Source organism: Bdellovibrio sp. ArHS (assembly GCF_000786105.1).
Taxonomy (GTDB): domain Bacteria; phylum Bdellovibrionota; class Bdellovibrionia; order Bdellovibrionales; family Bdellovibrionaceae; genus Bdellovibrio.
The window spans coordinates 115,344-159,727 of sequence record NZ_JTEV01000015.1; the positions used below are offsets into that span (position 1 = coordinate 115,344).

A 44,384-nucleotide genomic window follows, 5' to 3' on the forward strand; every position below is an offset into this window, starting at 1 on the left:
TTTCCATAGGTGGAATCAAAAATCGTAGTCTGTCCGTCGGGTTCTCCGCCGCCGCCAAAAAACACAATTTCCTTTTTTGCCCAGGCCGAGAATGAAATCGCCGTTACAAAAAATACGCCTGCGATTTTTTTACTCAACATCCCTCACTCCTGAATACCGCGCTAACCAATAGGCATACAGATAATCTATGCCGGCCGACTCTACACCGCGACTGTGAGACTGGCTGTAAGCGAAGGCAGAGTCCTTCCAAAGAAACCCACTGGAAAAAGCGCCTAACTCAAATGCGGGATAACTGTAAAGACCCTGATAGAAATAGGAAACGGGCGGCTCTGGTTTTTTAGCGGCCTTCCAAAAAAGTCTTGGAATCGGTGACATACACCAATCGGGACGTAATGAATGATCAATGCTGACGTCTATGTTCGGACGAGGATAAGGAATTTCACGCAGTCCCCACGCAGATTCTTTCAACGCTTCGGTGAACCGAGCCTCACTGCTTTCTTTGCGGAAGTTTCCGCCGCGTGTGCCGTGCTTGTAGGCGAAGCCATAGGCTCCGATCGTCAACAAGTGACGGCGAGCCGGTTCATAGGTGACCCAGGCGTCCATCAGCCGTTCGCGCATTTTGTCGCGAAGCTGCGCTTCTTTAAGAAGGTCCGCAATCATAATATCGGTCACATCGCCGACCATACTAAGATTAATTCCGCTCCAGTCTGCAGAGCCGTGCCAATAAAATGTCGTATCGAAATTCAAACCAGCTTTGACCTTAATATGATTAAAAGAATTTAGATAACGTTCTTTAAACGAAGAATCTCCAGTGAAAAGAGCTGCCAAACCCAAAGCGGCGGGTCTGTTCTGCTGCTTTTCTGACATAATTCTTAGATCGATTAGGCGACGGGCTTTTTCACGAAGCTCGGTCCAAATTTCGGTATCTGTGACGGGAATAACAAGGCTTGCCCAAAGAAAACCATGCGTGATCCCTTTCACCATGTCGTTGTTGCCACCCTCAAGCCAGATTAAATTTGCGAATTTTCCCGTTCCGCGATGCCACTTATCAGGAATGGCGCGCTGAGGGTTGTACAAGGCAAGCGTACGGGCAAACTCTTTGTTGTCGCCCGTAATTTCCATTAAAGTCATAAGACCCTTCACGGATTTGCGCACGTTTCGCAATGCCTCGGAGTCTTTTGTGTTAAGGTAACGCATCGCCTGCGACGCCACATACATTCCCGTCCACAAAGCAGAATCGCCATCGGCCTCGTAGGATACGAGTCTTCCCTGATCATCCAGTGCCGCATATGAGACCATGCCGGCTTCATTTATGTGGAAGTCCTTGGCATTCTTGTCGTAACCTTGGGCTTTATCCGTTAATGTCGGCGCATAGGCGTTTCGCTTTACGACCGCCTCGGTAATGCTGATGTCGTCGGTGACTTTGTTCGTAACACGAATAATGTCTTTATTGTTTCTATAAAATTCAAAATCCGTTGGATCAAATACGACATAAGGATGTTCATCCTTGAACTCGGGGCGATTCCGATAAGACCTTACCAAAGAGTCTTTCTCATAACCGATGTCCATCTTGAAAATCTTAATTATTCCTCGAACGGCCAAAGGAATATTTTTTCCTTTAGCATCCAGATTCCGTCGTTCGTTGACCCACAGGGGACGCGCTTCAAGACTTCTGCGCGTCGTTATCCACTCGGAATATTCTGATTCTTTTTTATCACTGAATTTCGTCGCTAGACCGGCCGGGGAAGTCACAAACCGGGACAGAACATTCACAGGTCCGCGAAACTCAGAAGGATCTCTTTTCAAACTTCCTAATTTTGTTATAAAGTCCGCTCTCTTAATATCATAGGAAATGGTTAAAGAGCTTTCGTTAGCGACTGCTTTTCCAGTCCATACTTCTTGAACTCGAAGACCATCAAAGAAATAGTTTATGTATGTCACGACTCGCACGACATTGAAGGTGCCGTCGTTGGACTTGCGCAGTTCAAGCTCACCATTATAGGGGCCGCGGGTTGAAGATGTTCCCTGAAGAAACCAGATTCCTTCCATCCCTCCAGAAGCCTGCAGAGACGCAATATCGCGAGGAAGACGTTTTTCTTTGTGAGTGCATGAACCAAAGACAACAACGCTCAAAAATAGAAAGAGGAATGAACTCAATAATTTCATTCCTCTATTGTCTCTAAACTAAGGTGAGGGCAGGAGTCCTGAAAGAACTATTCCTCGTCTTTAGTACGGCACTTTATCTGCTTTTATTTGCCACTCTTTAAAGACGGCCAAGGCTTCTTGGTGAGCGCATTGCTCCATAGGCACTTTACGATCTGAAATTGCCTTCGGGATTTCTTCATAAATGAAGTCATCATCGAAGTTAATGTCTGCAGCATCTTTTCTTGTGTTGGCATAATAGATTTTGCTAATGCGGGCCCAGTAGATTGCTGAAAGGCACATAGGGCACGGTTCGCAACTTGTGTAAATTTCTGCGCCTTCAAGGCTGAAGTTCTTTGCGCTTTCACAAGCGTTGCGGATGGCAACGACTTCGGCGTGGGCAGTAGGGTCGTTTGACGAAGTGACTTTATTCCAGCCCTCCCCAATAACTTTCCCATCTTTGACGATCACCGCTCCGAAGGGTCCTCCAGCGCCGGCCTGCATGTTTTTTCTAGAGAGCTCAATGGCTCTTAGCATGAATTGCTTTTCCATAGGGAACCCATACTGTCGGGAGTTGTGAAATTAGTCAACTCCCTGAACTTTTAGACTTATTCATGTTTGGGTTAGCTTTTACTTCCACGGTGGAAGCGTGTTTCGACTACCGCAGTCATTTTGACCCAAAGCGGCTGGCAAATTCCTTTTCACCAGTGAAGTTAATACCTGTCAAAAATTCTGACAGTAGAAATATACACGAACTTTGATTTATAACTCTTCGGCGAGGGGATCTTATGAAATTCCGACTTCTATCACTAATTATCGCTACGTTATTGATTCAAGCTTGTTCTTTTAAAAAGGATGATAGCGAGGCTTCTCCGATTGCCCCGGCCAATACCGACGTGATTGAGACCATCCAAAAGGAGCAGGAGAAGCAAGCCTTCGAAGGCAAACTGACGGAGCAAAATGTTTCTGTGAAGTTTGAAGAAATGCCTGAGCCAATGGGATACAAGATGATTATCGAATGGCCAGAGCAGGCTAAGCGGGTTCAAGTATCGATCAATGGGAAAATTCGTGAAATATATAACTCTAATAACTCACAGAACACTCATGTAGAAAGTGTTAAATCGGGTGAAGTTTTCGAGATAAATCTCATTGCATATGACAGTCTTGGAATGGCGCCGTACTCCACGATTACACTGAATAGACCAGCACCTATCGATCACGTCGTAGGTGGCATAGTCAGATTGACGAAAGACCTTAATATTACAATCGACGGCAGATTCTACTTTTTAAAAGACTCTCAAATTCTAACAATGGGGCACAATCTCTCGATCAACGCAAAAAAATTGATTGTCGAAGACGACACGAGAACAAAGACTCTACTCGCATCACACATTATCACACGCTTTCCAAGTGAGCCTCTAAGGAAACCCTCCGAAATTCAGGGCTCCAATGTTTCGATTCAGGCAACTGTTGGAATAGGTCAGCTTCTAATTTCAATGGTGGGCGCTTCCGGTAAAGATGGAATCAGCGGTAAAGACATAGAAATAGCTACTGGAGTTGAGTCCGCGAGGAGCGGATTGGATGGCATTGCCGGAACGGCTACGTCGGTAACGAAGCCCTGTCCTCGCAAATTGAACCTCGACGCACCTCCATGCGACAACGAGATTCAAGTTTGCAGTAAACTGCCTGAAAATGGACAGCCCGGGAAAGAAGGAAGACCTGGAGCCGATGGATTAAACGGAGAGGATGGCGGTAGCACCGGCACTCTTTCTATTTTCATTGACGATCAAAAGGAATTTTCAGCGCATATTTTCCAGCGAAGAGGGTTGCCTGGAAAAGGGGGCAAAGGTGCTCCAGGGCACTCTGGAGGCGTCGGCGGCGCCCCAGGAGCCAACCCTTCTCCATGCCCGCCAGCAAAAAAAGGTGCTGACGGACAGCGCGGAACAGATGGAAAAAATGGATTAGACGGATCGCCTGGCTTACTTGGCGAGATCTTTCACAACATTAAAAATATTTACGTTGAAAAGCAGTAATTCCATTCTTACAAAAGAAATTAATAGGCTTTTCAACCGATGGAGACATCATTTTGTTGGCTCAAGCCAAGAAAGGCTGTGCCTTTCATAGAAGGTTCTGTTTAGAAGTTCCTTCGCATCGACCCATCCACCATTAGTGCTGTCTTGCCAACTCTGTCCCCAAGAGTTTTGAATTTGGAGAGCGTCATAGCACTTATTCTGGCTATTACAAACACGACGATAACCTTTAATGACAACTGCGTGGCCTTCACCTGAAAAAGACCCGTCCTTCATAGTTGTCCCGCACTTTTCCTGGGACTTCGCCTTTAACGGCGTTTGTGTGCAAAAGCCAATCGCCAAGGGTCTTTTTTTTGTTCCTAAAACCTCTTTGATTTTTTTAAGAGAAGCTTCGTAGCCTGAACCCTCTTCTTCCGGAAACACTTTCAAACTCCAACTTCCTTTAAGAGCTGTTTGGTTCTTAAAGTCCCAGCACTGATCCGGGATGAGCAATTTATCTAAGAACTTGGCGTGAGTTTTTTCGGCAAATGCCTCAAGAATTTCTTGATTAGATGCTTTCAAATTATAATTTTCTTTTAACTCATTCCCTACTGCTGTCGCGTATTCTAAAGCACACTCGACGCACTTTTCTTTCCTCTTTTTGTATTCGTTGTAAGCGTCATCAAAACGCTTCCACATCGCCAATTCAAGCTTCTGCGCTTCCGCAGGATTGTTGATTTTGGAAACAAATTGATCAAAGGGCGCACAAGATTCCTTCACGACAGCCGCGCTTGCAATCGCGTTTTGCAACGTCAACGCTGGACTACCTCCGCCCGTATTCAATCCTTCGTAGTTAAAGCGGTCCGTGTAGTCCGCATCTTGGGGAAGCACCGTCGAAAATCTAGTCAAATCCAAAGGAGAACTTCGCTGATCATCAGGAAGTTTCGAACAATCCGTAATTTTGCGCGCCGTACAATTCGCTTCGTCAATAAGCGTACTTGCCACAAAGGAATAGCATATACCGACAGAGTCCTGGCTTCGCACTACAGGCATATTCTTAACAACAACTTCTGACGATGGTTCCGGTTTATATTCGGGTCCGAAAGGGTTCAAACCCTGATCAGCTAAGGCTTGAAATGAAATCAGAAAGCTCAGCATCCCAATAGTCAGCTTCACATAAACCTCATTTGTGATGACGATAGTATAAAGACCAAGAGTCAATCATAGAGCCATCAGAAAACACGCAGTAGTCGTATTCATTGTTCTTTTCATCTTTAAGGATTCTGTTGCCCGCATTGAAAGCCGCGCAGTATCGAGCCGCTGGATTTCCCAGAACCGGTCCTTGGGGTTTTTCCTTGGCGCTTCCCAGTCCCACCCGTAAAGCTTCGCAGTCGGGCTTTCCCTTTTTGATACAGTTAGATGAAATTTTTAATCCATCTTGGGTAAAAATTTTTACTTCTTCATACTTTTTGGTTTTGGAAGAATACATTTTCAGGCTGATGTTTTCAGCATAGGCCGAGAAAGACAGCACCAAACAATATAGTAATATCAATAACTTCATATTTATATCTTAAATCTTCGAGAAGCTTTCTGGGAGAGGCTCGTTTTAGACTTTATAAATCTAGCCCAATAGCCGGTCAGACTTATTTTAAGAACATAAATTGTTCCGAGAAGTTAAACGGGAGAATTCATTTTTAAAGACGATATGACGGCAGGCCGAGGGGCACGCATAGAGTGGTCTTCCTCTTGTCGAGTCCGTGCGATTGCTTTAGAAGAATCTACGAAGAGCAAGACCCGGTTTTCCTAAAAACCAATTTCTTCCTTGTGAAAATGCAGGGCCTTCGCAAGCCCAAGGCAGCCTAATTTTTTGCGCCTTTAAGCTTTTTTAAATAGCTGTTGATCATAGGCCAAACAACCGGAATCAAAGAGACACCGATCACGCCGAAAATGACGATATGGAAGTTTCTTTTTACGACTGGCAGATTTCCGAAAAAGTGACCCGCCAAAATAAAGATAAAAACCCACGCAATCGCACCGACTACATTGTAAGAAATAAACTTGCGGTAGTGCATAGAACCGATTCCCGCCACAAAAGGCGCAAATGTTCTAACGATCGGAGCAAAGCGAGCCGCCACAATGGTGAAAGCTCCCCATTTCGCATAGAATTCCTGTGTCTGAATAAGATACTGCTTTTTAAAGAAGCGGCTGTTCGATTCGAACACCTTCGGCCCCAGAAATTTTCCAATGTGATAGTTCACCGTATCACCAAGAATACCGGCAATAGTTAAACTCACTAGCAGAATCCATAAGTTCAAACCGCCTTCGACCGTTGTCAAAGCACCCAGTGCAAACAGCAAGGAATCCCCAGGCAGAAAAGGCGTCACCACCAAACCTGTCTCACAGAAAATAATCAGAAACATGATCACATAGATCCATGGCCCAAACAAAGCCATCCATTCCACAAGATGTTGATCTAGATGTAGAATAATATCTAAGAGTGCACTCATGCTTCGCCCTTCCGTTAGGTCGCCAGTTTGTCGGACTTAAGGATGAAACTCAACGTTTTCGCGGGGCATGAACTCAAATCTTCGGCCTTGGACCCCATCAATTGCAGACAAATTGAGCTCCAACTATCCACAAAGAGGGTCCAAACAAAACCAGACCTTGGTCGCGAAAGATTGAACTTAATTTCTTAGCGAACATCTAGAAACCCAGAGGCCTTTTCAGAAAATGAATATCTCCGATATCCTGTTTAGAGGAGATAAAAATGAAAATAAAAATGTTTCTATTAATGTTGCCACTATTTGCAGTTTCTTGTGCGAATTTAAATTCAAATAAATACACAGATCGCAAGACGGCTAGTGTCGAAACGGAACTACAAATTACGCGAAGAGCGTTCGGAAAAGATCGCATTCCTAAAAAAATGGATACGTTGAGATATTCAGAGATCAATCAAAACGAAAAACTCCAAAGCTTCAACGAACTATTCAGAAACGCAGGTGAGAATATTAATCTTTCGACGGAGTCATTGATAGCTAATCTTGAATACATTCAACTATCGATTTCCGCCAGAAGTTATAAAGAGCCATTCCGCTTCTCTGATATTTGCTATTACGGCACGGCTGATCAAGCTGTCGAAATTCTTCAAAAGATGAAAGACCAACCAAACAACTATGCTCTTTTATCTGCCTTCAATTCGGAAGGACGTGTTTTTGTCCAACTAATGGCGGATCAACACAAAAAGAGAGCCTTTACACGCATTCCGGAGTGTGAAAATTAATTGTAAAAATCAGTTCTTGTTAGTCTAAAAACGAGAAAACAGACGGGGATTTTCTTTTAATCAAACTATTAAAAGAAGAAAATGGCGGAGAGTGAGGGATTCGAACCCTCGAGCCCCGCGAAGGGCTGCCAGTTTTCAAGACTGGTGTATTCAACCACTCTACCAACTCTCCGTCGACCGTTTTATGGGTTTTGACGAGATACTTCAAGCAGTTGTTGGTCTTAACGCGCCATGATGCAAAAGATTCAGATCCCTGTTTATCGGATTTCTTGGCGACCGCCCATGTAGGGTTGAAGAGCTTTTGGAATCGCGACCGAACCATCTTCGCGTTGATTGTTTTCAAGGATTGCAACCAAAGTTCTGCCCACAGCTAAGGCAGATCCGTTCAAAGTGTGAACGAACTGTGGTTTACCTCCAGCAGAACGGAAACGAATGTTGGCGCGACGAGCTTGGAAGTCTTCGAAGTTGGAACAAGAGCTGATTTCCCGGTAAGTGTTCTGACCAGGCAACCAGACTTCAAGGTCATGAGTCTTGGCAGATCCAAAACCCATATCACCTGTACACAAAAGCATGCGACGGAAAGGCAATTCTAAGTCCATCAAAACCTGTTCAGCGTGAGAGGTTAAAGCCTCGTGCACTTCATAGGACTTGTCAGGATGACAGAAAGTCATCAGCTCTACTTTGTCGAACTGATGCTGACGAATCAAACCTTTGGTGTCACGACCGGCACTGCCGGCTTCAGAACGGAAACAAGGAGAATACGCACAGAAGCTAGCTGGAAGATCTTTTTCATCCAGGATTTCGTTATTAAAATAGTTGGTCACAGGCACTTCTGCCGTCGGAATCAGATAAAGGTCAGAGCCTTCCAAGTGAAAGACATCTTCTTTAAACTTCGGAAAGTTTCCAGTACCTAACAAGCTGTTACTGTTCACCATGAACGGAGGAATCATTTCCGTGTAACCATGCCGAGTCGAATGCATGTCCATCATGAACTGAATCAAAGCCCGCTCCATTTGTGCAGCGGCACCTTTAAGAAAGGCAAAGCGAGTTCCCGTAGTTTTACCAGCGCGCTCAAAGTCGATGATGTTTAAAGACTCTCCCAACTCCCAGTGCTCTTTCGGCTTGAAAGAAAACTTCGTAGGCTCGCCCCAGGTCTTTAAAACTTTGTTTTCCTTTTCAGAAGAACCCACCGGTACGGAAGCGTTTGGTTTATTAGGAATAATTAAAGCCAGATTATAAACTTGTTGATCAGCTTCGGCCGCCTTCGCCTCAAGCTCTTTCACCTGAGTTTTTAAAGTATCCACTTCAGCAAGAATAGCCGATGCGTCTTTACCTTCGCGTTTCAGTTTACCAATTTCTCCGCTCAATTTATTTTGATTGGCTTTTGCAGTTTCTGCCTGGGTAATCAGCTCTTTGCGTTTTTTGTTAAGCTCCATGATCTGCTCAAGCACATCCGTCGAAGCCCCCCGATTGATCAACCCCTGCTTATACTCGTCGAAATAAGAAGTTCCATTTTCAGCTTTTTTTTCAAGAAGTTTAATATCAATCATCGTCAACGTCCTTCACTTAACAATCACAAAACAAAAAAATTAAAGGTGATTCTATTTTTTAGGAATTAAAACGAACCACAAGCAGCCACCGGATAGTGGCCATCGAATTTGCACAGACCCTGATAAGCCGTTTTCAACGACCGCTCAAGGAGCCACTAATATATACATTCTTAGCAGCATCCCTACAAGAACGCATATCAAGTCAAAGATCAAAATTTGACCGAAACTCCAGCTTGATTGAAGTTTTAATATTACAGCCGTGACGACCACCATCACAAAGATAAGAGCAAATGTTCCATAACCAATGAGTTCCTGGCCAATCAAACCTAAGACAAGGCCTAACAGAATCCCTGTGATAAACCGCAAAGTGAAGTGGAAGAAAGAAAGAGTGCTGGATTTAACCCCTTCTTGAGCGCTGCTTGCAAGTCCTCTCATTTTGTCGCCGATTCCCATGGCTGAATTTCTCCTGACGTCCGTCCTTAGTTGCCGAGTCGTGAAAGTTTGTTTTCTATTTCAACACGATCCGGGGCGTTTGGCGAGAGTCCTAAATATTTATTATAGGCCTGCGCCGCAGAGCGAGCATCGCCTTTTAACTCGTAGATCGCCCCTTGTTCGCGATAGATTTCCGCATAACCGCTTTCGCGGCTGGAGGCTAGAGCCAACATATCTTCGGCAACCTCCAACGAACCTGACTGACGATAGCAGGTTGCTGACTTCACATAAATGTCAGCGCCTTGAGGACGGAGCTTCATAGCTTGAGAATACTCCGACGCACATTCAGCAAATTGCTTGCGAGCCGTATAAACCTCCGCCGCCAGGATGTAAGAATCCGCCACGTTCGGATTTAGTTTTTTTTCTGATTTGGAGGCCTCTAAAGCTCCCGTAAAGTCGCCCGATGAAAAAGCCGCCTTGCCGATATAATAGTGTGTGCGCGGATAATTGGGATTCAGGCGCTGTACCCGTTTGAATTGCTGAATAGCCTCTTCAAAACGACTGGTTTCCAAGTAGAGCTTACCCGCTTGAAACAGAGCTTCTCCGTCCGTTGGGTCCAAGACAGCGGCACTTAAAAATGCTTTGAGGGCTTTGTCATTCAGTCCTAAAGCCTTCTCGCTTTCGCCGAGCCCTAACCAGGCCTTTTTATTTTTGGGATCCGCTTCGACGACCCGCTCATAGATTTCCTTGGCCTGACTGTATCGATCTTCAGATTTATAAACCTCGGCAAGCGCAACCCGGTAGTCCAAGGTATAAGAGAATCGTTTGATCAGCTCATTTAGATAGTTTATTCCCGAATCCACGCCGTTCGTTTGCGCCAACATTTTCGCGTAAGTGATCTGAGCTTCGGGATTGGTTGCATCAATTTCGACAGCCTTAGTTGCATAGCGAATGGCATCCTTCGCCGCATTTTCTTTGCGTTCAATTTCTTTCTTATTAATAGGAATGATGGAGCGGGCAAGAAGCGCATTGGACTTTGACAAAAGAATATAGGTTTCAATGTCCCCGTCGTAGGATTTTACTGCGCGAAGGGCATAATTGATTGTTCCGACCATGTTGTTTTTCCTAAACTCCAACAAAGCCAAACCGCGCAGGACTTCATAATTGTTAGGAGCAATGCGAATCGCATTCGTCAGAATCTGCGTCGCTCCGACGAAGTCGAATCTTTGTGACATATAGTCGGCCTGCAGAACATAGGCAGAAACAAGTTTCGGCTCAGCCTTGATGGCCTTATTCAACCACTCGATGGCTTCAAAACTTTGATTGAGCTGCCACAAACATTTTGCCGCTTTCATCGCCGCGGTTCCATTCTTGGGATCCACTTCGAAAGCCGCTTTGAATTCGGCCTGCGCCGCCAAAAAGTCCCCTTGGCGCACGTATTGATCACCCAAATAAAGAAGTTCGTTGTTACGACCTTTATCACCCTTCACTTTGTCGGATCCCCCTAGGCGAATCACCAATTGACGAAGTTCCGAGTTGTTGGGATTTAAAGAAAAGCCTTTTTGCGCGGCCTCAAGAGCTTTTTTCTTTTCACCGCGCAAAACAAAAATTTCAGACAAAACCGAATATCCGTCGGCCTCGACAAGTTGGGAAACTTTGCCTTTTCCGTCTAAGGCCGTACTAAGATAGCTGTAAGACGTGTCAGACTTTTTAAAACCTCGATACTCCACAATTCCCTGAAGGATTTTGGCCTCGCGATGTTTCGGATTCTTTTTGAGAACATTGTTTAGAATCGCCGAAGACGAAGTAAAATCACCTTGTTCAAAAAAAACTTTAGCCAATGCCACTTGCGGACCCAACCATTTATCCCAAAGCTGGGCCGCTTTTTCATAGTAGGGCATGGCATTGTTGAAATCTCTTTCACCTTCCAGAAGTTCGGCTTTAAAGGCATAAAGAACCGGTAACAAAGAAAAAGGTTCACTGCCTTCCAGAGTGGCTTCAACAACACCTTTGGCCTCTTTATATCGGCCAGAGGTCATTAGTTTCACCGCTTCACAAACTTGACCGAAAGGACTTACAACGTTTAAAGCCCGCGTTGATTGAGTGGCATTCGCGACCGTTTTTACGTCTTGCGCATCTTGAACCGCGAAAGGCCAAAGCTCTTTATAAACCACACAAAGAAGGGCACGAACTTCAATATTCATCGGCGCACCTTCAACAAGACCCACCAATTTGTTTTGCGCCGAGACATACGAGTCGAAAGTATCCTGCTCCATAGCAAACAAAGCTTCGTTCAGCTTTTCTTTGACCTCAGCTTCAGTCAACGTTGTCGTTGATTTACCCGGCGCCAAAAGGTGTATCTTAGTTCCATCGTTAGAGCCCGAATCCCAAAACAGCAAAATCCCGCCAATTAAGATCACTGCCGCCAAAATCATCGCCGGAATTTTCAGGTTCTTTTTAAGTTCGCCACCTTCCATGTTTTCTACATTGGAAAGTTCGATGACAGATTCAGGTTTTCCACTTGAGGCATTCGACACCGATGAAATTTTTGCCGCCGGCGGAACATAGGCCGGAGTATCATAAATATCGATCTGCTGCTTTGGCTTATCGATTTTGATATTCGCAAAGCTATCCGAAGTCGGCGTTTGATTTGGGGGGGCGCTTTTTTTCGGGCGGGGAGGCTGTACAATGACAGTCTCGGCCTCCATCTTCTGCGCCTTCTTGGGGTCCACGTCGACGATGCCTTCTAAAGCCTCAAGAAGTTTGTCGTAAAATGCGGGCTCTTTAGAAATCAAAGTCCACTGCCCATCAGGCAATCGAGAAATCATCTCTTGGCCCGAAAAAACGCCCTCACCAATCATGCGAAGAATGGCTTCAGTGGAATACGGTCCCTTAACCTGACCATTCCGTGTTCTAACAACCCAAGTGACTTGTATGCGCGACATAGACACCTGATTATACTGAGCTTTTTGACAAAGGACTATGGCCCTGGGGACCAGGCCCTCAGGTCTGTGCTTTAGTCGCGTAGATGCCAACTAAATGGTTCCAGAATAGAACCCCTGTTCCAGAATGGAATTACTTTTGGTTCCGATTTGAGTTCAATGGCCCTCGAATCCGGACCTTAGATCCAATTAATTCGATTTTTAGGGCTGTCTCGATTTGGCACACACCTTGCTTTATAGACTTTCGTTAGTTGTTATCTTGGGGAGTACGTAAGTGATTCGAAATGCATTGATTGCGGTTTACATCTTGGTTGTTCTTGCGATTTCAGCGGTGGCTCGCGCAGGGGTTCTTCCAAACAACGCACTTGGTGAAGATATCGCTTCTTCGGAACTTCAAAATTACAACTTCAAAACACACGTTGGTGAGATCGTGGCTTTGGCTGATGGATCGCTTGTTTTGGCGATGGAAGATCAGCAAACATTCTTCGTATTGAAGTCACAAATCGATCTAACATCTTTTGTTGGTACTAAAGTTATGGTTAGCGGTATTGAACTTGAACATCAACTTGCTCCCAACTTCGAGCTTGAAACTGTGGACCCCCTCCCTGGTTTCGGTTCTGGGAACAAAGCAGTCGTCTTCTTTGTGTTCGGTATCAGCGAGGTTAGATAATAACCTCTGATCATATGGGTCTCAGCCCCATCCCCTCCGCGGGCTGAGACTAGTTTTTTTCTCTTAAAAAGGCCTACGGATCCCCCTCCATGTAGGCCTTTTTCTTTTTCTTCGCTTTACAATTAAAAGGTCGGCGTAAAAAACAAAAAAGCCCTGATTTTATTCAGGGCCTTTTCTTCTTATTATTCGATACGGCGGATTTTGGCGCCCAATGAAGAAAGCTTGTCTTCAAGTTTTTCGTATCCGCGATCCAAGTGATAGATACGATTCACAACAGTTTCACCGCTAGCCACCAGGCCAGCAAGAACTAAGGAGGCACTGGCGCGAAGATCCGTCGCCATAACTGGAGCACCCGTCAGTTGACCTGGCTTTCCGCGAACCACAGCCACACGCGTTCTGGGCGTGATGTCAGCACCCAAACGAATCAGCTCTTGAACGTGCATGAAACGATTTTCAAAAACGGTTTCAGTAATAACGCTTGTTCCACGAGCGACGGTCATAAGCGCCATGAACTGCGCCTGAAGATCTGTCGCAAACAATGGATGAGGAGCCGTCGTGATATCCACGGCATTCCAGGAATCGGCTTTGAACACCGTCATAGAATCTTTGGTGGTTTCAATCTTAAAACCCGCTTCGCGCATTTTCAGAATCAACGTTTCCAAGTGAGCCGGTACGCATTTCTCAACCGTGACTTGACCGTGAGTGATCGCTCCCGCGATTAAAAGCGTTCCTGCCTCAATACGGTCAGGCATGATCGAGTGTTCAGCAGGATGAAGCTTATCGACGCCATCAATAACGATCACGCTCGTTCCATGGCCCGTGATCTTTGCTCCCATTTTAATAAGGTATTCTGCAAGATCGACGATTTCAGGTTCTTTCGCGGCATTTTCAAGGACTGTTCTTCCTTGCGCTAATGCTGCCGCCATCATGACGTTCTCGGTACCACCCACTGTCACTGTTTCAAATAAGAAGTTTGCGCCCTGCAAACGTTTTGCAGCCGCATGAACATAACCTTCTTTTTGCGTGATTTCCGCACCTAAAGCTTTGAAGCCTTCTAAGTGAAGATCAATAGGGCGGCTTCCAATAGCACAACCCCCAGGCTGAGACACCACGGCTTCGCCGTACTTCGCAAGAAGAGGGCCCATGCAAAGAAAACTTGCGCGCATTTTGCGAACAAGATCGTAGCTGGCTTCATAAGACTGAATGCGACTGACCTTAACGATAAACTTATCGCCATCCCATCGAGTTTGGCAGCCTAAGCTTTCCAGCAGGGCCGCTGTCGATTCGATATCTTTAAGCTTTGGCATATTCGAAAATACGTGTTCGCCTTCTGCCAATAGAGTTGAAAAAAGAATTGGAAGTGCCGCATTTTTTGCACCACTCGCAGAAACTGTACCTTGAAGAGGGCCATTGCCCACGACGACCATTTTATCCATGTGTTACTCCACGAATGACTCTATCATGACTTGCGAGGTCTTTGACGATATTGATTTCGTTAAATATTTTTAAGCTATCAAAATGCTCTTTCATCGCCGCACCTTGTGACATTCCCATTTCCATCAACATCAGTCCGGAAGGACTTAAGTGATTTCCATAGATTCGCGACCAGTTTTTCAAAAGAGCTAAACCATTTTCGTCTGCATAAAGAGCCGAATGAGGTTCAAACTTTTTAACATTTTCTTCCACCTGATTATCTTGATGCGCAATGTATGGAGGATTTGAGACCAACGCGTCGACTTTGTTTTTTCCTACAAAGTTGCTGTAGGTCGACATAAGCACATCTTCCTGAGCAGCGTCCGCATGCAAGAACTTCACGCGATCAGAAACACCCAAAGCTTCGGCATTTCTTGAAGCCACTTCTAAGGCTTTTTCCGAAAGATCCACAGCTAGCAACTTGGCTTGAGGATATTCTTTTAACAATGTCAACCCGACACAGCCCGAGCCACAACCTAAATCCATAAATCCTAACGAGGCTTCCTTATCTGGATTCCACGAAAGCACTTCTTCAACAATGTGCTCTGTTTCAGGTCGCGGAATCAAAACGGCCGGGGATACTTCGAAGCGGTATTTAAAGAAATCACGATAGCCAAGAATGTACGCCACAGGTTCGCCGGACGCCCGACGACGGACAAGCTCTCGCAGAATCACGAGCTCGTCATCTTTCATGGGTTGATCGAATTTGAGATAAAGCTGAATGCGCTCAAGTTTGAGTCCGTGAGCAAGTAAAAGCTCGGCATCAAGACGGGCCGTCTCGATTTTCTTGTCCTTAAAAAAGGCGGTGGTTTTATCAAGAATCTCTTTGAGCTTCATATATGCTCCAACATCTTACTCTGTTTTTAACAGAAGTGTTGGGGAAAATGTCATCCTTCGAAAATATCTATAAGGATTTCATTCTTGATGCAGGTAAACGGTGATTGCGATTCGATAAAAGGGACCCGGCAATAAGGATTATGGCTGGGTCGTTTGTCGCTTCAGGGCTTCCGCTTGGAAGTTGGCCACCAATGGATCAATCAAATACTCGAAGGAACCATTCATAACCTGATCCAACTGGTGGATGGTCAACCCGATACGGTGATCGGTGATACGTGTTTGCGGGAAGTTATAGGTGCGGATGCGCTCCGACCGATCGCCTGTCCCAATTTGCTCCAACCGAACATCAGAAGCTTCTTTACGAGCTTTTTCATCTTCGATCTGTTGAAGTTTTGCATAGAGGATCTGGAAGGCGCGTTCACGGTTTGACGACTGTGACTTACCCTCTTGGCACTTTACATCGATACCGGTAGGAAGATGCACGATACGAACCGCCGATTCAGTTCTGTTGACGGACTGACCGCCGGCCCCTTGCGAACGCATGGTTTCAATACGCACGTCTGACATCGGAATCTTGATTTCAGTGACTTCCACTTCTGGAATGACCGCGACTGTGACCGTCGACGTATGAATACGTCCCGCAGCCTCAGTTTTTGGTACCCGCTGAACGCGATGAACGCCTGATTCGTACTTCAACTTGCTGAAAACGGATTCGCCCGTGATGGACGCGATGATTTCTTTGGCGCCGCCGGCATTACCTTCGGAATAAGAAAGCATTTCGACTTTCCAACCTTGCGTGGAAGCATAGTGAGCATACCCGCGGAAAAGTTCGTCAGCAAAAAGAGCCGCCTCATCACCGCCAGCTCCGGCGCGGATCTCGAGGATGATATTTTTATCATCATTCGGATCTTTCGGAATCAGCAGGATTTTAAGCTGGTGTTCAAGTTCAGGTAACGCGGCTTCAAGCTCTTTCACTTCTTCACGGATCATTTCGCGCATTTCGGCGTCTTGTTCCGCAGTCAAAAGCTCTTTGCTGGCCTTAAGATTTTCGGTTTTCTTTTTGAAGTCTCGATAAACGAGTACAATCTTTTCCAGATTGCCAAGTTCCTTCATCAGCGCACGATACTGAGTTTGATTGGAAGCAATATCGGGTCTTTGAAGAGCCATATTGACTTCTTCATAACGAGATTCCACCTCATTCAACTTCGAGAACATGCGAACCGCCTCTAGATCTATTGGTACATCAAGATGATTTTTTAAATTGCCAGAACCGAAATGTAAAATGCGGTTCGAAGAGTGAACCGCATTTCATACAAGAACATCCTCCGAACGGAGGGACGTAATTTATTTCTTGCCGTAACGTTTTTTGAAACGATCGATACGACCTTCAGTATCCATCACGCGTTGTTTTCCAGTGAAGAATGGGTGAGATGCAGAAGAGATCTCAACTTTGATCAATGGATACTCTTTGCCGTCTTCCCATTTAACTGTTTCGCTAGAGTGAAGAGTCGATGTTCCCAAGAACGAGAAGTCGCAAGAGATATCTTTAAATACAACTGTATTTACTTTTGGATGTAGGTTTTGTTTCATGACCTGATTCCTTCTAAATAATTTAACCTATGGGTCTGTAAGATTGAATGGTTTAACACAGTGGGTCCCTAGTGTCGAGAACTAATCGCTGCTTTTTTCGGCAGGGACGGCCCACCTAAGGTTCGTAATAATTTTTACTATTCATAAATAATATCAAATACTTATAAATTTCGATTTTTCTGAAAAATTCTTCGTTTCAGGGTTCACTTGGGTAAATTTCCAGACCTTGGGACGAGGCTGGGATGCCATCTTTGCATTTTTCATCATTAACAAGCTGAAAGTTGCCCCACTGGCAAAGCCCCCGTAATTCTAAGGCCACTAGGGAGGACTTCTATGAGATCATTTTTGATTGGCACCACCATCCTGTTTTCGGCGGTTTCGGCTCAGGCAGAAAGTATTTATTGTACGTTCACGGAACCATTTTTGTCGGTAAGCTACAATAGCGACACGAACAAAGTGAAAATAACCTCCCCCGACAATGGCGGCGCTGAACTAAATGCCATTGTGAAATACAAACAAGGTGGAATCATACGTTTTGAGGTGGAGGGCCTGACACAATACTTGGATTTGTATTTGAATAAAGAAGGCTCGGACGGAATGAGCGACTTTATTTATCCATTTGAGGGCGTAATAAGCGAGCAACTGTATGGTGGCTGTGAAACAGATTCTTTGAAGAAAAGACTGCCATAAAAAAAGGGAGTCTTTCGACTCCCTTTCCAATTATGAATTTCGAATAACAATTAACCCGGACCTGACATCGCTTTAAGGAAATCGGTATTCGTTTTTGTTCCTTGAACTTTGTCGAGCAAAAATTCCATCGCATCGACAACGTTCATTGGCGCAAGAACTTTGCGAAGAACCCAAAGTCGGTTCAAATCACCTCTATCAACCAGCAAGTCCTCTTTACGAGTTCCTGATTTGTTGATGTCCATGCATGGGAAGATACGTTTTTCCATCAGCTTACGATCCAAATGGATCTCGGCATTACCCGTACCTTTAAATTCTTCGAAGATAACTTCGTCCATACGTGAACCTGTATCGATCAACGCTGTCGCGATGATTGTCAAAGACCCGCCTTCTTCGATGTTACGAGCGGCACCGAAGAAACGTTTTGGTTTGTGAAGAGCGTTGGAATCCACACCACCTGACAAGATTTTTCCTGAAGGAGGAACAACCGTATTGTAAGCGCGCGCCAGACGCGTGATCGAGTCAAGCAAGATAACAACGTCATGCTTATGCTCAACCAAGCGTTTTGCTTTTTCGATAACCATCTCGGCCACTTGAACGTGACGTGTTGGTGGCTCATCGAATGTGGACGATACAACTTCACCTTTTACAGTTCGTTGCATGTCGGTCACCTCTTCCGGACGTTCATCGATCAACAGAACGATCAACTTCACTTCAGGGTGATTGTGTGTGATGGCATTGGCAATTTGTTGCATCAAAACTGTTTTACCAGTTCTTGGCGGAGCCACAATCAAAGCACGCTGACCTTTTCCTAGAGGAGCCATCAAATCCACAACACGTGTTGTGTACTCGCCAGGGCTGTGCTCAAGCTTTAGTCTTTCATTCGGATAAAGTGGCGTTAAGTTGTCAAAAAGGATTTTATCTTTACCCTTTTCTGTTGTCTCAAAGTTCAAAGAATCCACTTTAAGAAGAGCGAAGTAGCGTTCACCCTCTTTCGGAGGACGAACTGTGCCCGTGACAGTGTCACCCGTTCTTAGGCCGAAACGACGAATTTGCGAAGGGCTGACGTAGATATCATCAGGACCTGGCAGATAGTTATAATCTGGAGAGCGCAAGAAGCCGTATCCATCCGGAAGGATTTCAAGAACGCCAGAACCATAAATATCCTGACCCAGTTTCGCTGCGCGCTTCAAAATTTCGAAAATCATATCCTGACGACGAAGACCCGCCGCATTTTCAATTTTCAATTTTGTCGCAAGCTCAGTTAGCTGAGTGATGTTTTTTGATTTTAAGTCTTTTGAAGAAAGCCACGATTTTTCTTCATCCGTAAGCTGAATATCCGCCAAGTCAACTTCTTGAGTTTGTGCTGGTGGAGTTGAAGCGTGAGAGTCCTCGCCGACAGGCTGACCTTCATCACGATTTCGGTCGCCACGGAAATCACGGCGCGGACCACTGTTTCGATCATGACGGTGGCCGCCGCGGTCATTGCGATCTCCACGATTATCGCGATCACGATCACGATCGCGGTTGTCACGGTTGTCTCTGTTGGGTCTGAATTCGCGACGTTGTTGGTTTTGGTGACGATCTTGTCTTGGAGCTTGAGAAGAGGTGGGTTCCGCCGGGGCAGAGGAAGCGACAGCTTCGGGGGCTGGAGTTGCTGCAGGTGGTTCAGAAGGTGCTGGCGCAGGGGCGGCAGCGACTTCCGGAGCAGACTCCGTCGAAGTGTCCTCCACAGGTTTGGTGCGAGTGCGCTTCTTAACGACTTCAACGCCTTGTGAATCTTTAGGGTCAGACAAACAAATTCTCCTTGTAGGATTAAAATAGAAAACGAGGATCTTAAGATAAGAAGTTTGATCCGATTGGAACTAAACTGTGTTGCTTGAGCTAACTTTCGCCAAGGGTCTAGATCTTGTCAACTCAAAACCAAGCCTTTACGGCATCTCTCAGCTCAAATATAAGAGGTTTTCAGGCTAAGTTTTGTTAAGATTTATTCAGGACTACGAAGGCAAGTACGGCTCATATAAAAATAACGTTACCTTATTAGACCACAGATTTAGTTAAATAAAAAGAAAGTATTTTCAAGTGTTTAAGTTTGACTCAAGGGGGTCCGGTTTTATGAACTTTTGCGCGGATTTAACAAATTTTAGCCCGACTCCCTATTAATTTTTCGTAAGTAATACCGAAAGGATAATATCCAAATAGTAAGCACAAGGAGTCTAACGTGGAGGAAACAGTGAATGTTCCGGCACCAAGAACCCCTCTAAATCTGGAGGTTTCTTTCAAGCGCAATTACGCGCGAGAAGAAACTAAAGGCACGCTTAAAAACATCAGCATCACAGGAGCCTTTTTGGAGTTTATGGGTGGCGAGGTCCGCGCCAACGAGAAGTTACATCTAGTGTTTGTCGTAGCAGGTCGCGAGCGCAAAGTTGCAGCTCACGTGATCTGGACAAACTCTGCAGGTTGTGGAGTGAAATTCATGCCTGTAAATAACCGCGACGTGCAAATTGTCGACGATTTAATTTATTTCGTCGAAAACAGTCGCGAAGATCGTCGTTCAGTCATGGACTCGATCTTTAAAAAGGTGGGCTAATCGTAGAATACCGGCTGTGTTGGGGCAGCTTGGTATTTAATTTTCGGCTAAAATAAGAAGAGCGAGTTTGAACCTCGCTCTTTTCTATTTCAACGGCCGCTACTTCTAATTCGGACTCATTGCCCTGCACTTCGCGGCCTATCGAACTACGTACCTACGTGTGTGTTATCCATAGCTTGTTGTTCAAGCTCTTTCTGTTTTCTTTTCTTTCTAAGCACGATCAGGATTGCAAGACCGGCTGCTGCCAAACCAACAACACCCAACGCTACAGTTGTGTCATTATCCATTCCCGTCGGAGCTTCGTCAGCTGCGGCTTGTTGAGGAGCCGGAGGATTGACAGCTTCCATTGGCGGAGGCGGTGGTGGAGGCGGAGCTTGTTCCGCGAACTCTTGAGGAGGAGGTGGTGGCGGTGGTGCCATCTCCATAGGTTGTTGCTCTGGCATTGGCGGTGGAGGAATTTCTCCTTGCGCGAAGTCTTGCGGAGGCGGAGCCATGTCTCCTTGAGGAGGTGGTGGTGGGAAGTCTTGCGGTGGTTGCTGTTGCTGCATAGATCCCGCAACTTCCTGGTGTTGCGCAGGCGCTTGTTGAGCTGGCGCTGCCGGAGCTTGCGCCATTTGGCCGCCTCTCCAGTAACGAAGCTCTGTGCCTTCTGCAATAGACCCTTTAGAGTCTATGGAATTGCTAGACCAAACTTCTTTCCATGCGTTGTCATAACCTAGAAGATCTTTGGAAATAGAACGAATGTTGTCTCCGGCCTTCGCAACATAAACCTCAGGCGCCATGCCGTTATCTTCATAATAAGTCACAATTTTTGACGAGTCGTCAGGGCGATGGGGCGAGTTGTAGTAAACTTTGTCGCCAGGGCGCACATCGCGAGAGCTGAAAGTGGGATTACCCTTTTTCAATTCTTTAGTTTTGTCAGCGCCATAAATCATCTGGCTGATACTTGCTAAAGAGTCGCCCGGTCTTGCGAAGTACACTGTGTTGTACCAAGTTTTTCCGACTTGCCAAGGTGCCGTTGCTACTTTTTGCAAAGGAACATTGGCTTTTTTAGGTGCCTCTTCCGAAGATTCTACGACCGTCGTCGATGTTTCTGTTTTGGTCGAACTTTCAACCATTGTCGTGTTGTCTTCAGTTGTTGCAGGCGGCGCAGTATCTACGATAGTCGTAGAAGGAGCGGGAGGAGGAGTGTCCGTCGCCTCGGCAAATGGGTCGGCGGGAAGTGTCTCATTCGAAGTCGCGATATCCGTTTGTTCGGTCGTCGCCTGGTCTTCGCCTAAAGTCGTCTCGCTTGTAGTCGTGGTCGTTTCAGTTGTCGTTGTTGTTTCCGCTGCGGCTGTTTCACCCAAAGCGTCTTCAGGAAGTTGATCACTTGCTAAAGAATCGTCGCCGGCGATTTCTAAGGCTTCATCGCCTTCCAGTTTTTCCAGATCTGCAGAGTCGTAATCAGCGGTGACTTCGGTATCAGCCTGGTTGTCTTTAGACGTACAACTTGTGACCTGTGAGGCCAGACCTAAGCACGCTAATAAGATAACGAGTTTCTTCATCATATGTTCATCCTTGAGTGATGCTATGAAACATACTGTTTCAATAAAGCCTTATTAACAATTTATGCCCAAGACAAGAGTGAGGCAAACACAAATCAAGCCACTGGACTATGGTTTAAGCAGCTGTAATTTTGCACCTATTTTAATTTTGTTTTTTTCAAACCAGCCCTTTTGCATCTCGAGAGCATACTTTGCGGGTTTGGCACTTGGGTAGGAAGGCAGTTGTACATCCGGAATTCCTTTGCCCGTCTTCATTTCCTGAATATCGACCAAGGTCCCGTTGCGATCAAAATAGCCGATGGAAAGATCAATCAAAGTGTTCTTCATCCAGAAGAACCGCGTTTCTTCATTTTTAAATATAAAAAGCATGCCTTCGTTCTCGCCCAGCTTTTCCCGAAACATCAAACCTCTTTCGTGCTGATCCGCAGTTTCTGCAATCTCCACGACCAAGGTTTTATTCCCTACTTTAATGGACCTAGTCTTAAACGGCGTCGCCGCAAAAAGAAATTGGGGCACAATAAATACAGAAAGCGCAACCAGAGCAAATTTATTTTTTAAGCATTTCAAGAGCAACGCCATAACGAACTCCCTTCGTGGAAACAATCATTCCCGGCAATTTCAAAGCATCCAGAACGGCCAACAAAATAGAGGCCCCTGCAAAAATAATGTCAGCACGCCCTCCCAGTTGATACTTCTGCTTTTTTTCTTCAACCGTTGTCGCGGCAAACTCATGAACCCAGTATGCCAAGCGGTCTTTAGCTAGGAAGAAACCGTCCACCTTTTTTTCGTCATAACCACCCACCTCGATGGCGACCAGAGAAGTCGGTGTACCCGCCACCGCGATGACTTGGTCAATTTTATTCCTCTGAAGCTCGGGCAAAATAGACTGAATTTGTTGGCGAATGTAATCTTCGACGGCTTTTTGCTCTGAAGCAGAAACGGGCTGACTTGAAATAAATTTCTCTGTCAAACGAACGCCGCCAATATTGAGACTTTCACCAAATAAAATCTGCTTCCCGCGTCCCGAAATTAGCTCCGTCGAACCACCACCGACATCAATAATCAAAGATGTTTTTTCGTCATTTTGTAAGCCGGCCGTCGCCCCTTGATAAGTGATGCGAGCTTCATCTTCACCTGGAATAATCTCGATAGGAATTCCCAAGTCCTCGCCGATTTTGAAAAGCTCTTGGCCATTCTTCGCATCTCGGGCCGCCGAAGTGGCCATGGCCAAAATTCGATCCACTTTATAGAGATCAATTTCTTTCTTGAACTCAGTCAGACAAGCGCGGGCACGATCTAAGGCATCGGGATGAAATTCACCGGTCTTATCCACGCCCTGACCCAGACGAACCGTGGTTGCGAGATCTTTATAAACTTTTGTAATTCCATCCTTTGTGCCTTCTACAATCAGACACAGAAAGGTGTTGGTGCCAAGATCAAGAGCTGCGACTTTCATTTATTTTAATTTCTCCTGAAGAATCTTATTCACAAGTTCCGGATTGGCTTGTCCTTTGGACGCTTTCATCACGGCGCCGACGAAAAAGCCAAATACATTCTTTTTACCCGACTTGTATTCTTCCACGTTCTTGGCATTCGCCGCCAGAACTTCCTCGACAATTTTTTCAATTGCCGCCGGGTCGGAAATTTGCACGAGACCTTTTTCTTTAATGATCACCTCGGGATCTTTTCCGGATTGCCACATCTCTTGAAAAACCGTTTTGGCGATTTTTCCAGAAATAGTTCCTTTGTCGATCATAGCGATCATTTGCCCAAGCTGTTTCGGCTTGATGGGTGAATCTTTGATGCTTTTGTTCGCGTCTTTCAGTTCGCGCAAAACCTCTGTCATCACCCAGTTTGAAGAAGCCTTGAAGTTGTTAGACTGCTTCGCCGCTTCTTCGTAAAAGTCCGCAAGATCTTTTTCCATCGTCAAAACCCCGGCGTCGTACTCTGGAAGTGCGTGCTCCTCTTGAAAACGCTTAGCGCGAGCAATGGGCAATTCCGGTAATTCCTTCCGATATTGCTCGACCATCGCGTCGCTGACGATTAAAGGCAACAGATCAGGGTCTGGAAAATATCGATAGTCCTGAGCATCTTCTTTGGTGCGCATCGAAAAAGTTCGATTCTTATCGGGATCCCACAGGCGCGTTTCCTGGATGATTTTTTCGCCACGCTCAACGGCGTCGATTTGTCGTTCTATTTCAAACTCGATGGCTTTTTCGACGAAGCGAAACGAGTTTATATTTTTAATTTCAACCTTTGTCCCAAAGTTAGGCGCGCCGACTTTACGTACAGAGACGTTGCAGTCGCAGCGCATAGAGCCTTCCTCTAGGTTTCCATCACAGACATCCAGATAGCGCACGATTTGGCGAATGGTGCGACCGTATTCCGCCGCCTCTGCGGGACTGCGGATGTCGGGACCGGAAACCACTTCCAAAAGAGGAATTCCAGCGCGGTTGTAGTTAATCAGTGTGTAGTCACCATGATGATTCGATTTTCCCGCGTCCTCTTCCATGTGTGCTCGCGTGATAGAGACCGTTTTTTCCACACCATCAACTTTGAACGTGATCGAACCATTTTCACAAAGTGGCTGATCATACTGGGAAATCTGATAACCTTTGGGTAGATCCGGATAGAAATAATTTTTTCGCGCAAAAACAGATTTACGGCGAATGTCGCAACCCAACGCCAGTCCCGTTTTAATTGAGTACTCAACAGCCTTTCTGTTTATTACCGGCAAAGTCCCCGGCATACCCACACTGACGGGAGACGTGTTTTCATTGTCGCCAGCATCAAAGTTTGTCGAATCCGAACAAAATATCTTTGATTGCGTGCTTAACTGAACGTGAATTTCAATACCGATGACGGCTTCATATCCTCTATATGACATGGGGATTTTTTCCTTTCACCGGCGACGCCGTTTCAAGAGCCAATGCGACGTTCAACATTTTCTGTTCTTCAAAATGACCTGCCGTAAGCTGAACGCCAATCGGTAAACCCTCTTGGGACAAACCAAACGGCACACTCATTCCCGGCAGTCCCGCCAAATTTGTAGAGGTCGTAAAAATATCATTCAGGTACATCGCCAGAGGATCTGAAATGCGCTCGCCAATCTTGAAGGCCGGTGCTGTTGTAACAGGGCTTAAGATAACGTCACATTTTTTGAATGCCTCAAGGTATTCGTTCATGATGAGCCGACGAACCTGGCCCGCTTTATTGTAATAAGCATCATAATAGCCGCTGGAAAGACAGTAGGTGCCTAGCATGATTCGGCGCTTGACCTCTTTGCCAAAGCCTTCGCCACGGGTTTTGCCATAGAAGTTTTCCAGTTCGACAGCAGAAAGATTTTTAAATTCAGCGCGATGCCCGTACTTAACTCCATCGTAGCGGGCCAAGTTCGACGAGGCCTCGCTGGCGGCGACCAAATAATAAACCGGCACTGCGAACTCCGACAGTGGGACTGAGACCTCCACGATTTCTGCACCCATTTTTTTCAAACTTTCCACCGAGTTTTCCACGGTCTTTTGCACATCCGGATGCAAACTGCTAGAAAGATATTCCTTCATCAGGCCGATCTTCATACCCTTGATATCTGTTTTTAGGTTTTTACTCCAAGTGGGAACAGCTCTTTGGGTTGTCGTGGAGTCATGCTTATCAAAACCAGAAATTACTTCCAAAGTCAGAGCAGCGTCTTGGACCGTGCTGACCATCGGCCCGGCTTGGTCCAACGACGAAGCGTAGGCGATAACGCCGTACCGACTGACCCGTCCATAAGTAGGCTTCACGCCAACAATACCGCAAAAACTTGCTGGCTGCCTGATCGAACCACCCGTGTCAGTTCCCAAAGTGCCCGCGACCAGGCGAGCGGCTTGCGCGGCCGCCGATCCTCCTGAAGATCCGCCGGGAACACAATCAAGATTCCAAGGATTTCGGGTCGCGCCAAAAAAGGACGTCTCGTTTGACGATCCCATTGCAAATTCATCCTGATTTAGCTTTCCCATCACAACGACGCCTGCAGCTTTTAAGCGTGCCACGACCGTTGCGTCATAGGGCGGGATGAAATTTTCAAGAATCTTCGAACCGGCCGTGGTTTTCAATCCCTTGGTACAAAACATTTCTTTGATTCCAAAGGGCACGCCCGCCAAAGGACCCACGTCTTCGCCCTTGGCGATGCGCGCATCAACGGCTTCCGCCTCTTGCAAAAAGAGTTCATTTTTTGTGGTGAATGAGTTCAGCTTGCCATCCAAAGCTTCGATGCGCTTTGCAAAGTGTTGTGCCACTTCTTTGGCGCTGATCTTTTTTGATTTAACCGCTTCTGCAATGTCCGTGATTGAGGCAAAAGTTAAATCCATTTTACACCACCGGCGGAACTTTAAAGAGGTTCCCCGCTTTGGCTGGGGCATTGGCGGTCATTTCTTCTGCGGTGAAATCCTGCTGAGCCACATCTTCCCGCCAATATGATTCAATTTCAGTGGGTGTAACCAACGGCGCAATTCCCGCCGTGTTAATTTTTGAAATTTGTTCGAAATGACCCAGGGCTTTTGCCAGTTGAATGCTGTATTCTTGAGCCTCTTCTTCGGTTACATGCAGGCGCGCCAGCTTGGCAATATGTTCAATAGTCTTTTTGTCGATCACCGAGACATCTCCTTCACGAGATTTAAGATTTTAAAATAAACAAAAAACACAGCCCCGTCACCGCGTTCTTTCCGTTTTTGGACTGGACCTTTTCCCTCAGAATGATAAATTCATTGCCATGTCAAAAAAGCGCCACGAAGAGCTCAAAAAAATCATCTCACACCACGACTATCTTTACCATGTCATGGACAGCCCTAAAATCTCGGACTACGAGTACGACCAGCTGTTTAATGAGCTCTTGGCTTTGGAAAAATCAGAAAAGAATTTGGACCTTTCAGATTCTCCCTCAATGCGCGTGGGCGGAACTCCGCTCAACGCCTTTGAAAAAGCCCCTCATCGAATTCCCATGCTGTCGTTGGCCAATAGCTATTCTCCTGAAGACATCTTCGACTTCGACGAGCGTGTAAAAAAATTCCTTAATACAGATGAAAACATAGAATATCTCGTAGAACCAAAGTTCGACGGTTTGTCTATGGAACTCATCTATGAAAATGGTCACTTCGTGCGCGCGCTGACCCGCGGGGATGGTACCGTCGGCGAAGATGTCACTCAAGGTGTTCGAACCATCCGCAGCGTTCCTCTTAAACTGAGCACTCCAAATCCGCCAACACTTTTGGAAATACGTGGCGAAGTTTTAATGTTTAAACAGGACTTTGCTAAGCTTAACGAAACCCAACAGGAAAATGGCCAGCAGACTTTTGCAAACCCACGCAATGCCGCTGCGGGCTCTGTCCGGCAATTAGACCCTAAAGTGACTGCGTCGCGCCCCCTTCGTTTCTATGCCTATGCTTTGGGCGCCGTCGAGGGTGTTGAATTCAAATCCCAACTAGAGATCGAAGAATATTTTCATAAGATGGGCGTTCCTTCATTACAAAATAAAGAGGATCTGAATCTTGTGCGTCTTTGTCAGGGGCCGCAAGAAGTTGTGGATTACTATCATCATGTTGAAAAAGTTCGCCCTCAACTACCGTTTGATATTGATGGCGTTGTGATCAAAGTAAACTCCCTTCGCCTGCAAGACGATTTAGGACTTGTCGCGCGAAGCCCGCGCTGGGCCACTGCCGCCAAATTCAAACCGGAACAAGCCCAGACGGTGATTGAAGATATTGTTGTGCAAGTGGGCCGAACCGGAGCCCTGACCCCAGTGGCGATTATGAAACCTGTGAAGGTGGGTGGCGTCACCGTGACCAATTCTACTTTGCACAATCAGGACGAAATCAACCGCAAAGATGTGCGCATAGGCGACACAGTGATTATTCAAAGAGCCGGGGATGTGATTCCTGAAGTTGTCTCTGTAGTGGCGGAAAAACGCCCCAAATCCAGCAAGCCCTTTACGATTCCTTCCGAATGCCCCGCTTGTGGATCAGAAACAGTAAAAACCGAAGGCGAGGTCGTCACTCGCTGTGTGAATCCACTCTGCACCGCCGTTGTGAAAGAGTCCTTAAAACACTTTGTTGCTCGCCGAGCCATGAATATGGACAAAGTAGGGGATCGGCTGATTGAAGCCCTGGTGGACAATAAACTTCTATCTAAATTTTCCGATTTTTACCGTTTGACCAAAGAAGATGTTTTATCGTTGGAACGACAGGGTGATAAATCGGCAGATAACATCATCAAAAGTATCGACGGAAGTAAAAACCCCACGTTGGCGCGCTTCATTTTCGCGCTAGGCATTCGCTTTGTCGGCGAGCAAACGGCAAAACACCTGGCAGATCACTTTATCAACATCGAAAACTTCCTTAAAGCGACAGAAGAGGAACTTTTGCTCGTGCCAGAGATCGGACCCAAGGTCGCAAAAGCCATCGTCGATTGGACATCCAACCAAAAGCTTGTGCATGAAGTTCATGACATGTTGAAGCTTGGTGTGAACATCACCAATCCGGTGCGCTCGCAAGAAGGTGCTCTTTCCGGAATGAGCTTTCTTATTACTGGAACTCTGCCAATCAAACGGGATGATGCCAAAGATATCATCGAAAAGAATGGTGGGAAAATTTTGGGGTCTGTCTCTTCAAAATTGAACTATCTCGTCGTCGGTGACGATCCCGGATCTAAAGTTGAAAAGGCGCAAAGCCTTGGCGTAAAAATTATTTCCTGGGATGAACTTCAAAAGATGCTTTAAATACTAGCGCTGCCCCGCTCGCGGGGCTGTCGCTTTATTGGCATCGACTAGTTCTGCCATTCTTCCACGCAAGTGTATGCAAGTCGCACTTAAATCTTTAATCGCGTAGTCGACTTGGGATTTACTGCGTCCGCGTTTTTCAAAGTGCTTTCGTAAAACACTTTCGTCCTGCTGACAAAGAACGTCCACCCGTCGAACCAAGGCGCGATACTCCTGAGGATTGGACTTAGCAAAGGCCAACGTTTCACTGGCTTTATTCGATGCTTTGACACATTCTTCGGTGGCGTTTTTAGATCGGCGAATACAAATCGGTTTATCCTCTTTAAGTCCGAACAAAACAGGATTGCAAAGCACGATGGCTTTACCTTCTTCGTTGTCACCGTAAATAGTCGTTTCAGATTTTTGGTTCTTGCAGGAATAAGTGACGAGCTTTCCTGAGGCATCGCGGATTTCTTTTTCACTAATCGGTGAACATTGTGGCCCCTCTACGGCCCATCCCGCATATACACAAGCTAAATGCTCTGTTTTGACCACTTCCTCAACATCCAGATTGTCATTGCCTTTAAGGCTTCCAACATCTTCCAAAGATCGTAGGTGAAAGTCCGAGACGTGCGGGTTGTTGCCAACACGGTCTAAGACCGCACCGCTGGAATCTCGTCGTTCGACTACAGTTAAGGGTTCTGTTTTGGAAGCTTTTTGAATTTGAGCCTGGGGACCTAAATCGATGACCACCTCTTCCGAAGAAGCTGGCGTAACGATCCGCTTTACAACGGTCTCTTTACGAAGGACAGGTGCCGCAAAAGGAGAAGAGCCTTCATCCAAGGTCACTTCGACATGTTTTGCAAGCTGGTCGGCGCTGATTTGAACTTTCGCGCCCTCATAACTTTTCTTTTCCAGCTCACCCAATAAATTCTTCGATATGGTCGCAGCATCATCGTTAGCACTGGTGCACACATTCACGCCACTCAGGCGGTCCCCTGGACAGCGCAGGCACACCAAGGACACAGCCATCTTGACACTTCTATGAACCTGACATCGCTCATCAGCAGCTTGCGTCGGTAGACCTTGAAAAAAAGAAGTCGCGGCACAAAGCACCCTAGAGGTCGCAACGGCCTTAAATAGAAAGTCGGGCAACAAACTGTATTTGCGTTTTAAATTGATTCTTTCTCCGGCCTCGACAGCATCAATTTTTGCATAGAAAGCCCGGATCTCGTTCAACCATGCCTTTTGATTTGCTTCAGAAAGACCGCGAAATTCTTCGTAGGACAAGGTCATTTTGTCGGTAGATTTATAGAACTTATTCTGGGCAAAAACACCGGAAGACAGAACCAGAAAAGATAGAAGCATTACCAGAAATTTCATTGCTGCATCCTTAATCCATTCAATTTTTACTTGTTTGATTTATCGGTGAAATAGCGACTGATCTTGAGATTTCTCAAAATGAGACGAGCAGCGAAAAACAGAAAAGCCCGTGGTTTGTGCCACGGGCTTTTTTTGCAATAAACTAAAATCAGCACCAAATTAAAGGTGATCGATCACGATATCGCGCGCCATAACAGTCTTGCGACCATCAGCTTTTGCACTTTCGATACCTTTTAAGCAAAGTTGCTCAATAGCTTTGCTAAGAACATCAATAGTCTCAGCAGAGGTGTTCATTTGACCTTTTTCTTTGATAAGTTTTTTTACTTTGCTTGTTACAACAAGTACTTCTGCCATGATTAAACCTCTCTCCATCCGTGTGTTTACCTGTAAAAGGTTTGCATAGGGTCCAGAAATTGACAATATGAAATCTTCTTGCGGCGCACTAATTATTTGCGATCGTCCTACCGGGGTTAGCAATTAGTTCAGATTTTCCATCAACGAACTTCATCAGTTCTGCCTGCCGATTTCCACCTTCCGTCGGAGAAATCCATACGAAGGTTTTTTGATCCAATGGTTTCGTACACTCCACATCCAAGAACGCCGGTGACCAGCAGCCCGAGTTCAAATGCTCGACGGAACCAATAATTTCATGGCGTGTATGATGAGTGTGTCCAAAGACGATGCGCTGCGCTTTAGTAATCGCACTGGCCATAGACAGGACACGATCGTCAGGCTCTTTATACCCCGACACTAACGAGGTGATCGACTTGCTATAGAAAAGAAAGAACGGCAACAACAAGAATAAGGGAATAAATGCCCAGAAGAAGGATATTTCATAAACGGACCTTATAAAAACCATCAGCTGAAAAATTAAAAAGAAGGCAAGAAAGACAAAAAAGGCACGATCCAACCAAAGCTCTCGGGCCAACAAAGAAGGATGGCTGGCGGCGGGGGCAACAAAAAGTTCTTTAAGTTCCCGAACCATGCGCGGCTCTGCGTTCGCTTTTTCGGCAATTCGAGACACACGGTCTTCAATCTTCAAAGGATTGCGAATTGGTGACGAGAGCCTGTCGAAAAAGGCATGAAGCAAAGTCACAACCGACCCCCAAAACCAGGTTATGATAAGGCCTGGCTGCGCCCGTAACATATATTTAAAAAAGAACCGGATGTATTCGGGTAGGGTCATAATATAATTCGTATCCACATGCGGATTAAAAAATCCCATGCCATTCGAGATATAACGACACGCTAAATTTCCAAAAGGCAGTTTGAGAGAGATAAAGTTATAGCCGCGAACAAACGGATTAATGGGGTCTTCACACATACAATAGGGATCGTATTGGTTCCCGTGTTCAACCAATGTGTCCTGATTGCTGATATAAAACCATTCAACAAAACGGACCTGATCTCTTTTGTGATCCGGCAAGGCCAGATGTTTATGTATTTCGGCCTGCACTTCCGCGAAGTGCAGTTCTAAATCGTGATTGCCAATAACAAAAATCGCGCGATGACCGCGCAGAATAAACTCTCTTAAGGCCCGGACAAACTCCGCATGATCCTTAAGAATGACTTCGACCTTGAACCGAGATCTTTCTTCACGGGGATACAGGCCGCGGTGTCGTTCCAACCAATCAACTCTGAAGGTGGGTTCGTCGGGTAAACGAAGGACACTGTCAAAATCGAAGATATCTCCGTTTAAGATCAATTCAATCGGTTGCCCCTGCGCTTTTTCCTCGATGTGCTTCAGAAAATTTTCAAAGACGTCATCAAAAAAGAACTGCCGAGTTTTAAATTTTTTCCATAAAGGAAACTTAATGTTTACCGGCTCCGCTTCGCACAGATGCAAGTCACTGATAATGGCAGTGTAAGTGGCGGATCTAAAATCAAGAACAGGTTGCGAAAAAGAAGTGGGCAAATCTTCCTCCCACGAATATGATCATGCAGATGAATGAATTTATCAAGAACCTCAAGACTCCAATTGCTATTGTCGGTATGGGTAAAAGCGGTGAAGCTGCACGCCGATTGCTTCTCAATCTCGGATTTTCGCCAGAGTCAGTCCTGACGTTCGATGGAAAGCTGCAAACGGCGGATTATAATGACCCCGATGCCTTGATGAGCAACGCAGCCCCAAAAACTCTTGTCGTATCCCCGGGCGTTCCTCTGACCTCAGCTTGGATTCAAAATGCACAAAAGAATGGCGTAAAGATAACAAGTGAAATTTCTTTGGCTTGTGCCTGTCTTGAAGGGGAAAAGTTAATTGGTGTCACGGGCTCTGTCGGTAAAAGTACGACTGTTTCACTTATGGGGGCCGGCTTAGAAGCATTCTCAAAAACGGGCTTTGTCGGCGGAAACCTGGGAACACCTTTTGCGCAGTATTCTGCCGAAGTCCTTGAAGGAAAGCGACCGCGCGCCGACTGGATTATCCTGGAGCTTTCCAGCTATCAGCTTGAAAACTGTGAAAACTTGGCTTTGGATTATTCCGCTATTACCTATTTTACCTCAAACCATCTTGAGCGTTACAACAACCTTGAACACTACTATCAAACGAAGTGGCATATTCTTTCTTTGACGAAAAACGCTCTTTTCTTAAATTCAGAGGGTGGTGACTTGGTTGAATATTCCAAGAAAAGAGATGCCGAGAACGTAAAGATTGTTTCTAAAGAAGATCCCGTCCTGAAAGGTCTTCACCTTGAAAAAGCTGAACTTATTGGGCAGCACAATCAGGACAACATCGCCCTGGCCTCGGCCCTTGCGATTGAAGCCGGCTGGCCCTCGGCGGCCGTCGACGGCATGAAACGATTTAAAGGTCTTGCTCATCGCCTTGAAAATGTCGGGACTTTCAAGGGGGTCCGATTCATCAATGATAGTAAGGCGACGGCCATGGACAGTGTTCTTATTGCAAGTGCAGCAGCCTATGACACTCTTTCCAATGGCGGAAAACTTTATCTTCTACTGGGCGGTCGGGATAAGAATCTGCCATGGCAGGATCTTTTGCCCTTGAAGCACTTTCAGTCGATTGAATTTGTTTTCTTTGGGGAATGCCGAGAAATCGCCCAGCAAAAATCTTCACTGCCAGGATCTTCTTATTCTCATTTGAATGAGGCCCTTCAGCATTGCTTTCAGCGAGCCAAAGACTCAGACACGGTACTGCTAAGTCCGGGCGGGACCAGCCTGGATGAATTCAAATCGTTTGAAGATCGCGGGAACTTCTTTAAATCCAAAGTTGCCGAATTCGCGCAAAGATAATTATTCGCGGAAGGTTAAGATCGAAAGCGAGTTCGCATCCACAGGCAAGAGACGCGAATATATTTTTCGGGTTCTTGCTCCTAACACCACCACCTCGTGGGTGTCTTCAGGAACATTGAAAAGAATGAAGCCACCGCCGGCAATTCCTTTGCGGTTTTGCAAAATGCGGCCCTGCATATCAAAGTAGACTATTTGTCTGGCGGCAAAGTCATCATGAGCAGCCAAATAAACCTCAAAATCTTCATCCGGAACAAAGCCGACAACAACACCGGTGCTGGGCATGTCGTCTAGTCTTAGGAAGGACTTGATGGATGTCAGCCATGACCAGTGAACCAGAGGAGCATGGATAAATTCATCGGTATCGTTATAGATATACCGCGCAGACACATAATCCGCGCCTTCGGGCTGAATACGCATAAGCCCCAAGCGACTGATGTGCGGTAACGAGACCGTTGTCACACCCGTCGCGACCTCTAGATCTTCTTGCAAACTTTGCATTGTAACCATGCCGGGGCGCGCTTCTCCGGTAAAGGCATCATAGATTCTAAGAGGAACCGTTTCTGACTTAATCGTAGATTCCACATCACCTTGTGCAACCGAGCCCTCTTCAACCACAACGTTCTGATATCCGATAATTGCTGACGATCGAGTTGCTAGCAAAGAATGAAATCCCGGCGTTACATCGACAAATGCAAAAAGACCATTGTCACTCGTGGACTTCAATTGAGGGTCCGGAATCATAAATGCATTAAAATAGACAGGGATCAGCGCTTCGTCTGACTCAACGACAACTTCGGCTCCGGCTAAAGCTTTTCCATCTAACGTCACTTTTCCCCAAATAATAGTGGGAACTTCAGACGAGGATTGCGCTCGTTGTTGCGCCACAATGTCTTGCAAAGCACGAATCATTGTTTCGGGATATAGCTGCGATTTGAATTCTTTTCCGGAAATTACAATGGCCGCCGTTTGCAAATGTTTCGGAGCCGCTGCCCGCATCACGGTTGTCGATCCTTTGGTAACGTTATCCATCGCCACAAGACCATCATCCTTTTTTACCATCACTTCGCTGGCACCTTTTACAAACGTCGCGCGTGTCTGCGCAGGAGCAACATCATTGGGCTTAGGATTGTAAGCACTGGTGATGATGCCTGCAAAGTCAGGGTGGGGTTCAATTTTTAACTTGGGCCCCTGCAAAGTTCCCGCATCAGCGGCGGCAACACGATTCAGACGGAAAGAGCCTTCACCTAAGGTCTTTCCCTCTTTATCCACAAGACGAGCAACCACCGTTCCTGTCTTGTTCTCGACTTCGATATTATAAAGACCTTGTCGCAAGTCTACGCGGCCCAATTCCTTTAGAACACCTTCATCGTTACGACGGATTTCGATATGATGCTCATTCGTCACCGCTAGGCCGCCTGTAATCTCAAGAGGACCTTGGATAAAATGACGAAGATTTTTTTCTTCAACAAATGAAGGCAATTCTTCCGAAGGCACATCCGGCAGCGATTGAGGATGTCTTGACGGAACCTCCACTGAGGCTTGAGACGGGCGAGTGCTCACCTGGCCAGAAGCAGACATTCCCGCTACATAGACATTTGCGCTTGACGGACTCGTTGCCAAAGCTCCTGATTTTTCCAAGACTTCACGAGCCATATCGCTCCAAGTTGGAACTGACCAATCCTGGTTCAGCACTTCGCTTCTTCTTTGCGCCTCTTGAAGACGTCTGGCTTGAGTCGTGGGCAATTGTTCCACCCACGAACCATCCGCCACTTCTTCGGCGGGCATTGAAGTTAAAATGGTCTCTGGCCTCTTCGTCAGCACCATTTCAGGAACCTCCACTTTTTTTGCAAAAAGAGGGGTGGCTGAATTTTTTTCCACCGCAAGCGTCGCGGGTTTAATTTTCGCAAGACGCGCCCATTCTTCAGAGACGCGCTCTGATTCAAGAACTTCTTCAAAGGCAATATGGGGTGGTGAATTTTTTTGTGCCTTGATCGTCAGCGCTTCATATATAGGAATGAACTTCAAGCCACTGATTGTGCTTGACCAGCATAAGCATCCCGCTAGTACTGCGAACGGAAGAATCCGTTTAAGCTGCATTCCTTGCAACGTAACCTCTTCAAATGAAAAGACTAGTCATATTGACTAGTCTTTATCGTATTTAGAAGGAGCGGAAGTCGTCAATCACGTTGCGTGTGTCGCGACTTTGGTTAAGCGCCCGGCGAATTTTTTCGGCCAGGACGCCGGCGCGGTCATCATCTCGGTCCACAAGCTCGAAGCCGCCATTTTCATTACGACCTTCGACGAGGACCTCGACCTGGACGTCATAAGGGCGCTGGTCCCCCAAGACTGTCACGTGCGTGTAGTAACGCTCGCGGGCCATATCCATTTTTTCGATGGGCTTATTTTTCTTGTCGTAATATTGAGAAAGCATCTCTCTGCCATTTTGGGTAACGACGCGGGGTTCGCCAATAACACTCATAACCACGCGTCGGGTCTCACTTACATTCAAAGGCGTTTCCCGAAGAATGACTCCTCCGGTTCTACAGCCAGACAAAAGAAGGGTTCCTGCCAAAATAAGAAAAAAGAGGTGTTTCATCATTACTTCTTCTGAGCTTTGTTCCAATCATCCATGAACATCTTAATACCTTTGTCAGTTAACGGATGATGAGTCATTTGCTGCATAACCTTAAATGGAATTGTCGCAATATCAGCTCCCATTTCGGCCGCCAATTGAATATGCATTGGGCTGCGCACACTTGCGACTAGAACTTCGGTCGCAAAGTCATAGTTCTGATAAATTTGAATAACCTGATTAACCATCGCCAAGCCTTCTTGGCCAATGTCATCCAAGCGACCTACAAATGGGGACACCATGGTCGCTCCGGCCTTTGCAGCAAGCAAAGCTTGCATCGGAGAGAACACAAGTGTGACGTTGGTCTTGATACCTTCTGCCGTCAATTTTTTTACCGCAATCATTCCGTCTTCGGTCATCGGGATTTTCACAACAATATTCGAAGCGATTTTTGCTAGCTCTTTTCCTTCGCGGAACATTTCTTCGGCTTGCAGACTAATAACTTCTGCAGAAACGGGACCAGAAACCTCTTTGCAGATTTCTTTAATAACCTCATGAAATGGCTTTCCTGATTTAGCGATCAACGACGGGTTTGTTGTCACGCCATCCACCCAACCGCGCAGATTGGCTTGTTTAATTTCTTCAATTTCAGCTGTGTCGATGAAAAACTTCATGGGTTCTCCCAAAGGAAAGTGATTTTATGTAACACCAAATTTGTACGTTGGCGCAGGCTAAAAATCAACCAGGCTTTTACCCTGAATATAAAACTCTGCCTGCTTTGCCGGAACAGCCGAGCGCGCTATCTCACTTAAATTCTTCTGATAAATGGGGTGCTCATATTGCCCCCAGGCTTCCGCAGAACAGCGAATAATCAAAGGGTCCTGGTGCAGCTGAGGATACGGTAAAGTCAGTCGGGGAGAGAGCAAAATTACATCGTCATAAGTCAATAAAGTGAACTCTTTATGGCTCTTCTTACTCAGGCCTGGATTTCCTTGCTCGGAAAATGAAAGAACTAGATGCAACAAGGCATCTACGTTCAAAGGTGTTTCAAAGCGAATGACGAACTCCAGATAGGCACTGAGATCCAAGCGCTCGTCCGTCAAATATCTTTTATAGACCGAGGAAATAGCGGAGATCTCACCACATTCGGCAAGTTTTCGAAGAACTTCTTTAGCTTGTTCGGTGCCGCCAACCAGATCCAAGGCGGCGTGAATCAAAGCAGAATGCCGAACAGGCGTCATACCTTTTTCCCAAACAACACGTCACGAATCTGATACAGGCCAGGTTTCTGCTTTATCAGCCATTCCGCAGCTTGCACCGCCCCTTTGGCAAAGACTGTTCGATTTAAAGCGGAATGTTCAAAAACCAAGACCTCTTCGTCACTCATGGAATAAACTTTGTGCACGCCAAAAACACCCCCGCCGCGAATAGCAACCGCCTCGGGAAGTTTTTTGCCAACAGCCTTTTCCAGGTTTTCCTGCAAAGTGATAGCTGTTCCGGATGGCTTGTCTTTCTTTCGGCTGTGGTGGATTTCTTCAATCTGAAAGTCAAAATGCGAAATCGCGGCAAGGTTCTTTAAAGCCTCATTCAAGACCGCGACCCCCAAGCTCATGTTCGAAGACCACAACACGGGGATTTTTTTTGAGTACTTATTCAAAAGATCTTTCTCTTTTTTAGAAAATCCCGTCGTGCCACAAACAACCGGCGTCTTGTGTTCGGCAGCTCGCTTTAGTACATCCTTAAGCGCTTCCGGCGATGAAAAATCAATCCACACATCTACTTGCGCCGCTTTTTTTGAATCGAATTTTTCATCGCGGTTCAACGGATAAAAAAGTTCACAACGGGGATTGGCGTCGACCACACTCACGATTTCTTGGCCCATGCGCCCCCCGGGACCAACAACACCTATTTTAATTTTTTTCACAATAAACCCACTTTTTTCATTTCCGCCTTTAGATTCTCGGTATGCTCTGGCGCCAGTTCTACCAACGGCAAACGCAAGGAAGCCGATTCAATAATTTCCATCAACTGAAGCGCCTTCTTGACCGGAATGGGGTTGGCTTCCACAAAAAGCAGGTTAATAAGATTCATGTATTTATTAATGTCTGCACGGGCTTTTTCGACTTGTCCTTCTGCAACCCATTTTTTCCACTGCACCATTTGTGAAGGAATAACATGAGTTGCGACAGAGATAACGCCATGGCCGCCGGCTGCCAGAAATTCCACATAGGTGCCGTCATCACCCGAAAGCATAACAAAATCTTTTCCGCAGGCTTTAATAATCTCTTGGGCAAAATCAATTTTTCCCGTGGCTTCTTTTATCCCGATGATTCCAGGAACTTTGGCGAGATCTTGAATTGTATCTGTCGCCAGCGACGTGATGGTTCGGCCCGGAACATTGTAAAGCAAGGTGGGTATTTTTACCGCGCCGGCAATGGCTTTGTAGTGTTCGAAAAGTCCACGCTGAGGTGGCTTGTTGTAATAAGGAACGACCACCAGAATTGCATCCGCACCCATTTCTTCCGCCTTGCGAGAAGCTTCAATGGATTTTGCCGTATCGTTAGAGCCCGTGCCCATGATCAAGGGAACTTGGTCCCCGACAAACTTGCGAATATGCTTAAAGAGTTCTGCCACTTCTTGCGTAGAAAGAGTCGGGCTTTCGGCCGTTGTTCCATTCACAACAAATCCATCAACGCCTCCGTCCAACTGCTGCTTTAAAAGACGATCCAAAGAAGCAAAGTCAATTTTGTCGTTTTTAAATGGCGTCACTAATGCCGTGAAAGTCCCTTTAAAATTTTTCATCCTACCACCTCAAGATTGTATTTAAATTCACCAACAAAAACTGCTCCCCCCGTCATCAGTGGCGACACCCCACCCTCGAAGTCGACAGACAGAAGCCCCCCGGGCATTTGCACCTTCACGTGCTTTTGCGAACTAAGCGCTGAATAAACATAAGCCGCCGCAACAGCGCCGGTCCCGCAGGCAAGAGTGAAGTCTTCAACACCTCTTTCAAAGGTGACCGCATCGATATGTCCCTGGGAGTTTTCAGCATAAAATGTAACATTCGCGCCCGCAGGTTTGAGATCTGCATGGGAACGCGCTTCGCGAGCCATTTCTTTTAGCTCGACAGAATCGGAAAGATTTTTAATTTTCTGTACTAGATGAGGCACGCCGGTATTTACCAGAGCAAATTTTTGCAGCCCCCGCGAATGCGTCAGAAGTTCAATAACTTCTTTCACAAAGCGCGCAGGTGGCATTTGCACGCGCACTTCATCGTCGCCTAACACATTCGCCGTCACCAGTCCTGCGCCAGTTCTAAATCGCAAAGAGGCGGCTTCAGCAGGTCGTCCCAAGTATTCATAGCAAAATCTCGCGGCACAGCGGGCAGCATTCCCACACATTTCGGCGGTGGAGCCATCCGAGTTATAGAAGTCCCAATTGTAGTCAAAACCTTCGGCCCCATCTTCGATCAGAAGAAAGCCGTCAGTGCTTAAACCCAGCACCGGGTCGCAAACAAGTTTTGCAAACTCGGCCCGAGACTTTCCCAAAGTTTTTTCCACATCATGCCAATTTGAATTTTTGCGCGCGTCGATCAATGCAAAAGTATTTCCCGCTCCGGACATTTTTACGATCGAGAGCGGCAGAAGCTTTTTCATCGCTCCTCCGACTCGTTGGCAGGCGCTTCTTCTTGGTCTTGTCGTAAAACTTTTGGCAGAGGTTTCTTTGCGGATTCCTTATACGTCGGCTCACCACGGCCTAAAGGCGCCGGATTAAGTGGCGGCAGAGGCCGGCCTTTGACTCCGCAACCGGCGAAGATCATCAGCATTCCACAAACGAGAAGGATTTTATTCAGGTGTTCCATTCATCCCCTTAAGCTCGCCTTCCACTTCAACTTGGCGGCGGCAAAGCATGGGGTCTATCATATACTGTCTATACTGGTTCGCTGAAATGTTTTTGCAGGTCATCACGTATTTCTGCGCATCATCCAGATTGGCTTTCTTTGCCATTTGTTCATATTTCCACGTCCAATAGAAAAGTTCGGGATACTTTTCATCGGATTTCTTTAAACCAGCTAGGGCTTCTTGCGCCTTTGTAAGACTTTTTTGACTCAAAGTCTTCTCAACCTCCAAAACTTGCCAAAACTTCTGAAGAGGGGACTTCTTAATGAAAACGCTGTCAACAATCTTCTGATATTCCAACCACCGTCCCTGGCAAACCAGGGCTTGCGCCAAGCTGAGTTTCAGCTCTTCGTCAAAGGTGACCGTTTTAAGTTGTTTTTGCACATTTTCCTGAGCACTTTTGCAGTCCCCTTTAGCAATGAGCAATCGGGCCTGCTCGTTCACAATTGAAAAATTGTCTGGCTCGATGCGGGCCGCTTCATTCACTTTGTCCAGTGCTTGGTTCAAATCGGTCTTTCTTAGGGAAACACCGGTCTCAAACAACTGCTGGGCTTTGTCACTAAAGAACACGTTCGCCACCTCGGCGGTGGTTTTCTTAAGTTCGGAAATGGCTTGGGGGCGCGCTTCGCGCTGAATGGCTGTCGCCAGAATATTGAGCGCCTGCTGACGATCGCGTTGCAAACTTAGATTATAGGCTTTTTCGATAATATCTTTATATGTCTCAGACTTTCCATTTTTGGTCTGAGCAAAAGCGGGTAGTGCTAAAAAGGAAAGAGCCGCAACAAGGGCGGCTCTTTTCATCGTCAATTGCATTGATTTAGTTCTTTTTGAAGTTTTTCAAAACAACTGTCACGTTACCGAACTGGCTTGGTGCAACTTGTTTCAACATTCCAGAAAGTGGAACTTGTTGTGGGTTGATCCATGCATTGATCTCAGCATTTTGCTCTTTGTCTTTAAGACGAGCGTGGATGCAATCGAAAGTACCAGCAGGAACAGTGATTCTGTCCTCTTTTACTTCAATAACTTCAACGTCTTGTTTGGGGACTTGTTGTTCTTTACCGTTCACTAGCATTTTTTTGATTTCGCCAGTATTTGGATCAAGAAGAGTCTCAACTTTTTGTTTTCCAGCGAAACCAAGATCCATGTTTTGATCCATCCAGATGCCATCAGCACCGATAGAACGAACTGACATAGACATTGAACCTTTGATGAAGCCCATGTCGATGTTGTAGTTAGCGTTGTCGCCAACTTTCCAGTCCAAACCCATTGTTTGAGCTTGATCCATGATCGCTGCATTTTGGATGTTAGCCAAAACTTCAACTGCAGTTGGAGCAGCAACAGCGTTAACTGAGAACGCAAGACCTAGAGCGGCGATAAGAGCCTTAACCATAAATTCCTCCTTGAATGGTTTTTTATTGTGGTGTCTTAATCACACCGACCTAAGGAGGTGGAGTCAAGGCTCAAATTATTGTTCTCTAAAACTACCCACGAGAACTTGACGCGGCTTGCTGCCGTTGGCAGGGCCAACAACGCCTTCTTTTTCAAAGATTTCGATCAAACGGGCAGCACGCGGATATCCGAGTCTAAACTTTCTTTGAATCAAAGACGCAGAAATTTCCTTCTGTTCGGACGCCCACGATAAAATTTCATCGTAACGCTCGTCGTACTCTTCCTCGCCAAAACCGCCGCCGCCAGAGTCCCCGGCATCGCCACCATCACCGCCCGTGAATCCATCTAAAGCTTTCATAGCTAACGGATCATATTCAGGTTCAGCCTGAGCCGCCCAGTGTTTCACGACGTTGCCAATTTCTTTATCTGAAAGATAGGGGCCGTGATGACGTGTCGGTTTACCCACCCCCGGCGCTTGGAACAACATATCTCCGTTCGGCAGCAGGCGCTCTGCTCCAGAGTCGTCGATGATGATACGCGAATCCATCTTTGACGCCACTTTCAGAGCCACGCGGCCCGGAATGTTGGTTTTAATCAAACCCGTCACAACATCTTTACGCGGCGACTGTGTCGCCACGATCAAGTGAATACCGCAGGCGCGGGCTTTTTGCGTCAGACGCTGGATCGGCTCTTCAATATTTTGTTTTTCCACGATCATCAGGTCGGCAAGCTCATCCACGACAATCACGATGAAGGGAAGTGGTTGGTAGTAATACTGATCCAACTTCGCTTTGCCTTCTTCCAGCTCAAGATTGATTTTTTCGTGCTCTTCAATCTCGGATTTAGAGAGTGCCCCGGTCTTTTCGTTGAAGGCTTCAATTTTGCCCACACCAAATTTCGATAGGGACTTATAACGTTTTTCCATCTCGCGAACCGCCCACTTCAAGGCCGTGGCCGCTTTCTTAGGCTCAGTCACATGCGGAAGCACCAAATGCGGGACCGTAGCGAATGGAGCCAAGTCGACCATTTTCGGATCGATAAGAACCAGACGCAAAGTTTTTGGCGAGTGACGGAACAATAGACCCGTAATAATAGAGCCCACAAACACGGACTTACCTGAACCTGTGGTTCCGGCAATCAGCAAATGCGGCATCTTGCGAAGATCGACGACTTTAGGTTCACCATCCACCGCTCGTCCCACCGCCATGGGCAAGGCAAGATCCTCACTCCAGAACTGATCTTCGGCGATCAAGTCTTTGTAATACACTGTTTCGCGCTTGAGATTGGCCGTTTCAATACCCACCACATCTGTTCCAGGGATGTGACCGACCACACGCACAGATTCTGATGACAATGCCAAAGACAAATCATCTTCAAGCTCAGAAATCTTACTGATCTTAACGTCAGCGTTGGGCTTAAACTCATACATCGTAACCAAAGGCCCTGGCTTCGCATCCTGGATCGAGCCCTCAATAGAGAAGTTCTTAAGCTTCTCTACCAAAGAGTCCGCTTTTCTTTGAATCTCGGCCTTATCGATTTTAATACGCGAAGCCGGAGGATCTTCCAACAACGCCAACTTCGGCATGTCCCAGTTTTCGATGCGGCGAGGAGGTTTCGCCTTCATCACGACTTTACGCTTCTGCGCAAGTCTCACGGCTGGCGTTTCTTCCTCTTCTTCAATCTCTTCTTCGTCCTCTTCCTCGGCTTCGGCGGCGTCCGCCAATAAAGCGTTCAGATCTTCATCCTCTTCCTCTTCGTCCTTGCCTACGAATTTTTTATCAGAAAGAGGAAAGACGGTTTTAGGCTTGTCGTCTTTGAGGTCGGCTTTTTTGGCTTTGGCTTTTTTCTCTTTCACGAACATACCGGCGAAGAAACCCGCAATCTTATCCATGAATTTCTTTTTCTTCAAAAAGGCCATGAAGCCGCGCGGGGCTTCGGAAAGCTCCTGCAAGGATTTTTCGAAGTAAAATACAATCAAAACAGCCATAAGCGAAAGCAGAATGACCTGAACGCCAATAGAGTTAAACGCCCGCATCAAGGCTTGAGAAACACCCAAACCTAAAAGGCCGCCCAGATAAATCTGTTCTTTGAAAACTTTTGTCGTCGGCAAATAGAGTGATAGAAGGGCCGCAATATTGACAATCAAAAGGAGCGCCCACACAAAACGAATGTTCTTAAGATTTAAGGGTTCCCCTTGAAAGCTGGAATACGCAATACGCAGAAAGCTCGCAACAACGACCCAAGCCGCCAAACCAAATGCCTGATAAAGCATGTCGGCAAGGAAGCTTCCAACAATACCACAATAGTTCGTGGCCTTAAGCCCTTGCCCGATAGAATTTAACGAGGGATCAAAAGGATTGTAGCTAAACAAAGCCAGGGCGAAGAAGAGCCCAAAACCTAAAAAGCCGATTGCAATGACGTCCTGACGAAACTTCTTAAGAAAATGATTCATTTAAAAAATTTACGAAATTTCCCCTAGTTAGTCATTCTAAGTGGAGCAACCTTGACTTAAGACTGGTGTGGTTCCGAAAAATGCCGTATACACATATCCTTGCATTAACGCCTGACCCGCAGGGTCATCGTTGGGAGCCACGTTTAGCATGCTAAAAATAAACGAAATTTTCTATAGTATTCAGGGCGAAACGACGTATGTGGGTCATCCCACCGTTTTCGTGCGCCTGACCGCATGCAATCTGCGCTGCACTTACTGCGACACCAAGTATTCTTACTATGAAGGCGAGTTGCAAAGCCTTGAAACAATTCTCACAGAAATTGAATCTCACAAAACACCGTATGTGTGCATCACGGGTGGAGAACCGCTTTTACAAAAAGAAGTTCACACCTTGATGAATACTTTGTGCGATCGTGGCTTCAAAGTTTCCTTAGAAACAAGTGGCTCAAAGAGTATTGAACACGTCGATCCCCGAGTGAAAGTGATTTTAGACGTAAAAACTCCAGACAGTGGCGCTGCGGATTCATTCGTGATGAGCAACATCGGCTTTTCCACACCCAGCACGGAATTTAAGTTTGTTATTTGTTCTGAAAAAGATTTCGAATGGTCCGAAGAATTCTGTCGTCAACACAATTTATTTGAAAAATTTGTGGTTTTATACAGCCCATCATACGGCCAAGTGTCTGAACGCTGGTTGGCAGAAAAAATTTTGCATCAAAATTCATCTGCGAGGTTGCAATTGCAGCTGCATAAGTATATTTGGTCTCCCGAAACACGCGGAGTGTAGTCCACTCCAAAAATAAATAAGCTGAACATTCTTGGGAGTTCCATGACGCCGAACCTAAACAGTTCCGATAATCTTTTTGTCGCTAATCTTCAGTCCGTAAGCCTGGAAAAGCTTGTTAAGAGCAAACTGGAAGTTCTTTTTGCTCAACAAAAAGAAGCACAAGTTGAGTTGAATGGT

General features: G+C 46.2%; 42 protein-coding genes and 1 tRNA gene (1 of these 43 only partly in view). 8 read left to right on the plus strand and 35 right to left on the minus strand.

Going from position 1 to position 44,384, the window contains the following annotated elements; all coding sequences use genetic code 11:
- The 3 genes in view from OM95_RS08625 to OM95_RS08635 are tightly spaced (at most 60 nt apart) and all read right to left on the minus strand, a layout consistent with a single transcriptional unit that may run on beyond the window.
- Positions 1-140: the 5' end (the start) of a hypothetical protein gene (locus tag OM95_RS08625; RefSeq protein ID WP_041872631.1), read on the minus strand. The gene continues 1,198 nt to the left of window position 1, outside the view; 140 of the gene's 1,338 nt are visible here — the first part of the coding sequence; it begins with the start codon at positions 138-140; its stop codon lies beyond the left edge, outside the window.
- Entirely contained in the window at positions 130-2,166 is a 2,037-nt protein-coding gene (locus tag OM95_RS08630; RefSeq protein WP_041872633.1) for a hypothetical protein, read from the minus strand. The genes OM95_RS08625 and OM95_RS08630 overlap by 11 nt, the downstream gene beginning before the upstream one ends.
- 60 nt (positions 2,167-2,226) lie before the next feature.
- Positions 2,227-2,694, minus strand: a complete 468-nt coding sequence (locus tag OM95_RS08635) for a nucleoside deaminase (RefSeq protein WP_041872636.1) — start codon at positions 2,692-2,694, stop codon at positions 2,227-2,229.
- A 236-nt stretch (positions 2,695-2,930) separates the two neighbouring features.
- Between OM95_RS08635 and OM95_RS08640 the strand changes: the two genes are divergently transcribed.
- Positions 2,931-4,175 (plus strand): collagen-like protein, encoded by a 1,245-nt coding sequence (locus OM95_RS08640; protein WP_041872638.1) that lies wholly within the window; start codon positions 2,931-2,933, stop codon positions 4,173-4,175.
- 48 nt (positions 4,176-4,223) lie between these two features.
- Here OM95_RS08640 and OM95_RS08645 read toward each other — a convergent pair whose 3' ends face one another.
- The 3 genes from OM95_RS08645 to OM95_RS08655 all read right to left on the minus strand — a co-directional run bounded on the left by OM95_RS08645 (position 4,224) and on the right by OM95_RS08655 (position 6,658).
- Entirely contained in the window at positions 4,224-5,327 is a 1,104-nt protein-coding gene (locus OM95_RS08645; RefSeq protein ID WP_291515909.1) for a hypothetical protein, read from the minus strand.
- Between the two features lie 7 nt (positions 5,328-5,334).
- Positions 5,335-5,712, minus strand: a complete 378-nt coding sequence (locus OM95_RS08650) for a DUF333 domain-containing protein (RefSeq protein ID WP_041872644.1) — start codon at positions 5,710-5,712, stop codon at positions 5,335-5,337.
- Between the two features lie 298 nt (positions 5,713-6,010).
- Positions 6,011-6,658 (minus strand): DedA family protein, encoded by a 648-nt coding sequence (locus OM95_RS08655; RefSeq protein ID WP_041872647.1) that lies wholly within the window; start codon positions 6,656-6,658, stop codon positions 6,011-6,013.
- A gap of 260 nt (positions 6,659-6,918) precedes the next feature.
- Between OM95_RS08655 and OM95_RS08660 the strand changes: the two genes are divergently transcribed.
- Positions 6,919-7,431 (plus strand): hypothetical protein, encoded by a 513-nt coding sequence (locus tag OM95_RS08660; RefSeq protein ID WP_041872650.1) that lies wholly within the window; start codon positions 6,919-6,921, stop codon positions 7,429-7,431.
- Positions 7,432-7,513: 82 nt separating this feature from the next.
- Here OM95_RS08660 and OM95_RS08665 read toward each other — a convergent pair.
- The 4 genes from OM95_RS08665 to OM95_RS08680 all read right to left on the minus strand — a co-directional run bounded on the left by OM95_RS08665 (position 7,514) and on the right by OM95_RS08680 (position 12,358).
- Positions 7,514-7,603: transfer RNA gene (locus OM95_RS08665), tRNA-Ser, on the minus strand.
- Between the two features lie 85 nt (positions 7,604-7,688).
- Complete coding sequence (gene serS, locus OM95_RS08670; RefSeq protein ID WP_041872652.1) at positions 7,689-8,981, minus strand: serine--tRNA ligase; 1,293 nt, start codon at positions 8,979-8,981, stop codon at positions 7,689-7,691.
- Positions 8,982-9,125: 144 nt separating this feature from the next.
- The gene (locus tag OM95_RS08675; RefSeq protein WP_041872654.1) at positions 9,126-9,434 is read right to left on the minus strand and encodes a hypothetical protein; all 309 of its coding nucleotides are present in this window, start codon (positions 9,432-9,434) and stop codon (positions 9,126-9,128) included.
- A 26-nt stretch (positions 9,435-9,460) separates the two neighbouring features.
- Positions 9,461-12,358 carry a tetratricopeptide repeat protein gene (locus OM95_RS08680; RefSeq protein ID WP_041872657.1) on the minus strand — a complete coding sequence of 966 codons (2,898 nt, stop codon included), beginning with the start codon at positions 12,356-12,358 and terminating at the stop codon, positions 9,461-9,463.
- A gap of 271 nt (positions 12,359-12,629) precedes the next feature.
- Between OM95_RS08680 and OM95_RS08685 the strand changes: the two genes are divergently transcribed.
- Positions 12,630-13,025 (plus strand): hypothetical protein, encoded by a 396-nt coding sequence (locus OM95_RS08685; RefSeq protein ID WP_041872659.1) that lies wholly within the window; start codon positions 12,630-12,632, stop codon positions 13,023-13,025.
- Positions 13,026-13,207: 182 nt separating this feature from the next.
- On the opposite strand, the gene murA is transcribed toward OM95_RS08685, so the two are convergent.
- From murA to OM95_RS08705, 4 genes are all read right to left on the minus strand, one after another.
- Positions 13,208-14,461: a UDP-N-acetylglucosamine 1-carboxyvinyltransferase gene (gene murA / locus OM95_RS08690; RefSeq protein ID WP_041872661.1), complete on the minus strand. Its 1,254-nt coding sequence runs from the start codon at positions 14,459-14,461 to the stop codon at positions 13,208-13,210.
- Positions 14,454-15,335 carry a peptide chain release factor N(5)-glutamine methyltransferase gene (prmC, locus tag OM95_RS08695; protein ID WP_041872663.1) on the minus strand — a complete coding sequence of 294 codons (882 nt, stop codon included), beginning with the start codon at positions 15,333-15,335 and terminating at the stop codon, positions 14,454-14,456. The genes murA and prmC overlap by 8 nt, the downstream gene beginning before the upstream one ends.
- Before the next feature lie 138 nt (positions 15,336-15,473).
- A complete protein-coding gene (gene prfA / locus OM95_RS08700) occupies positions 15,474-16,550 on the minus strand; it encodes a peptide chain release factor 1 (RefSeq protein WP_041872665.1) in 1,077 nt (358 codons plus the stop codon).
- A 129-nt stretch (positions 16,551-16,679) separates the two neighbouring features.
- A complete protein-coding gene (locus tag OM95_RS08705) occupies positions 16,680-16,925 on the minus strand; it encodes a type B 50S ribosomal protein L31 (protein WP_011162689.1) in 246 nt (81 codons plus the stop codon).
- 333 nt (positions 16,926-17,258) lie between these two features.
- Here OM95_RS08705 and OM95_RS08710 point away from each other — a divergent pair, with 333 nt between their 5' ends.
- Complete coding sequence (locus OM95_RS08710) at positions 17,259-17,615, plus strand: hypothetical protein (RefSeq protein ID WP_291515911.1); 357 nt, start codon at positions 17,259-17,261, stop codon at positions 17,613-17,615.
- Between the two features lie 50 nt (positions 17,616-17,665).
- On the opposite strand, the gene rho is transcribed toward OM95_RS08710, so the two are convergent.
- A complete protein-coding gene (rho, locus tag OM95_RS08715; RefSeq protein WP_363228109.1) occupies positions 17,666-18,958 on the minus strand; it encodes a transcription termination factor Rho in 1,293 nt (430 codons plus the stop codon).
- Positions 18,959-19,833: 875 nt separating this feature from the next.
- Between rho and OM95_RS08720 the strand changes: the two genes are divergently transcribed.
- The gene (locus OM95_RS08720) at positions 19,834-20,202 is read left to right on the plus strand and encodes a PilZ domain-containing protein (protein ID WP_041872671.1); all 369 of its coding nucleotides are present in this window, start codon (positions 19,834-19,836) and stop codon (positions 20,200-20,202) included.
- Positions 20,203-20,348: 146 nt separating this feature from the next.
- Here OM95_RS08720 and OM95_RS08725 read toward each other — a convergent pair whose 3' ends face one another.
- From OM95_RS08725 to gatC, 6 genes are all read right to left on the minus strand, one after another.
- Positions 20,349-21,752, minus strand: coding sequence for an LPXTG cell wall anchor domain-containing protein (locus OM95_RS08725; RefSeq protein ID WP_291515913.1), 1,404 nt, complete (start codon positions 21,750-21,752; stop codon positions 20,349-20,351).
- A 105-nt stretch (positions 21,753-21,857) separates the two neighbouring features.
- A complete protein-coding gene (locus OM95_RS08730; RefSeq protein ID WP_291515915.1) occupies positions 21,858-22,328 on the minus strand; it encodes a DUF192 domain-containing protein in 471 nt (156 codons plus the stop codon).
- Entirely contained in the window at positions 22,297-23,205 is a 909-nt protein-coding gene (locus OM95_RS08735) for a Ppx/GppA phosphatase family protein (RefSeq protein ID WP_041872675.1), read from the minus strand. Before OM95_RS08735 ends, OM95_RS08730 begins: the two co-directional genes overlap by 32 nt.
- Positions 23,206-24,636 carry an Asp-tRNA(Asn)/Glu-tRNA(Gln) amidotransferase subunit GatB gene (gene gatB / locus OM95_RS08740; RefSeq protein WP_041872677.1) on the minus strand — a complete coding sequence of 477 codons (1,431 nt, stop codon included), beginning with the start codon at positions 24,634-24,636 and terminating at the stop codon, positions 23,206-23,208.
- The gene (gene gatA / locus OM95_RS08745) at positions 24,626-26,098 is read right to left on the minus strand and encodes an Asp-tRNA(Asn)/Glu-tRNA(Gln) amidotransferase subunit GatA (protein ID WP_041872680.1); all 1,473 of its coding nucleotides are present in this window, start codon (positions 26,096-26,098) and stop codon (positions 24,626-24,628) included. The genes gatB and gatA overlap by 11 nt, the downstream gene beginning before the upstream one ends.
- A 1-nt stretch (position 26,099) precedes the next feature.
- The gene (gatC, locus tag OM95_RS08750) at positions 26,100-26,381 is read right to left on the minus strand and encodes an Asp-tRNA(Asn)/Glu-tRNA(Gln) amidotransferase subunit GatC (protein WP_041872682.1); all 282 of its coding nucleotides are present in this window, start codon (positions 26,379-26,381) and stop codon (positions 26,100-26,102) included.
- 118 nt (positions 26,382-26,499) lie between these two features.
- On the opposite strand from gatC, the gene ligA reads away from it, so the two are divergent.
- Positions 26,500-28,500 carry an NAD-dependent DNA ligase LigA gene (gene ligA, locus OM95_RS08755; RefSeq protein ID WP_041872685.1) on the plus strand — a complete coding sequence of 667 codons (2,001 nt, stop codon included), beginning with the start codon at positions 26,500-26,502 and terminating at the stop codon, positions 28,498-28,500.
- A gap of 3 nt (positions 28,501-28,503) precedes the next feature.
- Here the strand turns inward: ligA and OM95_RS08760 are convergent, their stop codons facing one another.
- From OM95_RS08760 to OM95_RS08770, 3 genes are all read right to left on the minus strand, one after another.
- Positions 28,504-29,862 (minus strand): hypothetical protein, encoded by a 1,359-nt coding sequence (locus OM95_RS08760; protein ID WP_041872687.1) that lies wholly within the window; start codon positions 29,860-29,862, stop codon positions 28,504-28,506.
- A 159-nt stretch (positions 29,863-30,021) separates the two neighbouring features.
- A complete protein-coding gene (locus OM95_RS08765; protein ID WP_041872690.1) occupies positions 30,022-30,216 on the minus strand; it encodes a histone-like protein in 195 nt (64 codons plus the stop codon).
- An 88-nt stretch (positions 30,217-30,304) separates the two neighbouring features.
- A complete protein-coding gene (locus OM95_RS08770) occupies positions 30,305-31,777 on the minus strand; it encodes a metallophosphoesterase (protein ID WP_291515917.1) in 1,473 nt (490 codons plus the stop codon).
- 23 nt (positions 31,778-31,800) lie between these two features.
- Here OM95_RS08770 and murD point away from each other — a divergent pair, with 23 nt between their 5' ends.
- On the plus strand, positions 31,801-33,108 hold the full coding sequence (gene murD / locus OM95_RS08775) for a UDP-N-acetylmuramoyl-L-alanine--D-glutamate ligase (RefSeq protein ID WP_291515919.1): 1,308 nt from the start codon (positions 31,801-31,803) through the stop codon (positions 33,106-33,108).
- Here the strand turns inward: murD and OM95_RS08780 are convergent, their stop codons facing one another.
- From OM95_RS08780 to OM95_RS08830, 11 genes are all read right to left on the minus strand, one after another.
- Complete coding sequence (locus OM95_RS08780; RefSeq protein ID WP_291515921.1) at positions 33,109-35,133, minus strand: hypothetical protein; 2,025 nt, start codon at positions 35,131-35,133, stop codon at positions 33,109-33,111.
- Positions 35,134-35,266: 133 nt separating this feature from the next.
- Entirely contained in the window at positions 35,267-35,707 is a 441-nt protein-coding gene (locus OM95_RS08785; RefSeq protein WP_041872699.1) for a hypothetical protein, read from the minus strand.
- On the minus strand, positions 35,707-36,354 hold the full coding sequence (gene fsa, locus OM95_RS08790; protein ID WP_041872702.1) for a fructose-6-phosphate aldolase: 648 nt from the start codon (positions 36,352-36,354) through the stop codon (positions 35,707-35,709). The genes OM95_RS08785 and fsa overlap by 1 nt, the downstream gene beginning before the upstream one ends.
- 57 nt (positions 36,355-36,411) lie before the next feature.
- Entirely contained in the window at positions 36,412-36,921 is a 510-nt protein-coding gene (locus OM95_RS08795; RefSeq protein ID WP_041872705.1) for a hypothetical protein, read from the minus strand.
- On the minus strand, positions 36,918-37,604 hold the full coding sequence (locus OM95_RS08800) for a dihydrodipicolinate reductase C-terminal domain-containing protein (RefSeq protein ID WP_041872707.1): 687 nt from the start codon (positions 37,602-37,604) through the stop codon (positions 36,918-36,920). The genes OM95_RS08795 and OM95_RS08800 overlap by 4 nt, the downstream gene beginning before the upstream one ends.
- Positions 37,601-38,482, minus strand: a complete 882-nt coding sequence (gene dapA, locus OM95_RS08805; protein WP_041872709.1) for a 4-hydroxy-tetrahydrodipicolinate synthase — start codon at positions 38,480-38,482, stop codon at positions 37,601-37,603. Before dapA ends, OM95_RS08800 begins: the two co-directional genes overlap by 4 nt.
- Positions 38,479-39,336 (minus strand): diaminopimelate epimerase, encoded by an 858-nt coding sequence (gene dapF, locus OM95_RS08810; protein WP_041872710.1) that lies wholly within the window; start codon positions 39,334-39,336, stop codon positions 38,479-38,481. The genes dapA and dapF overlap by 4 nt, the downstream gene beginning before the upstream one ends.
- Positions 39,333-39,542 carry a hypothetical protein gene (locus tag OM95_RS08815; RefSeq protein WP_041872712.1) on the minus strand — a complete coding sequence of 70 codons (210 nt, stop codon included), beginning with the start codon at positions 39,540-39,542 and terminating at the stop codon, positions 39,333-39,335. Before OM95_RS08815 ends, dapF begins: the two co-directional genes overlap by 4 nt.
- Positions 39,526-40,380 (minus strand): hypothetical protein, encoded by an 855-nt coding sequence (locus tag OM95_RS08820; protein WP_291515923.1) that lies wholly within the window; start codon positions 40,378-40,380, stop codon positions 39,526-39,528. Before OM95_RS08820 ends, OM95_RS08815 begins: the two co-directional genes overlap by 17 nt.
- A 16-nt stretch (positions 40,381-40,396) precedes the next feature.
- Entirely contained in the window at positions 40,397-40,969 is a 573-nt protein-coding gene (locus OM95_RS08825; protein ID WP_041872717.1) for a hypothetical protein, read from the minus strand.
- A 75-nt stretch (positions 40,970-41,044) separates the two neighbouring features.
- Complete coding sequence (locus tag OM95_RS08830) at positions 41,045-43,420, minus strand: DNA translocase FtsK (RefSeq protein ID WP_041872720.1); 2,376 nt, start codon at positions 43,418-43,420, stop codon at positions 41,045-41,047.
- Between the two features lie 148 nt (positions 43,421-43,568).
- Between OM95_RS08830 and OM95_RS08835 the strand changes: the two genes are divergently transcribed.
- Positions 43,569-44,207 (plus strand): radical SAM protein, encoded by a 639-nt coding sequence (locus tag OM95_RS08835; protein WP_041872722.1) that lies wholly within the window; start codon positions 43,569-43,571, stop codon positions 44,205-44,207.
- Positions 44,208-44,384: the final 177 nt, after the last annotated feature.

Bases quoted from the DNA above. Each gene is read 5' to 3' on its own strand.
- OM95_RS08725 (WP_291515913.1), bottom strand. From the start codon at position 21,752: ATGATGAAGAAACTCGTTATCTTATTAGCGTGCTTAGGTCTGGCCTCA.
- OM95_RS08795 (WP_041872705.1), bottom strand. From the start codon at position 36,921: ATGACGCCTGTTCGGCATTCTGCTTTGATTCACGCCGCCTTGGATCTG.
- serS (WP_041872652.1), bottom strand. From the start codon at position 8,981: ATGATTGATATTAAACTTCTTGAAAAAAAAGCTGAAAATGGAACTTCT.
- gatA (WP_041872680.1), bottom strand. From the start codon at position 26,098: ATGGATTTAACTTTTGCCTCAATCACGGACATTGCAGAAGCGGTTAAA.
- fsa (WP_041872702.1), bottom strand. From the start codon at position 36,354: ATGAAGTTTTTCATCGACACAGCTGAAATTGAAGAAATTAAACAAGCC.
- OM95_RS08655 (WP_041872647.1), bottom strand. From the start codon at position 6,658: ATGAGTGCACTCTTAGATATTATTCTACATCTAGATCAACATCTTGTG.
- prfA (WP_041872665.1), bottom strand. From the start codon at position 16,550: ATGTTCTCGAAGTTGAATGAGGTGGAATCTCGTTATGAAGAAGTCAAT.
- OM95_RS08675 (WP_041872654.1), bottom strand. From the start codon at position 9,434: ATGGGAATCGGCGACAAAATGAGAGGACTTGCAAGCAGCGCTCAAGAA.
- OM95_RS08680 (WP_041872657.1), bottom strand. From the start codon at position 12,358: ATGTCGCGCATACAAGTCACTTGGGTTGTTAGAACACGGAATGGTCAG.
- OM95_RS08765 (WP_041872690.1), bottom strand. From the start codon at position 30,216: ATGGCAGAAGTACTTGTTGTAACAAGCAAAGTAAAAAAACTTATCAAA.
- OM95_RS08710 (WP_291515911.1), top strand. From the start codon at position 17,259: ATGAGATCATTTTTGATTGGCACCACCATCCTGTTTTCGGCGGTTTCG.
- murD (WP_291515919.1), top strand. From the start codon at position 31,801: ATGCAGATGAATGAATTTATCAAGAACCTCAAGACTCCAATTGCTATT.
- OM95_RS08835 (WP_041872722.1), top strand. From the start codon at position 43,569: ATGCTAAAAATAAACGAAATTTTCTATAGTATTCAGGGCGAAACGACG.
- OM95_RS08660 (WP_041872650.1), top strand. From the start codon at position 6,919: ATGAAAATAAAAATGTTTCTATTAATGTTGCCACTATTTGCAGTTTCT.
- OM95_RS08705 (WP_011162689.1), bottom strand. From the start codon at position 16,925: ATGAAACAAAACCTACATCCAAAAGTAAATACAGTTGTATTTAAAGAT.
- OM95_RS08760 (WP_041872687.1), bottom strand. From the start codon at position 29,862: ATGAAATTTCTGGTAATGCTTCTATCTTTTCTGGTTCTGTCTTCCGGT.
- OM95_RS08630 (WP_041872633.1), bottom strand. From the start codon at position 2,166: ATGAAATTATTGAGTTCATTCCTCTTTCTATTTTTGAGCGTTGTTGTC.
- OM95_RS08820 (WP_291515923.1), bottom strand. From the start codon at position 40,380: ATGAAAAGAGCCGCCCTTGTTGCGGCTCTTTCCTTTTTAGCACTACCC.
- OM95_RS08815 (WP_041872712.1), bottom strand. From the start codon at position 39,542: ATGGAACACCTGAATAAAATCCTTCTCGTTTGTGGAATGCTGATGATC.
- dapF (WP_041872710.1), bottom strand. From the start codon at position 39,336: ATGAAAAAGCTTCTGCCGCTCTCGATCGTAAAAATGTCCGGAGCGGGA.
- OM95_RS08730 (WP_291515915.1), bottom strand. From the start codon at position 22,328: ATGGCGTTGCTCTTGAAATGCTTAAAAAATAAATTTGCTCTGGTTGCG.
- dapA (WP_041872709.1), bottom strand. From the start codon at position 38,482: ATGAAAAATTTTAAAGGGACTTTCACGGCATTAGTGACGCCATTTAAA.
- OM95_RS08650 (WP_041872644.1), bottom strand. From the start codon at position 5,712: ATGAAGTTATTGATATTACTATATTGTTTGGTGCTGTCTTTCTCGGCC.
- prmC (WP_041872663.1), bottom strand. From the start codon at position 15,335: ATGAAGCTCAAAGAGATTCTTGATAAAACCACCGCCTTTTTTAAGGAC.
- OM95_RS08825 (WP_041872717.1), bottom strand. From the start codon at position 40,969: ATGGTTAAGGCTCTTATCGCCGCTCTAGGTCTTGCGTTCTCAGTTAAC.
- OM95_RS08635 (WP_041872636.1), bottom strand. From the start codon at position 2,694: ATGGAAAAGCAATTCATGCTAAGAGCCATTGAGCTCTCTAGAAAAAAC.
- gatB (WP_041872677.1), bottom strand. From the start codon at position 24,636: ATGTCATATAGAGGATATGAAGCCGTCATCGGTATTGAAATTCACGTT.
- ligA (WP_041872685.1), top strand. From the start codon at position 26,500: ATGTCAAAAAAGCGCCACGAAGAGCTCAAAAAAATCATCTCACACCAC.
- OM95_RS08640 (WP_041872638.1), top strand. From the start codon at position 2,931: ATGAAATTCCGACTTCTATCACTAATTATCGCTACGTTATTGATTCAA.
- murA (WP_041872661.1), bottom strand. From the start codon at position 14,461: ATGGATAAAATGGTCGTCGTGGGCAATGGCCCTCTTCAAGGTACAGTT.
- OM95_RS08830 (WP_041872720.1), bottom strand. From the start codon at position 43,420: ATGAATCATTTTCTTAAGAAGTTTCGTCAGGACGTCATTGCAATCGGC.
- OM95_RS08735 (WP_041872675.1), bottom strand. From the start codon at position 23,205: ATGAAAGTCGCAGCTCTTGATCTTGGCACCAACACCTTTCTGTGTCTG.
- OM95_RS08785 (WP_041872699.1), bottom strand. From the start codon at position 35,707: ATGATGAAACACCTCTTTTTTCTTATTTTGGCAGGAACCCTTCTTTTG.